Genomic DNA, 57,671 nt, shown 5'->3' with positions numbered 1-57,671 from the left:
AGGGAACTTGTGCCGGAGTACCGGCTGTACGTGGGGCATCACTCCCCGGACCACCTGGACACGGTGCTCTACTGCCGGGCGTGATCACTGCTCCTGCCGGGCCTGCGAGAAGTGCTCACGCAAGAGCGACATGAGCCGGGGCCTGCGCAGGTAGGGACGCAGCCACGCGGCCGAGAGCGCCGCCGACCCTTCGATCCAGCGGGGCGGCTTGCGGGGGGCCAGACGCAGCCCCGCACCGCCGAGCCAGGCCCGGACCACGTCCAGCAGGCCGATGCGGCGCAAAACGACCTTTGCCTCCTTGCCATCAGCGTCGCCCGGAACATCCAGACCCGGCAGCGAGGCCACGGCGCGGGCCTGGGCGTTGTCCGGCTCCAGCAGGAACAGGCGCAGGGACTCGCGCGAGGTCTCCTGCAAGGCCGTGAAGGTCTCCTCTCCCCAGCCGCCCCCGGCCAGGGTGCGGGCAAAGGCCAGGGCCGTCTCCTGGATCTCCCGCGCGAAGTCCACGCCAGGTGGTTCCGGCCCGAGCACCGGGCGCACGCCTCCCGAAGAGCGCTCAAACCCCAGCACCCGCCCGTGGTCGCCCCTGGTGAAGGCGCGCTCCATGAGCAGGGCGTTGCGGAACAGCACGCTCTCGATGGAGCCGGGCAGGGCCTGCGCCGCCCGCTCCATGAACAGGGCGTGGTGCGGTCCGGCCTCCATGCGCCCGAGCCTGGAGCTGGCCAGCCCGAAATACCAGCCCTCCACCCCGATGCCCCGCTCGGCCAGCACCATCTTGAGGGCGCGCTGGGTGGAGAGGGTCCAGCCCATGTCGGCCACGGCCAGGGCCGGACCTTCAAGCGCGCCTTCCTTGGCCAGATAGTCCAGCAGCATCTCCCCGGAGCGTGAGGCCTTTGCGGCCAGGAGTTTTCGCGACCCCGGGGTCTCCAGAAGATCCCACAGGGCAGAAAGGTCCTCGTCCCCCAGGGGCTTTTCGGAGAGCAGCGCGGGCATGCTGCGCCCGGACGCGCCCAGAAGCTCTTCAGGGGTGAGCGCGAGCCGGGCCAGCAGGTCCGCCGGGCGGCGCGACTGCCCCTCGGCGGCCAGCCAGTCCAGGTCTGTGCGCGAAAGGCCCGAGAGCAGCGGGGCGGTCCAGGCCGCCAGCGACCCCATGAGGTAGCGCGGCTCCGGCCCGCCGATCACCGGGCGCAGCACCTGGGCCAGGCGCGCCAGCACCTGGCCTTCGCGGGCCAGGAAATACAGCCGTTCCACGCCCCGGCGAGCGGCGTCGGTCATGGCCCAGGCCGTGAACGCGGTCAGGGCCGGAGCGGCCACGGAAGCGGCCAGGGAGCGCACCTGGGCCAGGGGCTCTGACGGTTCGCCGCCAAGGCGGGCCAGCCGGGAGGCAGCCACCACGCGCGAGGCTTCGGGAGCGCAGGCCCGCTGCTGGCTGAGCAGGCGCTCCTCGTGTCCGGTGAAGCGCACGTCGGCGATGGGATCAACATGGATGCCCAGCGATTTTGGGACTTTGGCGTCAAGAACAGGGTCGGACCCCACGTGCCTGAGCTGTGCGGCGTCCAAGGACTCTGCGGCCAGCATGTGCAGATACAGCGACCCGGTGCCCTTGCGCTTGCCGAGCTCCCCGGCGGCGTACACCTCGCCCGCGAAGCCGTGGCTCTCCAGGAGCCTCCTGAGGGACGGACCGGGCAGGATGGAATCCGTCAGGTAGACCACGCGCTCGCCCCGGCGGATGTGGCCCCGCACCCGCTCCAGCACCCTGGGCACGGGGCGCGCTCCGGCCAGGGCCATTTCAAGCTCGGTGGCGAAAAGGGTCTCGGGGTCCAGGTCCCAGGGATTGTGGCGGGGGAAGCGTTCGTAGACCCGGCCAAGGCTCGCGGCCTCCAGGCCGGGGCCGTCGCGGGCCTCCTCCTCGGCGCGCAGGCGCATGCGCACGAACTCGTGCTGGTCCTCGCGCCCGGCAGGGCCGCAGCCGGGCCTGCCGGAAGTCCCCGGCAGCACCCGCGCGGCCAGGGCGAACAGCTGGTCCAGGGGGCGGGCGTGCAGACGCACCAGGCAGGCATCGAACACGGCGAAGGAATACACCAGAGGGGCCATGGTTCGTGCTACCAAACTCGCGGGCCGACGGCAACGGGGCGGATGATCCTGTACGGTCAGGCCTTCCTGCCCTGCATGACCTTCTCGAGCGTCCTGTCCAGGGCCTCCACCTCCACGGGCTTGGAGAGATAACCGTCCAGCCCGGCTTCGAGGAACCTCTCCCTGTCGCCCGCCATGGCGTGGGCGGTGTGCGCAATGATGTGGATGTGCGGGTCGAAGGACGAGCCGTCCGCCGAGCGGATCATCCTGGTCACGGCGACGCCGTCCATGTCCGGCATCTGCATGTCCATGAAGACGCAGTCGAAGCGGTCCCTGGACAGAAGCTCCAGGGCGGCTCCCCCGCTTTCCGCCGTGACCACCTCATGCCCGCGTTTGGTCAGGAGGCGGGCCATGGTCATCCTGTTGATGGCCTCGTCTTCCACCAGCAGGATCTTCAGGGCGCGACGCTGCCCGGACGGAGCCGAAGGCACCGGCTCCGGGGACGAAAGCCACGGCCCGGACTGCTGCGGCGCCACGCCCACCAGGATGTCGAAGCGGATGGTTACCCCGCGTCCGAATTCACTCTCAATGGTAACCGTCCCGCCCATGAGCTCCACCAGCCGTTTGACGATGGACAGCCCGAGCCCGGTGCCCTGGTGCCTGCGCGTGAGGCTGCCGTCGATCTGCGCGAAGGGCTGGAACAGGCCGGAGAGACGGTCGGCGGGAATGCCGATGCCCGTGTCGGACACCGAGAACAGGAGCCTCAGCCTGCCCTGCTCCTCTCCGGCTGCCTTGATGCGGATGTCTACCCGGCCCTTTTCGGTGAACTTGATGGCGTTGCCCACCAGATTGAAGAGAACCTGCCTGAGCCGGGTGACGTCGGCCTGGACGACCTGCGGAACGCCGGGTTCGATGTCGAAGGCCAGGGACACGCCCTTGCGGTCGAACTGGTCCTTGAAGATGCTGGCCATGGAGTCGCACAGCTCCCTGAGCTCGAACCGGGACTCGAGGATGTCCAGCTTCCCGGCCTCCACCTTGGAGAGGTCCAGGATGTCGTTTATCAGGTTGAGCAGATTTTTCAGCGCCACCAGCCCGGCTTCCACGAATTCCGTCTGCTCGTCGTCCAGGCGTGTGGACTGGAGCAGTTGCAGCACCCCGAGGATGCCGTTCATGGGGGTCCTCAGCTCGTGGCTCATGTTGGCCAGGAATTGCGACTTGGCCCTGTTGGCGGCGTCCGCCTGCTCCTTGGCTGTCTTGAGCTCGCTCACGTCCATGAGGCACTCGATGTAGCCCCAGACAGAGCCCTGGGAGTCGAGGATGGGCGATGAGTAGGCCATCATGGAATCCCAGGGTGGCTTGCCTTCCAGAGGCTCAAGCGGCACCGCCACGGGCCTGTGCCGGTTCGCCTCATCATTGAGCGGGCAATGGCCGCAGATGGTGCTCAGACCGTGGAACACCTCGTGGCATTTGCGCCCCAACACCTGCTCGCGCGAGAGGTTCACGGCATTGAGCATCTTGTCGCAAATGTCCACCACGTTGAAATCCTTGTCGATGACGTGGATGAAGCCGGGGATGGCCTCGAACATGGCACGCAGGCGCTCGTTCAGGTGGTTGAGTTCCGCCGTGCGGCTTTCCACGCGCAGCTCCAGGGTCCGGTTCTGCTCCGCGATGACCGCGTTGGTGGCCTCGAGCTGGTCGAAGGAGGTTTTGAGCTGCCCGGCCATGGCCTTGAACGCCAAAGCCAGACGCCTGAGTTCGCGGGTTTTGGGAATGGCAATGTCCTGGTCCCAGCGGCCCCTGGAAAGCCCCTGCGTGGCCTGGGCCAGACGCTCCACGGGTATGGTCAGCCTTGTGGCCATGAGCACGCCCGCTATCGCGGCCAGCAGAACGGCCAGCCCGATCATGGCCATGGTCTGGCGGGTGTTGGCGTCGATGCGGCCCAGGAAATCGCTCTGGGGCGCGACGGCCACCACCAGCCAGTCGATGCCGCGTCCGTCGTTGAAGGAGGAAACCTGGAGGAACTGCGGCTGGCCGCCCATGTCGAACTCCAGGGTCTGGTCCTCGCTGATCCCCGCGAGCCCGCCAGGCTGGGCCTCCAGGCTTCGGGTGGCGGCGGCGATCCTGGGCAGCCCGGACTGGGTGGCCTTGACGCGGGTGAATACGCCGTCTTGTTCCAACAGATATCCGGCGGGCGGCGTGGACGCGGCGGCCAGGAGGTCGCCGTTTCGCTCCAGCAGGAACACCTCGCCGGTGCGCCCCACGGTGATGCCCTGAAGGAAGCGGTGGAGGTTGGTCAGGGCGTAGTCCACGCCGAACACGCCCAGCAGCGCGCCCTTGGCGTCATACACCGGAAGGGAGGCGGTAAGCGTCAGGTCCTTCAGCACGAAATGCCGGTAGACTTCGCTCCAGACCGGCCCGCCCGCCTGCACGCCTGCCTTGTACCAGGGGCGGGCCCTGGGATCGAAATTCTTGAACGCGGCCCGGAACTCCAGCGGGACGCCCACGGGAGAGGCCGCGTGGTAGGTGGACGCGCCGCCGGTGTCGCGGCCCGCATGGATGAGCTCCACGTCGCCTGCGGGAGACCATCTGGCCCCGTTGAACTCTCCGTCGGGAGCCCCGAAGAACGAATAGGCGATCATGGGGTGCGTGGACACCACGCCGTAAAAATAGCGCTGCCGGTTGGCCGCGTCTTCCATGTCCAGCACGCCCGAAGCCAGAGCCTGGGCGTTGGCGGCATTAATCTCGTGGGGAATGGCCAGGAAGCGGGCCAGATTCTCCTCGACCCGCCTGAGCACCTCCTCCCGAAGTTGTTCGGCCACGTCGAATACGGCCAAGCGCCCGTTGTTCAGGGAAAACCAGCCGATAAGGCCGCAGCTGACCAGGATGAGCACCACGAAAGGCAGGGTCAGGGCCAGCCGGAGCGAAACGGTGCGGCCATCTCCACCGTGGGAGGAGGCTTGGAACGTCATGGGAGATATACCACGGGAGAAATCATGGCGCGGACGCCGGACGACAGGCATGCCTCCGCGCGTTTCCGAAGCTCTCGTGCTGCCGAATCATCATACTCGGCTGGAATAGTATCCATGGTTGAAACAAGTAGCCTGGAGAATTCCCTCTTGACAAGGGATTCAGAACCCTTCGGCCGATATATTTCGGGCGGCAAGGATTCGTTTTAGGCTCAGTAGCGCAGCCGCACCTCGGCCCTGTGGCCGGGCTGCCCCTGAAGCTGGGGCGGGCTGCGGAAATCTCCGGTGATGGGGAAGATGCGCTCCGGCGAGAATTTGGCCTGCGTGACCAGATACTCGCGCACCGCGTTCTGGCGCGCAAGCGCGAGGTCGGCCCAGTCGGCCTGGGTGGGTTGCGCGGGCGCGCTCTGGCCCGAAGCCTCGGGAACGGGCGACTGCGCCTGCGGGGCAGGCGGCTTTTTGGCCGGAGGCTTGTTCTTGCCTGGTTCTCCGGCCTGCCCGGCCTGAGCAGCCTGGGCGGCGGTTTTCGCCGCCTGTGACCTTGCGGCCAGGACAGCGCCCAGGGCCGACGCCTCGGCTGCAGGATCGACATAGGCCATGATCTCCAGGCTCAGGCGCGGGCGGGCCGTGATGGCCGAGGCCAGCGAGGACAGGGTCTTCTGCCCCTGTGCCGAGAGATCGGCCAGACCCGGCGCGAAGGCCACGGGGGCCGTCTGTCCCGAGCCCTGGACGTTGAGGAAGGCCAGGGGCGAGAACAGGATTCTGGCGAACGCCCCGGCCATGGCCGTGGAGATCACGTCGCTCAGGTCGGCCTTGGCCTGATCCATTGTGCCCTTGATGGGGATGTCCAGGTCGATGACTCCCCTGGCGTCGGAGAGGAGGCTCACGGCCAGGTCCAGGGGGACGTCCTTGCCGCCCGGAGGCGCGGTCTTGCGGCCCAGCTGGATGCCCACCACCACGATCTTGTTCCTGAGGTCGAGCTTCTTCCCGGCTGCCTTGTAATCCAGCGTGAGCCCGAGCCTGCCCCGCGTGAGGGGGAAGCCCGTAAGCTGCTGGCTCACCTGGGACAGCTCGCCCAGCTCCATGTTTTCAAGCGTGGCCTTGAGGTCCAGCATGGGCGCGTCCGACACCCAGCCTGCCTGCCCATCGGCCTTCAGCTTGCCGGAGTGGCCCACGGTCATGGCCACGGCCAGTCTGGCGGGCTGGCCGGAGTGCATGCCCGAGAGCGTCACGTCCACGTCGGAGAGGTGCGAATTGAGCGGAGGGTCGAAGCCCTGGGCCGTGAAGTCCAGCTTTCCGCCGCGTATGGCCAGCGTGTCCAGGGCGTAGGACAACGCCCCCTTGCCGGAAGTGTCCGGCGCGCTCGCCCCAGTTCCCCCAGTTTCCCCGGTTTCTGTTGAGCCAGCAGCGCCCGGCATAGCCGTGCTCCAGGGCGGCACGGGCCTGCCGCTCTTGTCCAAAGTCAGGCTCACATACGGCTGATCCAGGGTGAGGCTCGCGGCCTTCAGGGCCAGCGGGGAGAGCGTCGCCGAGGTCCCGGTGAGCGACAAACCAGCAAGCGAGGCCCACGGCGCGTCCTGGCCGGGGCGCGACAGCCTGAAGCCGACAAGCGAGGCGTCGCCCGTGAACGATCCGGCCAGTCCGTCCTTGCCGAGCGAGGCCTTCAGCTCCCCCGTGATTGCGCCCTGCCCGGACAGCCCGGACAGCAAGGCCCCGGCGTCTCCCGGCATCCCGGAGCCCAGACGGGCGAGCTCCGCCAGGGGCAGCTGCGAGGCGGCGATCCTGACGGCCAGCGACGGCCCCCCAGGGCGGACCTCCCCCGATACGTCGAAGGGGGCCTGCTTGTTCAGGCTGCCCTTGGCCGTAAGCGTCAACGGCTTGTCCTGGCCAGGGGTGAACTCCCCGAGCGCCAGGTCGTCCAGGTCCGCCAGGATCTGCGCGCCGGATACGGCGTCGCGGTACTCCAGGGCGAAGCCGGAGAGATGCGTCCTGCCTATGGTCGCGCTCCAGGGCGGGCCTGTGCCCGTGTCCTTGTCTGGCCGGGCCTGGCCCCCAAACGCCGCCAGGGCCGCGAACCCTCCCTTGTCTCCGCGCGAGAGGCTCGCCCCGCCGCCTGAGAGCGACACCTGCGCGACGCGCACCCGGTTGGCGGTAAAATCCGGCTCCACGCCGGACACCTGCACGGCTCCGGCAGCCAGGAGCGGCTCGGCCTGACCCTCGACCAGAGCCTTGAGGTTTCGCACCTCCAGATCGGCCTTCAGCCGGGGAAGCACACGCCCTTCCGAGTCGGACAGGGTGCCAGCGACCTTCCAGGAGGCCATCCCGGCAAGCCCCAGGCGCGGCAGCAGGCGCTTGAGCGTGGGCATGGGGCGCGACAGGTCCGCGTCCTCCATGGACCCAGCGACCGTCAGGTTCACCGGAGCATATGAGCCCTTGGCGTCCAGAGTCAGGCGCTTGAAGCGGTCGCCTCCGGTATCCAGCCGGAGCGAACCGAACGTGCCAGATTTCAGGTCGAGGTTTTGCAGGCGGGCCGTAAGGCCCTCCAGGGCCAGGGCCAGCTCCAGGCCCTCGTCCTTCAGGTGCGCCTGCCCGCCGCGAATGACGGCCTCTCCTACCTGCACGTCCGGGGCCACCCCGGTACGGACGGAGAGGCCTTCCTTTTCGCCGCTCATTTCCAGAAGAGAGAGCAGGTCGATGATCCCCGCCTCGTCGCGGGTCACGCGGACCTGGGGCGCGTCCAGCACCACGCGCTCCACGCGCACCGCGCCGGTTTCCATGTCCAGACCGGCACCCTGCACCTCCAGGGTCTCGAAGCCCGCCACGCGCTCGTCCCCGCCGCCCAGCCCCACGCCGGAGACCTTGGCGTTGCCCTCGACGCGGGGCAGCGCCCAAGCCTGCCCCCTGGCCGGAAAGCGCAGCCGGGTCCACACGCCCACCTCGCCAACGGTGAGGTCCAGGGGCCGCTTCAGGGCCAGCAGGTAGGGCGTGTAGTGCCTGAAGACCACGTCCTTCAGGCTCAGGCGGGCCTCGGCCTCGGGATTTTCCCCGGTCAGATCCGCCTTCACGGTGAGGGTCAGGTTCGATTCATTCAGCAGGCCGCCGCTGCTGAAGACCTCGTGCAGGCCGGGCTGCTCGCTGGTCAGGGCCTCGATGGAGAAGTGCAGGTCCTTGAGCTCCTGGCGGGTGCCGGTCAGGGCGTCGTCGAAGGACACCGATCCGCCCACGATGCGCACGTCGGTCAAGGAGAAACGCAGGCCCGGCGGGAGTAGCACGAAGGTGCGCGGCGGAGGGGAAACGTCTTCCGAACCCTGGACCTGAGGGTCGGGCGCTTTGGCCTGGGGCAGCAGGTCGGCGATGTCCAGACGGCCCGTGGAGTCGCGCGCGAGGCGCAGCCGGGGGTTGTCCAGCAGGAAGCGTTGCACCGTGAACCGTCCGCCCAGGAGCATGGACGGCCCGACGTTCACCTCCAGGCGGGCGAACCCGGCCAGCTCGCCGCCGTCGCGGTCCAGGACCGTCAGGTTCGTCGCGGCAATTTCCAGGGTGAAAGGGTTCACCCGCAGGGACTCCAGGCGGATCTCCCGGCCAAGCGCCGTGGAAGCTTCCCGCGCGAGATAGCGGCCCGCCACCTGCGGCGCAAGCACCGAGCCGACAAGCCACAGGAGCAGGACTCCGTGGAAGGCAGCCAACAGGGCTACGCCCAGCGCGCGCAGGGCAGAACGCATCGCGTGGTGCGCGGCCAGCCAGTCAGGCAGGCCCCCCGTGGCGCTTCCTGGAGGCCGTCCTGAAGCTTGCGTTTTCCGGCGCAGGCCGGACGTGGGCCTGTGCTTCGAGTCCGCCTTGTGCTTGCGATCACGCCTGGATTTCAAGGGCATGGCCGAGCCGTAACACAGCCCGGCCCCTGGCGGGAATACCCTTCGGCCCTGTCTTGCGTTTTCCCGCGAAACACGAATACTTGACGCATGAAGCATGCAGACATCGTCATCGCGGGTGCGGGCATCGTCGGCCTGACTCTGGCCCGCGAGCTGACCGGCAGGGGCGCGCGGGTCCTCATTCTGGACAAGGAGGACGCTCCGGGCAGGCACGCCTCGGGGCGAAATTCCGGAGTGCTGCACGCGGGCATCTACTACGCCCCCGGCAGCGCCAGGGCGGCCACCTGCCTGGAGGGCAACAGGCTCATGCGGGCCTACTGCCTGGAGCGGGGCCTGCCCATACTGGAATCCGGCAAGGTGATCGTGGCGCGCTCGCCCGCCGAGCTGCCCATCCTCCAGGCCCTTTTCGAACGCGCCCAAAGCGCCGGAGCCCTGGTGCGCCTTATCGACGCGGGCGAGCTGCGCGCCATCGAACCACGGGCCCGCACCGTGGACAAGGCCATCCACTCGCCCCTGACCGCTGTGGTGGAGCCCAAGGCCATCCTGGCCAGCCTGCGCCAGGAGCTGGAAGACGGAGGCCGGGCGCAGTTTCGTTTCGGCGTGCAGGCCATTGGCCCGGCCCAGCAGTCCGGAAGTGCCGTGACGCGCACCCTGTCCACCAGCGCTGGGCCGGTCGAATACTCCGTGCTGGTCAACGCGGCAGGAGCCCACGCCGACCGCCTGGCCCACGCCTTCGGCTGCGGCAAACGCTACGTGCTGGTCCCCTTCAAGGGCATCTACCGCAAGCTGCGGCCCGAGGCGGCGCATCTGGTGCGGGGCAGCATCTACCCCGTGCCGGACCCGGCCACGCCGTTTCTGGGGATTCACTTCACACGCTCGGTAAGCGGCGACGTGTACATCGGCCCCACGGCCATTCCGGCCTTCGGGCGCGAGAACTACGGCGTGCTGCGCGGCCTGGACGCCGAGGCCCCGGAGATTCTCTGGCGCGACGCCGTGCTCTTCGCCACCAACCCCACCTTCCGCAGCGTCGCCCTGAGCGAGCCGCGCAAGTACCTGTTCCGGCACTTCTTCGCGGACGCTGCCAGGCTGCTGGACGGGATCACTCCCGAGGACGTGCTGCCAAGCCCCAAGGCGGGCATCCGCCCGCAATTGGTGGACCTGGAAAAGAACGCCCTGGTCATGGATTTCCTGAGCGAGGCAGGGGATAGCGAGCTGCACGTGCTGAACGCCATCTCGCCAGCCTTCACAAGCTCCACGGCCCTGGCCCCCGTGCTCGCGGACAAGGTCGCGGAGCTCGCCGGTTAGCGCGAGCCCTGAGACGCAAAAACCGGCCCGGTCCGCAGGTGCGGGCCGGGCCGGTTCGCTCTGGCGCGCGGCTTTGCCCTCGCCTCGTTACTGCCCCAGGATTGCGGCCTTGCGCTCCGCCGGGATGTAGCCCTGGGCGGCCAGGTACTCCACGGCCCGGATGGTGCGCGGGTCGTCCAGGCGGATGGAATCCGCCGTGCGATACTCCTCCCAGAACAGGGCCACGGTGGGGTCTGTGCCCTCCAGGGCCTTGAGGCTGATTTTCTCCTCGTCGGTGAACAGGGCCAGGAATTCAAGCTTGGTGTGCTCGATCTTCCGGGCCGGGACCGGCGGCTCGGGCTGCGGCGGATTGTCCGCGAAGTCCAGGCACTCGGCCCAGGATTCCACGGGAGACTTCACCCGCACGGTCTCGCCGTCCTGGACCACGATGGCCGGATAGGCGCTGAAGTTCGGACACGCGGCCACGGCCAGGGCGTGCTTGGAGATGACGCGCACCTCTCGCCCCTCGTGGGTTATGGTTGCGTCGTTTCCGGCGGGCTCGCCGCCGAGTTCCGAGACGATGGCGCGCGAGGCTTCCACCTGCGCGCTGTGAAGAAGAACGATATTCATTATTCTACCATCCCATTTGTGTGAATGTTTTCGTTACCACGGAGCCTGCGCCGCCAGCGCCGCCTGCAGCGCCAGCAGAGGATGCCGACGCCCCACCGCTGGCACGGATGGTTCCGTTGTTCACCAGTGCTCCGCCGTAGATCAGCGAGACATGCCCACCGCCAGAGCTTCCTCCTGCGGCAAAGCCCCCACTGCCACCAGGCATGCCGTCCGCCTGGACGACGCCGCCAGAATTGATCGTGACCGATCCCTTCACAATGACCTTGAGGACGCCACCTGAGCCGTCGCCGCCATTGCTGCCCCCATACTGGCCGACGCCGCCAGGGTTCCCGGCGCCGCCGCCAGACGCCCCCCGGTTATCCGTGGAGCCATCCCCTCCTGCGTCTCCAGAGGGGCTGCGGTCTGGGAAGTGAGCCGCGTTGGTCATCGAGTACCCCCCACCCTGGCCTGCGCCGCCACCCCAGGGCGACCCCGCACCGGTTTTGCCAACGTAGTGGAGATGGCTCCCAGGCGCGTATATCCCGCCCCGGCCCCCTGACCCGGTTCCACCGTTGACGCCTGCGACGCCAGTCGAGCCGGAGGTGACCGACTGGATCGACGCGAAGCCCAATGATGCGCCGCAGCCGGAAGCGTGCATCAGCGCAAGCGCCGTGCCCTGACTGAACGCAGCGGATACGCCAGCGTACTTCGACCACTCATCCCAGAACCAGCGATCAGCGACATCGATGCCGTTATTTCTGACGTACGTCAGCGCATCATCCAGGGAAATCACCTTGGAAGACAGCGTCATTTCACTCGGGATGTAGATATCATACAGTCCAAAGCCTGCATGTCCCCGCGCACCACGAGCTGTCATGCTTATCCCTCCCCCGGAATTTATGGTCAGGCTGCCGTCCACAAGGACGGTCAAAGACCGGCAACGATTCGTTGTCGTGAGAAGGTGGGACAGGGTGAGGTTGTTGTACCGGACAACGGTCCCAGGTCCGTCGAGGAAGGAGGGGACACTCATCGCAGACATGGATGTCACGTCTCCAAGCGTGTCGTAATAATCGAAGATGCCCTTGCCCACGGCGAGGGTGTTGATCCAGGGCTGCATGCTGCCTTGCGATGCCTTCAAAGAGTACAGGCTCATGCTACCACCCCATCTGTGCGAAGGTTTTCGTGACAACGGAGCCAGCGCCGCCTGCGCCGCCGCTGCCGTATGGCCCAACGCCGCCTGCACCCCCCGCGGCCTGAACAGTGCCCGCGTTGGCATAATGCCCCGCTGTCGGGGTGATGACCACGACACACCCGCCGCCGGATCCACCACCGCCGGTGCCGTAGGTTGTGCCCGATGCCGCTCCGCCGGGCATCCCGTTTGACTCGATCTTCCCACCGCTATGGACGTTCACCGACCCGAAACAAATGATGGTGAGCCTGCCGCCGACACCGTCGCCTCCTGCTCCGGGCAGCGAACCGCCCCAAGGCGCTGTGGTCTGCGTGGCGGGATTCACCCCGGCACCACCTGCGCCTGCCCCCGTGGCGGCGGGAACCTTCCAGGAGTACAACAGCCAGGAGGCCGGGACGGATATGTCGTCACTGACGTTTCCGTATCCATTCCCGGCCGACAGTCCACTTGACCCGTTGCCGCCCCCGTAGGGGTTTCCCGCTCCAGGTTTTCCGTGTGATGCGTAGTACCCGGACACGTCGGTTCTCGCTTGGAGCCCGCCATGTCCCCCGGAGCCGCACCCTCCGTTCACTCCGGCCACGCCGGTCGCCCCGTTGGCGTACGTATTATACACCTGCTGAGCCGAACCGCTTCCGCATCCGGCAGCCTGCGCCAATATAGTCTGTCCTGGTTGTGAGATGGAGAGATTGAACCCGTACAGCAAGGAACAAACCGGCTGCCAAGTCCCCTGATCCCAAGGAACAAGTCCCTTGGCCTTGATGACCTCCAGCGCCTGTTTCTTGGAAACGAGGCCGGAGGAGAGGATTATCTGGTCGGGAATCCTGTAATCGCTGAAAGGAAAAAACAGATCGTCATTGCTTACGACCTTCGGCCCCTTCGCGGTCATATGGATGTTTCCGCCGTTTTGTACCGTGAGCGAGTCGCAGATGATGGTCAGGCCCTTGCAGCGCTGCGAGGCGGTAAGCGTAGAGGACACCGTGAGTGCTCCGTAGCGCACCACCCGCTCTGGGCCGTCCAGCAACGTAAAAATCTGCGTGGGTGTTGATATCACCACGTCGCCATGGGACTCATAAAAGTCGCGAATGTTCCCGCCAAAAGACAACATCTCCGACCAGGGCTGCATGCCGCCTTGCGATGCCTTCAATGAGTACAGGCTCATGCTACCACCCCATGTCGCTGAAGGTTTTCGTGACCACGGAGCCTGCCCCGCCTGCGCCGCCAACTGGGTTCGCAACCCCACCAGCGCCACCGGCAGCCTGGATTGTTCCTGCATTGGCAAGACTTCCGGCCGTGGGAGCAATGAGGAAGACAGCGCCGCCGCCAGACCCGCCACCGCCACAATACGTCGAAGAACCGCCCGGCATTCCATTAGCCTCGATCTTTCCGCCTGACTGGACGGTGACAGCGCTGCGGCAGATGACAATCAGCCGACCGCCTACGCCATTGCCTCCATCGCCACCCCCATAAACCCCGGCCCCGAAGGGAGTGCCAGCACCACCACCTACGGGCCAGGACGGGTTCGTTGAGTACGCGCCAAGACCATAGGAGTAGCAAGGGAAGTTAGGCACGAAGTTATTGGGCGTGGCGAGGTAAGGGTGATTGTTGCCCATGCCGCCACCGCCGCCACCTCCGCCGGTATAGATGGAACCTGGACGTCCACATGCGCTGCGGGCGTCGGGGTTTACAGCATATGATCCGCCACTGCCACCGCCACCACAACACCCCTGAGTGCCGGCCCCCCCCACCACGCCAACGGCTGTGTTGTTCACGTTGTAGATGGATTGAGAGTATATTGCTCCAGCCCCACCATTCCCGGCCATGGCAAGGGCGAGAACCCCTGCCTGGGCGATGGCCAGGGTGAAGCCCAGAAGGCCAGGATACACAGGGCTCCACACCCCCTGATCCCAAAGGGCAAGCCCCTCGCCTTTGATGACAGAGAACGCCTGGCCCAAGGACATCTTATCCGAGAGCAAGACAACTTGGTTTGGGATCCTGAAGTCGGCCAGCGGAAATAACGGATCGTCACTGACCCAGAGTTTCGGTCCCTTTCCGGTCATGTGCAGCGTGGCGTTGGCCTTCACCGTCAGCGAGTCGCACAGAATGACAAGCCCCTTGCAACGGTTCGCCGCCGTGAGGCTGGTCGGGGTCGTCCCGTCGCCCAGCGTCAGCGCCCCGTAGCGCACGACCTTCTCCGGGCCGTCGAGCAGCGTCGAGATGGTGTTCGCCCCCACCAGGGTTTTGTCGCCCAGCGAGTCGTAGAGGCCGAACAATCCGTCGCAGCCTTTGCCTGCCTCGGCCAGGGTGACGGCCTGGGACCAGGGCTGCACGGCCCCGGTCCCGTTTTGTTTGTATGAATACAGACTCATGCCGTCCTCCTAGAGAGGCGCACCTTCAAGGTGCAGCCAGAGGGTTTTGGCTGCGGTGACGTTGGTCACGGGCATGACGTACAGTCCCTCGGACGGAGCCAGGGCCAGGGATTCGCCCAGGTTCAGGTCTGCCAGGAGGTCCTTCCAGGCCACGCCCGCGCTGTTGCCCGCGCCTGCAGGCACGGTGACGCAGCCGATGCGGTAGTAGGTTCCGCCGATGTTGCGGGCGGCGACGAGGCTTACGCCCGCCGTGTCGTCGCTGACGGCGCGCAGCCGCCCGACCAGCACGCCGGAGCCGTCAGCGGGAGAGCCGACAATCTGTTTCCAGGCACCGTTGTCGGCGCTGGTGATCGTGACGCCAGCCGAAATCGGAGGCGTGGAAGGAAATGCGGGATGAGAAGCCATGATATTCTCCTAGTAGCTAAGATAGTTAAAGATATTTGCCAGGTACAGGTCGGACCCGGCCGACGAGGCCGAGGGCGCGTTCCTGGGGTCCTGCCCGAGCTGGAGCCGGGTGCACTGGGGCGTGAAGGCGAAGCCTTCCACGGTGATCAGGGTGCGGGTGTTGGCCGCGTCGTACACGGCGGCTGCCACGAACCCGGTCGCGCCCTGCGGCTCATCCGGCCTGACGGCCCGTCCGGGTGAGCCGCCCGGCAACGCCAGGGCCAGACAGTCTCCAGGCAGAGCGGCCTGGGTTGCCGAAACCATGGAGACCTCGCCCGGAAGCAGGGTCCAGGTGTCCTCCACGTTGGCCATGCCCACGGTGTTCCGGTCCAGGGTCTGCCAGGTGGCGTCGCCGCGCAGGTACTTGCGGTCGTCCCCGGCCTGGGGAGCCGGGACCACGCCCGGCGCGCCGCTCTGCTCCGGCCCGGCGGGGGCCATCTCGGAGACACTCAGGCGCAGCCGTTCGTCGCCGCCCGGCGAGAGCACGCTCTTCTCCAGGGGGGCGGCCACGCTGAGACTGGTGTCCAGATCGGAGATGACCGCATCGGCAGCCGTAACCTTCACGCCCCCGGCTGCGGCCAGAGCCACGTCCCTGGCGGCCACGGCCACGTTGGCCGCCCCCTGGGCCAGGGTCTGGGAGGCCTGGGCGGCCAGCAGGGCGTCGGCGGTGTCTGCTGCGTAGTCGCGGCAGCGGTCCAGGGCGCTGAACTGCCCCAGGCTGCCCACTGCCGCAGGGGTCCTGAGCACGATCCTCTTCACGGAGACGCTCATCTGGTCACCTCCGGGGAGATGGAGACCTTGCCCTCGGCCAGTCGCTGCACCACGCCGCCGGGGCCGGTCAGTTCGCAGTCCCAGACGCCGAAAGGCTTGGCCAGGGCGGCTGTCTGGGCCGCGCCCAGGCTCAGGGACACCAGCCCCGGCGTTTCGTTCAGCGTGGCGCTGAACACAGCCGCCGGACCCGCGTCCGAGTGGCGGTAGCGCACCTGGGCCTGGGCCGTGTATCCGGTCAGGTCCATGGGCTGGCCCAGGTCGTTGTGGCACTCGATTTCCAGGACCAGGGTCGCGCCCTGGTCGATCTTGAGGTCGTATCTGTAGGCCATGGGCTTACTCCTGCGGGGGCTGGGGCCAGGGTTTGGCCTTGGTCCAGCCGGAAGGATAATCGCGCAGGGCCTGGCGGTACTCGGCCCAGGCCAGCTTGCGGGTGGCGCTGAAGGGTGCGTCGGGCAGCTGGGTCCAGTCGCAGGCGGCGATGCGGGCGTTGCGCTCGCGGCGGGCGGCCGCCAGGAGCAGGGCTTCGTCCTCGCGCCACTGCCCGCCGGACCAGACGTGCAGCGCCGAGGGGGGCGCGTCCGGCACGCAGCCTTCGGGCAGCGGCCCAAGGCTCTTCACGGTTCGGGGTTCGCGGGTGGACGTGTCGAAGACCACCGTGCCCCGATGGTCTTCGACCAGGCTCCAGGACGCGCCGTCGAACACGGGAACCTGGTGGGAGTCGGCCTGGGGAGGAGCCTGATCCGTGGTGCGGGCCGGGCGCAGGTAGTTGGGCTGGCCGTTCACGAAAGGCCGGGCCGGGGACAGGGCCGGGGAAACGGGGCCGGTGTAGCCCCCTGATTCGTCGAAACAATATAAGATCACAACATTATCTCCATTTGATGCAGTACATGACTGCGGTGTTCACCGGACGAGTCTCGGAGCCGCGCGCGGGCGCGGTCTGGGAGTAGTCGTCCAGGGAGCCGAGGTTCTTGTCCGTGGCGTGGTTGAAGTCGGCCGTGTAGTAATTGTAGAAGCTGTTATCCCAGGCTTGGCAGTCCACCACGCCGGTCCCTCCGCCCCCGGTGCCCACGGCCCCGCCGATGGGGTGCATGTGCTTCTCGATGATGTCGTTCTGTGTGGAGCCCACGTGGTCGCCACGCGTGCGCGCGGCGGCGTCGGGGTCCCTGCCGCGTCCGTGGTCCCAGCCGCGAAGGAACTCGCCGCGAAGATCCGGCAGCTTGAAGTAACCCGCGTTTCCCAGACCAAAGGCGTTGCCGATGACCCCGTAGAGGGCCTGGTAATCGGCAATCAGCAGCTCCGCGCCGTTGCACTCCAGCCAGTTGGCGTCGGCGGGCAGCGTCTCCAGGCCGAAAGCGGCGATCATGCCCAGAGGCATGTCGGCTCCGGTGCCGGGCAGCTGGGTCGTGAGGATTTTGCCCGAGCTGTCCAGGCGGGGAACGCCCCCGGGCTGGTCGAACTCGGACTGGTTGATCTTCAGGGCCAGGGCGGCCTGAAGCTGGTTGAGCCCGTTGAAGGCTCCGGTCAGGTCGGCGTCCAGGTCCAGGACCGCCTGCTTGACCGAATCCCCCGAGGGCGTTGCATCGATGACTGTCGAACGTGTATAGGCCATGGTCTCTCCTTGCCAGGTGCGCGTAACAATACGCAGAGACCGATTGATTTCACCCCACATAGCGCTATGTGGGAAAATAGATGAAAAAAATCGAAAATAATCAGGCCAAGGGTGGTCGGGGAGAGGCGCAGACGGAGTGGATCAGGAAGCGGAAGGAAGACGAAGCCGCCCATAACAGGCGGCCTGAAGGCAGGCGAAGAAGCCGAGCTGGGCGGGAAGGCCCACCACGATGGTCAGAAATTCCAGCAGCCCCTGCGGGGCGTTGACGAAGGAGTTGCCGATCATCCACCCGGAGAACACGCTCACTCCCAGGATGAACAGGCCGGAGACCATGTTCACCCCGGCCAGACGCAAGCCGAACCCCCGGCCCATGGCCGTGGCGTCCTTCCAGGAGGCGTGCCCGTTGAGCGAGATGTCCGTGAGGTAAAGAAGCTGGCGCTTGCCAAGCAAGGCCAGAAGCCCGAAATACGGCACGGTGAAGGCCGCGATGGGTCCCAGAAGACCCGGCAACCCGGCGTCCATGATGAGCCCGCCCAGGTACAGGCCGCAGACCGTGGGCAGCACGGCCAGCAGGCCCAGCAGCAGAAGGCCCCCGACGCTCCGGCGGACGCTGCCCGGCAGGTCCCGCGAGCGTTCATCACCCAGGCCGTCGCCCGGACCTGAATTCGGGCCATCGTCCGGCCTGGAGCCTGGGGCAGAGTTCGGGCCGGAGGTTGGCAGCAGGATCAGGCGGTGCACCCGCACCGAGAACGCTGACCAGTACACCACCAGCACCAGGGCGAATCCGGCCTGGACGGCCAGGGACAGCGCAGCGGACTCAGGCCCAATGGCCAGAAGCCCCACCGCCGCGAGCCCGGTCAGGGCCAGGGGCGACACCCACAGCAGGAGTTTTCCGGTGTGGCGCGCCGCCAGGGTCAGCGCCTCGGCGACCACACCGAACACCGGGAGGGTCCGCTGGGTGTGGCTCACTCGTCCTCTTCGCGCGTCTCCACGCGCGACATGGCCGGGATGCCCGCGCGCAGCCGCCGGTACATCACCCCGCCCGCCACAACTGAAACGATCATGGTGGCGAAGCCCAGCAGGTACATGAACAGGGAGAACCACCACATCTGCGAGATTTCCTTCCAGGCCTCCCAGTCGCCGCCAATGTAGCCGAGCAGGTTCAGGGTATGTTCCGGAGCCCAGATCATGGCCATCACGGCCACCATGCGCCAACGGGCCGCCTTGCCGAGCTCGCCCAAGGCTCCAGGCCCGAACAGCCTGCCCTGCCCCCCCATGGCCACGTCGGGGAACAGCAGGATCACCCTGGGCGCGAGCATCACGTACAGGACGCCCAGGAGCAGGAACGCCCCCGCCACGGAAACAAGCGAGGTCAACTGGTCCGGGGATTCCCCCTGGGCTAGGCTGCCCTTGAGCAGCGGTGCGGCCAGCGAGGCGACCATGAGCACGCCCGGCCCGAAGGTGGCCAGGAACAGACCGATCACGCGCAGATACGCCCAGACGTAGCGCCAGCTGCGCCCGTCGATAAGCTGCAATCCGTAGAAATGTTTCGGAGATTCGTCCAACAAGAGCTTGCGGTACAGGCGCAGCTCCATGGGGACCCGGATCCACAGCAGGATGAAGGCCATGAGCAGCAGCGCGGGCAGGAGCACCGTGCGCCCCTCGCCTCCGCCTGACGGCAGGAAAAACTGGAAGGCCAGCCCGTACAGCAGAGGCGCTGCGGACCATGTTGCGATGAGCGGAAGATGGGCGGCCACGAAGGCCACGCTCTCCGCCACCACATCAATGGGCGAAAACCGCCAGGGAGCCTGTTCGCCCGACTGCATTGCAAACTCCTTATTGTCCGTCGTCACCGGTCCGTCCGGGCGCGGGCTCCGGGGAAGCGGGCTCAGGCTCCCGGACCGTAAGAGGTTGGCCGTCCACGGCGGGTTCGCGGGGGTCCGGCAGGCCGGAGAGGATGCGGTAGGCCACGGCGGGCACCGCAGCGGCGGTCACATAGCTGAAGAACCACACCAGGACCAGCACCGGGGCGAAGAGCAGCTTGCCGTGCTCCGAGAACCTGCCGCCGATCGACGAGGCGATCCACTCCACGCCTTGCTGCAGAATGCCAAACAGCAGCCCCGTGAGCACCACGCAGAAGAAAAGGCGCAGCTTGCTGTGCGCGCCCAGGTTGTAGGCCTTGCCCAGGGAGGGCTCGCGCTCCACGGAAGCCGCCGCATAGATCAGATTGAGGGGCGAGGTCATGATGAAAAACACCAGCAGCAGGGCCATGGTCGCAAGCCCCGCCAGGGCCACGCGCGCATCCGCCCCGGCCTGTCCCTTGTTCATCAGCACCAGGATCACGGGTATGGCGGATATGAGCGCCCCGCCCAGCTGGATGAGCCCCACCAGCAGTCCGTAGGCGAAGTACCACAGGGCGGCCTGGGTGAACATCATCCCCACGTAGCCGCCCGGCTCCACCCGTCCGGTCACGGCCAACTGGTTGATGCGCATGCCGTAGGGAACCCAGGCGAGGATGGAGAAAAATACCGCCGGAATGAATCCGGCCCACCACCAGGGCACGCCGCCCTGCTCATCCGGTTGCATCAGGAGCCCGAGGCCCAGGGCCGCACCGAGGGCGGCGAGGCTGAGGAGCGTGGGGATCACTCCCCACTTCATCAGCCTGCCTATGTTCAGGCCGAACAGGGCCATGCCCTGGCCGATGGTGGAGAAAACGGGAAGATGAGGCATGAACGACCGCCAGATTCGAGGATTTGATCTTTCGGCGATGGTGACGAAAAATCAGGCGTCCGTCAAATCCAGCTTTGATATCTCCAGCGAAGCCGACGCGGCCTTCTTGTGTGGCGTCCTTAAAACAAATGGTTCTTTGATTCGAGGATACTAGTCCCACATTGGTTTTTATCGCTGAAAACCATCAACATGATCTTCAGGGACGCTGCACTAGTGGCCCAGAAGACGCTTGCGGCGCTCCATGGCCTTTTCGATGAAACGAGTGAACTTCTCCTGCTGCTCGGGGTCCAGGTGCTCCCTGATGCGGACCGCGCCCTCGCTCAGGGCCTTTTGCTCGGCGGGCATGCAGGGCTCGCGCACCTCGCGCACCTTGGCCAGCACGTCCTCGATGATGGGGCGGATGGCCTCGCGCTGGCCGGGCGACAGCTTGAGCGCGGAATCCATGCGTTCCATGAAAAACCCGGAAGGCCCGACCTTGTCCATGCGCGTCAGGGGAGCCAGCCTGAGCTTGGCGAACAAGCCCATGCCCGCGCCTCCGGCCAGGACTCCGGCCAGAAAGATGCCGATGCCAGCCAGGATGAGCTTGCGTTTGTTCATGGCGTCGCCTCCGTCTTAAAATCCGGCCAGCAGGTCGCCGGTCAGCAGGAAGGATGCCTCGGTCAGCGCGCCTGCCTGCCACAGCCACATCCAGGCCAGCCCGAACCCGAGCGAGGCGACCCCGCCTCCGGCCATGAGCGGCATGGCCACCCGGCTCATGAACCAGCCATCCAGCGCGGCCTCTGCCCGCTCGCGCACGTGGGCCATCACCCGTCCGGCAAAACCCGGCGGCACGGCAACCTGCCCCCTGGCGGCCACCACCCCGGCGCAAATCCTGTCCATAGTCCCGTTCATGGTTTCTCTCCCCGCCCGTGCACGCTCTCGTACTTGCGGGCCATTTTCTTGCGGGCGCGGTGCAGGCGCACCTTCACCTTCGATTCGCCCCATCCCAGCATCTCGGCTATCTCGGCAACGCCGTATTCCTCGGCGTAAAAAAGCTCCACGGCGATGCGGTCCTCGGGCGAGAGGCCCTCCATCAGGGCTTCCACCAGCCGGGAGGCCTCCTGGCGGCGGGTGAGCTCCTCGAAACGGCTGGAGGAGTCCTCCTGCATCGCATCTTCCAGCCAGGCCATGTCCTCGGGGCTGGAGAAGTCCACGCCGTGTTCGGCGCGCCGGGATTTCTCCCGCCAGAAGTCGGCGGAGCGCCGCAGCGCAATGGCCGACAGCCAGGACTTGAACCGCTCGGGATCGCGCAGCTTGGCGAGGCTCTGGTAGGCGTCCAGGAGCGCCTCCTGGGCGGCCTCGGCCACCTCGGCATGGGGCAGATGGCGCGACAACAGCCGAAACAGATGCTCCTGATGCGCGCGCACCAGCACCTCGAACGCGTCCGTGTCGCCAGCCAGGACGCGCCGCACGGCCTGCGCGTCGTCAGAGCGGGTCGTGCCCACATGTGCCTCCGATTGGGAGGTCGTGACTTGGGGCCGTTTCGGTTACAGGCCCCGGAAGAATAGAGCGGATTTTTTTTTAAAAGCGCCATCCGCGCCGCGCGGCGAGCCCGGTCGAAATCGGGCAAAACCGCACACCGCGAAGCGTGAGCCTGAGACCCGCGCCCTACTCGGCAGGCGGGACGATCTTCACGGGCACGCCCCATTTGGCCCGCATGTGCACCTGACGCAGGGGGCGCACCATGGCGAACACGGTGCGGCGCTTCTCGCGCAGGGCCTCGCGGGCCGCCTCGCGCTGGGCCTCCTCGGTGCCTTTGGGCTTGTACTTCACCTTCACGCCCTGGAAGGCCACGGTGATCTTGTTCTCCTGGAGCTGCTGGTCGATGGCGGAAGCCAGGTCGGACTCCACCGTGAACTTGTCGCGGAAATCCTCGATCCAGACGTAGAGTTCGAAATCCAGGCCCATCCTGCCGAATTGGCGCATGAACACGGACGGGGCCGGATCCTTCAGCACCCTCTCGTGCTTCCCGGCCACGCCCAAGAGGATCTTGCGCACCTTCTTGACCTTGGTGCCGGGGGCCACGCTCACGGGGATGGTCAGGCGGATGCGCTTGTCCTGGTAGCTCCAGTTGATGATCTCGCCCTTGAGGAAGCTGGAGTTGGGGATGATGACCATGGAGTTGTCCATGGTGCGCACGGTGGTGTTGCGCACGGACACCGCCGTGACCTCGCCAAGGGTCTTGCCGGTCTGGACCACGTCGCCCTTCTTGATGGACCCGCCGAACAGGATGATGAGACCGGACATGAAGTTGCTGATGATGTCCTTCAGGCCGAAGCCCACGCCCACCGAGAGGCCGGAGGCGATCCAGGTCAGGCCGGTGAGCGGCACCCCCAGGATGTGCAGGGCGGCCAGCAGGTAGCTGAGCCAGACCGCGTACGAGGCCAGCGTGGACAGGGTGTGCGAGAGGGCAGGGTCCAGCTTCCTGCCGTCGTAGCTGGCCCTCTCCAGGGATATCCCCAGCCAGACCAGGCCCAGCCTGGCCGCGAAGAACAGGACGACCATGGCCGCAATCGCGTCCAGGGACAGCTTCGCAGGCCCCAGGGCCAGCTCCAGCGTGAACACGTAGTCCACGAACCCCGGCCCGCCCATGAACATCAGGAGCCAGGCCAGGTAGGCTACGGACAGGATCGTTACCGCCAGAGGGTACCCGTAGCGCAGCCAGGCCGCGCCCCTTCCAGCCATGGACGCCCGCATGGCGCGCACCGTCCCCCTGGTCAGGTGCATGAGGAACCAAGCCTGTGACAGCACCACCGCCTGGGGCCCCATCCCCAAAAGGGATATGCCCCCGAGCGCGCCGAAGACCCAGGCCGCCCTGCGGCAGCCGTTGCGCCAGCGGTTCCAGGCGGCCAAGGCCATCACCGGAATCCAGGCCACGCAGATCACCTCCGCCGGAGTGCCCAGGATGTCCAGCAACGTTCCCAGGCAGTAAATAAGCAGGAAGAAGTCCAAAAGCCCCGGCTCCAGGCGGCGGCGCACCAGCAGCGCGCCGCCCGCCACGGCCACGCTGACCAGCAGCAGGTTCAGGACGTGGTTGGCCGTGAAAGGCACAAACCAGGACACCACGAAGAACACCACGCCAAATGACAGCATGGCCCAGCCAGCCCTGAGGATGTCCGGCGGCGGGGCTCCGGGGTCGGGCGCGTGCTGCGGCGCGGCCTGGACCGACTCGTCAGTATCGCCAGTCGCGGCGGACTCCGCATCAGGATTTTCCGGTGCGGACCCGCAGGCAATCAGCGCTCCCGAGTCCGTACTGCCCAGGCGGCGGACCAGCCAGCTCCCCCCGAACAGGACCACCAGCCAGGCGGGCAGGCCCACGATCGCCAAGTCGGCCCATTTGGTCCAGGCCAGGACCGGGCCGATGAATCGGGGGAAGTCCCCCGCCCATTCCACGGCGCGGCTCTCCAGCAGCTTGAGGCCGTAGACGTCCAGCGGGGGGCGGCTGGTGCTGAAGAAATGCTCCTTGAATATGTCGATGTAGTCTTCGAGAAAATCGCGGTTGGCCTCGCGGACGTTCTCCTCCAGGTCGGCGAACATCTGGAGCACTCCGTCGATGTTCGCCTTGAGGTCGTCCACTTCCAACTTGATGGCCGCCATCTTTCGCGTGGGTTCATCCAGGGCGGCCACGGTGGCGTCGTTGTAAGCGTTCTCGGGGCCTTTGCGCTTAATTTCGCGCAGCGTGGCGTTCTCCTGCTTGATCCTGTCCAGGTGCTCGCGGGTCAGGCGCAGCATGCCCGCCTCGCGCTCCAGGGCGATCTCCATGCTCTGGTAATGAGCCCGGAGGCTGCGCATGGCCCAGGGGGTCCGGCCCGCCACGCCGCCGATGATGAGCACCTGGCTCAGGTGGTTGTCCATCCGGGCCAGATAGGCCTTGGCCTGCTCCAGGAGCGCGGGCATGTCGCGGCGCACTTCCGCCACTTCGGCGGCCCGCCTGTCCAGGTCCCTGTCGATGCCCTTGAGCACCTCCCTCCAGGCCAGGCTGTCAGGGGAGGACGCCGGGACGCCGGGATTGACCAGGGGCGAATCGGCCGCGAGGGCCTGCGCCGAGCCTGCGGCCAGCAGGACGAACCCGAGCAGGGCGAGAACACGCAGACGCGCCATGACTACCTCCAGTCCTTTATCGAATCAAAAAGCGGAACGGGCCGTTGCGTGAAGCGCACGGAGAAGTCGTTCCCGACGCCCCCGACAGTATCAGCGGGAATTCGCCCTGGGGCAGCAGCACCGGGGCGACGCTGCGGGCGTCCAGGGTCGCCTCCAGCCACATGCGATCCCCAGCGCGGCGGTTTTCCCAGATAAATCGGCATGCTTCATGACCCGAAGAAGTGACTCAGGCCGCGCCGGATGTCAAAGGCTCTTGCCACGGCGCGTCCGGCGTCGTAACCAATGCGGCGCGGAGGTTGCGTCATGTCCCTCACCAATAGTCTGGACCTGCTCGAGGCCATCGACGCGGGCATCCTGGTGGTGAACGCCGCCACCCACGTCATCGTGCACGCCAACCCCAAGGCCCTGGAGCTTCTGGGGCGGGCCGAGGGCGACATCGTGGGGCGCGAGTGCCACGGCCTGGAGTGCCTGTGCGAGCCCGACCGCGCCCAGCCGCTTGACCTCCTGAAGCCCCTGCTCCCGCAGGAGCGCACCCTCCAGGGAGCCGGCGGAGCCCGCCTGCCCGTGCTCATCGCGGCCCAGCCGCTCACCACGCCCAGCGCCCAGCTGAGCATCCTGACCTTCACGGACCTGACCCCCCTCAAGCAGGCCGAGCGCAAGTACAAGTCCTTCTTCAAGAACGCCGTGGAGGGCGTGTTCCAGTCCACGCCGGATGGCCGCTTCATCGCCGTGAACCCGGCGCTGGCCGAGATTCTCGGGTACGACAGCCCCGAAGAGATGATCGCCTCGCTCACGGACCTGCGTTCCCAACTCTACGTGGACCCCGCCGACCGCGACCACCTCATCACCGAGCTGGCCGCCCACGGGCGCATCACCGGCTTCGAGACGCGCTTCTGGCGAAAAGACGGCGGCGTCCGCTGGATCAACACCAGCGCGCGCCAGGTTCGCGACCACAACGGGGAGCTCCTCTATATTGAGGGCCTGAACATCGACATCACCGAGCGCAAGCTGGCCGAATCAGCCGTGCGCGAGATAGAAATGTCGCTGCGCGAGTCCGAGGAAAAGTTCCGGCGCACTTTCGACCAGTCCCCCATCGGGGCGGCCATGCTCTCCCTGGACTGGACCTTCCTGCGCGCCAACGAGGCCTTCTGCAACCTCACCGGCTACGAGGAGGAGGAGCTTCTCGGCACCCACATCATCCGGCTCACCCACCCCGACGACGTGGAGGACGCCCAGGCCCGCTCCGCCAAACTGCGCAGCGGCGAGATAGACCACTACGAGCTGGACAAGCGCTACATCCACAAGACCGGGGCCGTGGTCTGGGTGCACCTGTCGGCGGCCCTGGTGCGCGACGCCTCCGGCAAACCCATCTACTACCTGCCCATGGTGCAGGACATCACCGAGCGCAAGGAGGCCGAGGCCAATCTCGCCCGCACCAAGGCCCGCCTCAAGACGCTCATGACCAGCTCCCCGGCGGTGATCTACTCGCGCCGCCCCGTGGGCGACCTGGACCTGACCTTCATCTCAGACAACGTGGAGGACCTGACCGGCTTCAGCCCCCAGGACTTCCTCAGCAACCCGCGCTTCTGGCTGTCGCGCCTGAACGCCGACGACGCGCCCATCATGGAGGCGGAGCTGCGCCTGCAGCTGGCCATGGGCCAGGGCACCCGCGAGTACCGCTTCACCAACGCCCAGGGCCTCACCCGCTGGATACGCGACCAGTTCCGCCTGGTGCTGGACGAATACGGCCGCCCCGCCGAGATCGTGGGCTACCTGACCGACGTCACGGCGCGCCGCCTCATCAAGGAGGCCCTGGAATCCAGCGAGGCCCGCTACCGCGCCATCGTGGAAGACCAGACCGAGCTGGTCTGGCGCTTCCGTCCCGGCGGCACCATCACCTTCGCCAACGCCGCCGTGGCCCGCTACTTCGGCAAGAGCAAGGAAGAGCTGGTGGGCGCGGTCTTCGCGGAGGAGCTGGCCCCGGAAGAGGGCGAGCGCCTCACCCGCCACCTGGAATCGCTCACCCCGCAAAGCCCCGTGGGTGCCATCGAGTACCGGCTGGCCGTGCCCGGCGGCGAAGAGCGCTGGCTGGCCCGCAACGACCACGCCCTGTTCGACCAGCAGGGCCGGCTGGTGGAATACCAATCCGTTGGGCGCGACATCACCGAGCGGGTGCTCTCGGAGCGCGCGCTGAAAAAGGTCATGGACGAGAAGGAGCGCCTGCGCCTGAACATGGAGGCGGTGTTCCGCTCCATCCCGGACGCCATCATCGTGGTGGACACCGACATGGAGGTCATTCAGACCAACCGCGCCCTGTCCGAGCTGTGCTGCATCGGCGGCGAGACCACCCACGGCAAGCACCTGCACCTGGTGGGCGGCCACTGCAAGCGCGCCTGCTTCGAGGTGATCTCCACCACGCTCAAGACCCGCGAGCCGGTGCTGGAATACCGGGTGGAGTGCAAGGGCAACCGCCCCGGCCAGACCGTGGTCATAAACTCCTCGCCCCTCCTGGACCCGGAGAACAACTTCGTGGGCGCGGTGCTGGTCATCCGCGACATCACCCGCCTGGCCGACCTGGAAAAACGCCTCACCGACCTGCACGGCCACCGGGGCCTGATCGGAAAATCCAAGGTGATGCGCTCCATCTACGCCGTGCTGGACCAGCTCTCCGAAGTGGAGTCCACCGTGCTGGTCACGGGCGAGTCCGGCACCGGCAAGGAGCTGGTGGCCGAGGCACTGCACTACGGCGGGCCGCGCGCCAAAGGCCCGCTCATCAAGGTGAACTGTTCGGCTTTGTCCGAATCGCTCCTGGAGAGCGAGCTGTTCGGGCATGTGCGCGGAGCCTTCACCGGGGCCATCCGCGACAAGGTGGGCCGCTTCGAAGCCGCCGAGGGAGGCACCATCTTCCTGGACGAAATCGGCGACATCTCCCCGCGCATCCAGCTGAACCTCCTGCGCGTGCTGGAGCGCAAGGAGTACGAGCGCGTGGGCGACTCCAAGACCCGCCGGGCCAACGTGCGCGTCATCGCGGCCACCAACGCCGATATGCAGGACAAGATCCGCCAGGGGCTGTTTCGCGAGGACCTGTACTACCGCCTCAAGGTCATGGTGATCCACCTGCCCCCGCTTCGCGAGCGCACCGAGGACATCCCGCTCCTGTGCGAGCACTTCCTGGGGCTTTTCCGGGCCAGCTTCGGCAAGCATATCGCCAAGGTGGGCGAGGAGGTCATGCGCATCTTCATGACTTACCGCTGGCCCGGCAACGTGCGCGAGCTGCGCTACGCCCTGGAGCACGCCTGCATCCTCTGCCCCGGCGGGGAGATCCAGGCCGCGCACCTGCCCCACGAGCTGGCCAACGGCCCCTCCCCCCACGAGAGCCCGGAACAGCCCGCACACAGGGCGCTCTCGCCACGGGGCCACATCCAGCAGGGCGGCCTGACCCGCGAGGACCTGCTGGACGCCCTGGAGCGCTCGGCCAACAACCGGGCCAAGGCGGCGCGGCTTCTGGGCGTGGACCGGCGCACCCTGTACCGCAACATGGAAAAGCACGGCGTGCAGTAGCGCGCCACGCCAGCGCTCCGCCCTCGCCCTGACCCGGCTGAGGACTACCCGTTCATGGCGCAGCCGCGCCCCAGCCCGCATCCCGGCCTGCCCCGGTTTGACGCCTCCGCCTTTCTTCAAGCCAACATCCCGAATCCTCGGGACATTTCATCCGGCCCTTGCGCCACGGGCTCCCCTGTGCCGCATGTCACCGTGGCGCACCTGTGGCGCACGCCACACATGTGTGGCGCCACGCCACACATTTTGCCACACCTTTGCCCCGGCGCATTTTCCGCCTCGCTGCATTATCCGCTCGCCAAAGCCTCTTAATTCAATATCATTCACCTATTTCGCACCGTTCTGGGCAAGTGGCACGCAAATTGCCTTTACGGGGGGAGCTTAAAGCATGTTAGCTTTCCGATACCAATAGAAACATCCAACCCGACCGCTCTCCCAGGTCGGCAATTGAGAAGGAGGCAGCGGCAAGCCAGCACCGTGAGCAGCCGGAGCCGCACCGGACCACTGCGGCAAGGTCCGCATGAATCGTTTTACTTAACGCAGCGCGATCGAGGAGAGGAAAATGGCAGGGAAGAAAATTTACAAGACGTTGTATTTCTGGGTTCTTTTCGGCATCGCCGCCGGTATCATCATCGGCTTCATTCCGCAGACAAAGGCATTCGCCTCCGGTCTCGAGCCACTGGCCAAGACCTTTATCAAGATGGTCAAGATGGTCATCGCACCCATCATTTTCTGTACGGTCGTCACCGGCATCGCCAAAATGGGCGACATGGGCAAGGTCGGCCGCGTGGGCCTGAAGGCCATGCTGTATTTCTGGACCATGACCCTGTTCGCCCTGGCCATCGGCCTGGCCGTGGTCAACGTCACCAAGCCCGGCGTCGGCTTGGACGACTACGCGGCCAAGATGCAGGCCGACGCTGCCGGCGTGAAAAAGGTGCAAGCCTACGCAGGCGAGACCAAGAAGCTCTCCACGGTCGATTTCCTCACCAACATCGTGCCTGACTCGGTCGTCGGCGCCTTCTCCAAGGGCGACATCCTGCAGGTGCTCTTCTTCTCCATCCTCTTCGGCACGGGCCTTTCCGCCCTGGGAGACCGCGCACGCAACGTAACGACATTCATTGATGAATTCGCGCGAGGCATGTTCAAAGTAGTCCATTATGTGATGTACTTCGCGCCGTTCGGCGCATTCGGGGCCATGGCCGTGGTGGTGTCCACCCAGGGGGGTGACGCCCTCATGGCGCTGGGCAGGCTGATGCTCGACGTCTACCTGACCTGCGCCCTGTTCATCTTCGTGGTGTTGTGGGCGGTCTGCAAGATGGCCGGCTTCTCCCTGTGGAAGTACCTCAAGTACATCTCCGAGGAGATCCTCCTGGTGCTCGGCACCTCCTCCTCCGAGGCGGCCCTGCCCCGCATGATGGCCAAGCTGGAGAACGCCGGAGCCAACCAGTCCGTGGTCGGCCTGTGCCTGCCCATGGGCTACTCCTTCAACCTGGACGGCACCTGCATCTACCTGACCATGGCCGCCGTGTTCCTGGCCCAGGCCACCAACACCCCGCTGACCATGGCCGACCAGCTGTACATGATGTTCATCCTGCTGCTCACCTCCAAGGGCGCTGCGGCAGTCACCGGCGGCGGCTTCATCACCCTGGCCGCCACCCTGGGCTCGGTGGGTTCCATCCCGCTGGCCTCGCTGACCCTGCTCCTTGGCGTTGACCGCTTCATGTCCGAAGCCCGCGCCATCACCAACCTGATCGGCAACGGCGTGGCCACCCTGGTCATCGCCAAGTGGGAAGGCGCGCTGGACGAACGCAAGCTCCAGTGCGTGCTGGCAGGCGACCTCTCAGGCGACTTCGCCGACGATCCCGAAGAGATGCTGGCCGAAGGCAAGTCCGTCACCAATGGCGGCGTCTGCCCCACGGACAAGGCATAAGTACAAAACCGGCAACAGCGGCGGCGGGCGGACCAGACACGCCCGCCCCGCTCTGACGGACAGTTCCACACAGACCCGGAGGATGTAATGTCGATCCCGTCCATCGCCACCCACAAACCCATGACCAGCTGCAAGTGCTCGGCCTATCTGGACTGGTGCCAGATGCTGTCCGGCGCTTTCCTGATCATGTTCATGTGGGCGCACCTGTTCCTGGTTTCAAGCGTCATCATCGGCCCCGGCGTCATGAACGCCATCGGTCACTTCTTCGAGGCCACCGGCATGGCCCAGCTGGGTGGTCCGGCGATCTTCGCCATCTTCCTCACCCACTTCGTGCTGGCCGCCCGCAAGATCCCCTTCGCCTCCAAGGAACAGGGGCTCATGCTGCAGAACGCCAAGCGCATGCGCCACGCCGACACCTGGCTGTGGGTGGTTCAGGCCGTCACGGCCATGATCATCCTGATCATGGGCTCCATCCACATGTGGGTTGTCCTCACCGACCTGCCCATCACCGCGCAGAAGTCCGCAGCCCGCATCCAGGGCGGCTGGTGGATGCTCTTCTACCTGGTGCTCCTGCCCATGGTGGAGCTGCACGTCGGCATCGGCTTCTACCGCATCATGATCAAATGGGGCGTCATCGACAGCAAGGGACGGTTCGGCTTCAAGAAGAAGGAGAACCTGCTCACGGCTATCATGATTGGCATTGGCGTGGTCACTTTGCTGCGCTTCTGGTTCCTCGCCACCAAATAAGGATAACGCCATGCAAATCATTCAAACCGACCTGTTGTGCATCGGCGCCGGTCTTGCCGGCGAGCGCGTGGCCATCGAGGCTGCGGAAAACGGATTCTCGGTCATCTGTCTGTCGCTGGTTCCGGCCAGGCGCTCCCACTCCTCCGCCGCACAGGGCGGCATGCAGGCGGCGCTGGGCAACTCGGCCATGGGCGAGGGCGACTCCCCGGACGTCCACTTCTCCGACACCGTGAAGGGCTCCGACTGGGGCGCAGACCAGGAATGCTCCCGCATCTTCGCGGACACCGCCCCCATCGCCATGCGCCAGATGGCCTTCTGGGGCGTGCCCTGGAACCGCGTGGTGCCCGGCGAGGCCACCTACTACAAGGGCGGCAAACCCTTCACCGCGTACGAGAAGCCCGAGAACGAGGGCCTCATCCACTCGCGCAGCTTCGGCGGCACGGCCAAGTGGCGCACCTGCTACACGTCTGACGGCACCGGCCACGCCGTGCTGTACACCCTGGACAACCGCGCCGCCCAGATGGGCGTTGAGGTCCACGACAAGACAGAGGCCATCGCCCTGATCCACGACGGCGAGACCTGCATGGGCGCCATCGTGCGCTGCCTGAAGACCGGCGAGCTGCGCGCCTACCTGTCGCGCGCCACGCTGATCGCCACCGGCGGCTACGGGCGCATCTACCGCGAGTCCACCAACGCGGTCATCTGCGACGGCGGCGGCATGATCATCGGCCTGGACACCGGCGTGGTGCCCTTCGGCAACCCCGAGGCCGTCCAGTTCCACCCCACCGGCATCGTGCCCACGGACATCCTGGTGACCGAAGGCTGCCGAGGCGACGGCGGAACGCTCCTGGACGTGAACCAGTACCGCTTCATGCCGGACTACGAGCCCGAGAAGGCCGAGCTTGCCTCGCGCGACGTGGTGAGCCGCCGCATGACCGAGCACATCCGCAAGGGCCTTGGCGTGAAGGGCTCCTACGGAGACCACCTCTGGCTGGACATCCGCCACCTGGGCGAGAAGCACATCTCCACCAAGCTGCGCGAAGTGCAGGAGATCTGCGAGTCCTTCCTGGGCGTGGACCCCGTGCACCAGCTCATCCCCGTGCGCCCCACCCAGCACTACTCCATGGGCGGCGTGCGCACCAACAAGGACGGCGCGGCCTACGGCCTGAAGGGCCTGTTCTCCGCTGGCGAAGCCGCCTGCTGGGACATGCACGGCTTCAACCGCCTGGGCGGCAACTCCCTGGCCGAGACCATCGTTGCGGGCATGTGGGTCGGCGGCAAGGTGGTCGAGTTCCTGGCCGGAACCGACACCATCTTCAAGACCGAGGCCATCCGCGCGGCCCAGCAGAAGCAGGAGGACCGCATCAAGGCCCTCATCTCCGGGTCCAACGGCCGCGAGAACGTCTACGCTGTGCGCAACGCCATGTTCGACACCATCATGAAGGGCGCTGGCATCTTCCGAAACGGCAAGGACCTGACCGAGAGCGTCACCAAGCTCACGGAGATCCTGAACCGCGCCCGCAAGGTGGGTCTGCGGTCCAACGGCCTGGGAGCCAACGCCGAGCTGGGTCTGGCCCTTAAGATCGAAGGCATGGTCAAGCTTGCGCAGTGCGTGTGCTACGGCGCGCTCAACCGCACCGAGTCGCGCGGCGCGCACACCCGCGAGGACTTCCCCGAGCGCAACGACCGCGACTGGCTGAACCGCACCCTGGCCACCTGGGCCAATTCCACGGACGATCTCCCCACGCTGACCTACGAACCCGCCACCAAGGTGTTCGAGATTCCTCCCGGAGAGCGCGGCTACGGCGGCGGCAAGATCATCCCCATGGACAACCCGCCCACGGCAACGCCCAAAGGCGCCAAGGCCTAAGGAAGCGAGGAGAGTACAATGGCCAGAATGCTGAAATTCAACATATTCCGCTACAACCCGCAGGACCCTCAATCGGTCCCGCACATGCAGAGCTTCTCCATCGATGAAACGGAGTCCATGACCCTGTTCATCGTGCTGAACCGCCTGCGTGAAGAGCAGGACCCCTCGCTCCAGTTCGACTTCTGCTGCCGCGCGGGCATCTGCGGCGCGTGCGCCATGGTGATCAACGGCCGCCCGGGGCTTGCCTGCCACACCAAGACCAAGGACCTGCCGGAAGAGATCACCCTCATGCCGCTGCCGATCTTCAAGCTGGTGGGCGACCTGTCCGTGGACACCGGAACCTGGTTCCGCGCCATGTACAAGAAGATCGAATCCTGGTGCCACACCAAGAAGGTCTTCGACCCCAGCGCCATCGAAGAGCGCATGGACAACGACGTAGCCGAAGCCATCTACGAGCTGGACCGCTGCGTGGAATGCGGCTGCTGCGTCGCCGCCTGCGGCACGGCGCTCATGCGCGAGGACTTCCTGGGAGCAACGACGCTGAACCGCGTGGCCCGCTTCATCCTGGATCCCCGCGACGAGCGCACCGAGAAGGAGTACTTCGACCTGATCGGCACCGACGAGGGCATCTTCGGCTGCATGGGCCTTCTGGCCTGCCAGGACGTCTGCCCCAAGTACCTGCCCCTGCAGGACGTCTTGGGCAAGCTGCGCAAGAAGATGGCCTTCGCCGCCGTCAACAACATCCTGCCCAGCTTCCTGAAGCAGGACATCAAGCTGTAGAACTGAAGGGATCTTCCGGTGAGGCCCTGCACGTGGGCAGGGCCTCCGCCGGGCCTCTTTCAAGGGAAATCACAGTGCTTCGCCGGCCTCACCACTGCCACTGTTGAGCCACAGAAGCCATGAACAAGGGGAGCCCGGGGGAGAACACACCACCCCTGGACCAGCGGAGAAATCCCAGGACGGGCGCGGGGGCCAACACCCCCGCCCCGGCCCCCAAAAGGGAGATGCGATGCGTACGATTCAAGCACAGACGATCATCGACAAGGTGGCCGAGATGTGCATCGCGGCCAACCGGGAACTGCCCGAGGACGTCATGAGGACGTTCAAGGAGCGCCACGCGGCCGAGGAAAATCCCGCCGCCAAGGAGATTTTCCGCCAGCTCATCGAGAACGCCGAGCTGTCCAAGGACACCGGCCTGCCCCTCTGCCAGGACTGCGGCCTCGCCGTGTTCTTCGTGGAAATGGGCGAGGACGCCCACGTGGACGGCATGAGCCTGCGCCAGGCCATCAACGAGGGCATGATCAAGGGCTACAAGGAAGGCTACCTGCGCAAATCCTCCTGCGATCCCTTCACCCGCAAGAACACCGGGGACAACGGCCCCGCGATCATCCACTTCGACATCGTCCCCGGCGACAAGCTGAAGATCTGGATGATGGCCAAGGGCGGCGGCTCCGAGAACATGAGCCGCGTCATGATGTTCCCCCCGGCAGCCGGGTGGAAGGGCCTGCGCGAGTTCATCATCAACCGCGTGGCCGAGGCAGGCCCCAACCCCTGCCCGCCCGTCCTGGTGGGCATCGGCATCGGCGGCAACTTCGAGCTGGCGGCCATCAACTCCAAGAAGGCCCTGCTGCGCGACATCGACGACACCCATCCCGATCCCGAAGTCGCCAAGCTTGAGGCCGAAGTGCTCGAGTCCATCAACAAGCTGAACATCGGCCCCATGGGCCTGGGCGGCAAAACCACCTGCCTGGGCGTGAAGATCCTGGTGGCCCCCTGCCACCTGGCCAGCCTGCCCCTGGCCGTGAACGTTCAGTGCCACTCCGCGCGGCACAAGGAGGTGGTGCTCTAATGGCTGAATACGAACTGAAGACTCCGCTCACCGATGCGGACATCGAGAAGCTGAAATCCGGCGACGTGGTGTACATCACCGGCACCATCTATACGGGCCGCGACGCCGCCCACAAGCGACTGACCGACTCCCTGGACAAGGGCGAGGCCCTGCCCTTCGACCTCAAGGGCGCGCTGATCTACTACGTGGGTCCAAGCCCCGCGCCTCCGGGACGCCCCATCGGCTCGGCCGGGCCCACCACCTCCTACCGCATGGACACCTACGCCCCGCGCCTGCACAGCCTGGGCCTCAAGGGCACCATCGGCAAGGGCAAGCGCAGCCAGGAAGTAAAAGACGCCATGGCCACCCACAAGGCTGCCTACTTCGGAGCCACCGGCGGCGCTGGCGCGCTTTTGTCCCTGGCCATCAAGGCAGCCAAGGTCATCGCTTATGACGACCTCGGCCCCGAGGCCATCCGGGAACTGACCGTCGAGCGCTTCCCCCTGCTGGTCATCAACGACTGTCACGGCGGTGAGCTCTACACCAAGCCCAACCTGGAAGCAGCCCTCGCAGGCTAGCTGACAACAGGGGACCGGTCCGCCTCCGCCAACCCGGCGGACCGGTCTTCCCGCAAGCAGGCGAGCGTTCGCCCTTTTGCGGGAAGGCTTGAACCCCTTGGACTCCGAGGCTGGCTGGCAGGCACGTATTGCCTACGGATCACGTCTATCCGGTTCGAGACTTCCACGGCGCGCGCGGGGGAAGCGTTTGGGAGGACGCCCCCCCTCGCCGCCACAGAAAGAGCCGCACGGCTCCCTCTCCGGCATCGCTTTTGGCCGGACCGGTTTGCTCTGCCGGTCCGGCGCCGGGAGGGGGAACGCTCCACGGCGCAGGGTCTCTCGGCATCTCATACCTTTTTGGGAGGATATGCCGGTCCCTGAGCCCCTGTGCGGCTGAACCGCGAGGAAGAGACCACCCAAGGAGTTCGTGATGCCTAGCAGGATACTCAAAAAACGAAGCCTGATACCGGGGCAGACCAGCGAACTGGTCCTGGACGCCCCGCATATCGCGGCCAAGGCCAAACCCGGAAATTTCGTCATCTTGCGGGTCAGCGAGGGCGGCGAGCGCATCCCCCTGACCATAGCCGACACCGACAAGCAGGCAGGAACCATCACCATCGTCTACCTGGTGCTGGGCAAGACCACCGCCCAACTGGAAACCCTCAAGGAAGGCGACGACATCCTGGACCTGTGCGGCCCCCTGGGCAAGGACACCGACATCCACAAGCTCGGCGGCCCGGTCATCTGCGTGGGCGGCGGCACCGGCATCGCTGCCATGCACCACATCGCAAAAGGCCACCACATGGCCGGAAACCACGTGATCGCCATCATCGGCGCTCGCACCAAAGACCTTCTGCTCTTCGAAGAGGAACTCAAACGCTTCTGTCCCGAGGTGCTGGTCTCCACGGACGACGGCTCCTACGGCCACAAGGGCCTGGTGACCGAAATCCTGGAGCAGCGGCTGAAGGCCGACCCCACCATCGGCGAGGTCGTGGCCGTGGGCCCCGTGCCCATGATGGCCGCCGTGGCCCGCACCACCAAGCCGTTCGGCGTGAAAACCGTGGTGAGCCTGAACTCCATCATGGTAGACGGCATCGGCATGTGCGGCGCCTGCAGGGTGAGCGTGGGCGGCAAGACCCAGTTCGCCTGCGTGGACGGCCCCGAGTTCGACGGCCAGCTGGTGGACTTCAAGGAGTTGTCCAGCCGCCTCTCGGCCTTCAAGGCCATGGAACAGATTTCCTACGAGGAGTTCAAGAAGAGCCATGTCTGCAAATGCTCCCACTGAGAAAAAGAAGGGCAAGGCCGTCCCCCGCACCGCGATGCCGGAGCAGCCGGCCAGCGTGCGGGTCACAAACTTCAACGAGGTCACCCTGGGCTACACCCCGGAGATGGCCCTCACCGAGGCCAAGCGCTGCATCCAGTGCAAGAAGCCCCTGTGCGTCAAGGGCTGCCCGGTGGAGATCAACATCCCGGGATTCATAAAGAAGATCGTGGAGGGTGACCTGCACGAATCCTACAGGGTGCTGCGCGAGACCAACTCGCTGCCCGCGGTGTGCGGCCGGGTCTGCCCCCAGGAGACCCAGTGCGAGGGCTCCTGCATCCTGGGCAAGAAGGGCGAGCCCGTGGCCATCGGCCGTCTGGAGCGCTTCGTTGCCGACACCTTCATGGCCTCGGACGCCTGCGAACAGCTCACCGGAACCCACGCCTGCTCGCTGGAGCACGAGGGGCTGAAGGTGGCCTGCATCGGCGCGGGGCCTTCCAGCCTCACCGTGGCTGGATACCTCTCGTCGCTGGGCATCAAGGTCCATGTGTACGAGGCGCTGCATGAGCTTGGCGGCGTCTTGATCTACGGCATCCCGGAGTTCCGCCTGCCCAAGGAGATCGTGCGCAAGGAGATCGAGGCCATGAAGGCCCAGGGTGTGGAGTTCCACACCAACTGGGTGGGCGGCAAGACCATCACCGTGCAGGATCTTCTGGACCAGGGCTTCAATGCGGTGTTCATCGGCGTGGGCGCGGGGCTCCCCAAGTTCCTGCGCGTGCCCGGTGAAAACCTGATCGGCGTGTTCTCGGCCAACGAGTACCTGACGCGCGTGAACCTGGGCCGGGCCTACAACTTCCCCGCCGTGGACACCCCGGCCTACACGGGCAAGAACGTAGCCGTGTTCGGCGCGGGCAACGTGGCCATGGACGCGGCCCGCACGGCCAAGCGCCTGGGGGCCGAGCGGGTGATGATCGTGTACCGCCGCAGCGAAAAGGAGATGCCCGCCCGCCTGGAGGAGCTCCACCACGCCAAGGAGGAGGGCATCGAGCTCATGTGCCTGAACGCCCCCGTGGAGCTGGTGGGCGACGAAAAGGGCTGGCTCAAGAGCCTGACCGTGCAGAAGATGATGCTGGGCGAGCCCGACGAGTCGGGCCGGTGCAGCCCCATCGCCTGCGACGGCCAGTTCTGCGACATCCCCTGCGACATGGCCATCATCGCGGTGGGCACGGGCTCCAACCCGCTGATGACGAATTCCACTCCCGGACTTGAACTCAACAAGTGGGGTTACATAACGGTCAACGAGGATACGGGCGAGACGTCCATCCCCAACGTCTTTGCCGGAGGCGACATCGTCACCGGCGCGGCCACGGTCATCTCGGCCATGGGCGCGGGACGTCGGGCAGCGAAGGAGATCGCCAGAAGACTTTTGGGTTAGAATAACGGGACGGCCTCCCTGGACCGCCTGGCGCGGCAGCTTTGGCGAGCGGGCGAGTGCGAACAACGCGTGCGGCGGATGGTCTGCCAACGCGTACTCGGTCCGCGCCAGGCGTTTCAGGGGGGTCGTCCCGAGATCCCATGACAGGCAATGACATGCCCAGACGTACAAACGTCCAGGGATTTAGTCCCCGCGTTCCTCTCAAAGGACTTGCGGCGGATTTGCCATGCCTGTTATGAGGACCCCCCACGCCCCAAAAGCGCTGAAAACGAGCACCATCCTCTAACGCAAGGTTGACCGGCTCTATGAACGTCATCGCCCTCTCGCACAGCCAGGACCGGGACTTCATCGCCCAGGTGGAGAAGGAGTCCGGCCAGAACGTCAGTCTCTGCTACCAGTGCGGCAACTGCACCGCAGGCTGCCCCTACACCTTCGTATACGACATACCCGTGCACCAGATGATGCGCCTTCTCCAGGCCGGGCAGAAGGACACCCTGCTCTCCTGCCGCTCCATCTGGCTGTGCGCCACGTGCCAGTCCTGCACCACCCGCTGCCCCAACAACATCGACGTGGCCCACATCGTGGACGTCATGCGCCACATGGCCCGGCGCGAGGGCTACTCCACGGAGTACGGGGTGAAGGCCTTCGCGGACAGCTTCCTGGAATCGGTCGAGAAGAACGGCAGGGCCTTCGAGATGGGCCTTTTGCTGCGCTTCATCGGCAAGACCGGGCGCTTCTGGACCGATGTGGACCTGGCCCCCAAGATCCTGCCCAAGGGCAAGCTCTCGCCGCTGCCCCACAAGGTGAAGAACCCCGAGGCCATCGCCAAAATCTTCGAGCGCTTCAGGCAGGAGTGCCAGAAATGAGCCAGAAGCTCCGCTACGCCTACTACCCCGGCTGTTCCGGCCAGGGAACGTCCAAGGAATACGAGCAGTCCACCCGCGCCGTGTGCGAGGCTCTGGGCATGGAACTGGTGGACATCCCGGACTGGAGCTGCTGCGGCTCCTCCCCGGCCCACACCGTGGACCACCGGCTCTCGAGCGCCCTGTCCGGGCGAAATCTTGCCCTGGCCGAGCGCCTGGAAGGGGTGTCCGCCATCCTGACCCCCTGCCCCAGCTGCCTGACCAACCTCAAGGTGTCCGCCCACAAGATGAAGGACCCGGAGTTCGCCGCCGAGGTCAACGCCCTGCTGGATTTTCCAGTGCGCAACACCCTGCCCGTGAAGTCCATCCTTCAGGCCATCTATGAGGACGTCGGACCGGACGCCCTGAGCCCCAAGGTGGTGAGGCGCCTGACGGGGCTGAAACTCGCGCCCTACTACGGCTGCATCATGAACCGCCCGCCGGACATCATGGAATTCGACGACCACGAGAACCCCATCGCCATGGATCGCCTCATGGAGGCCGTCGGAGCCGAAGCTGTCCCCTTCCCCCTCAAGGTGGAGTGCTGCGGCGCGTCCTTCGGCGTGGCAAGGCGAGACATCGTGCAAAAGCTCTCCGGAAAGCTTTTGGACACCGCCGCTTCCAACGGAGCGGACGCGGTGGTCACGGCCTGCCCGTTGTGCCAGATGAACCTGGACCTCAGGCAGGACCAGATAAACGTGGCCAACAACACCAGCCACAACATGCCGGTGTTCTATTACACGCAGCTCATCGGGCTGGCCCTGGGCATGACGCCGTCCCAGGTGGGCCTTGAAAAGCTGGAGGTCAGCCCCATGGCGCTTCTCGACAGCCTGCCCGCCAGGGCTGAAGCCCAAGCCCAGGCAGCGAAAAAGCCTGCAAGCAAGGGGGCGCAGTCATGAAGATAGGAGTTTTCGTCTGCCACTGCGGCTCCAACATCGCCGGAACCGTGGACGTGGTGCAGGTGGCCGAGGCGGCCAAGTCCATGCCCGAGGTGGCCTTCGCCCAGGACACCATGTACGCCTGCTCCGAGCCGGGCCAGCAGGGCATCATCGACGCCATCAAGGAAAAGGGCCTGGACGGCGCGGTGGTGGCCTCCTGCACGCCGCGCATGCACGGTTCCACCTTCATGCGCACCGTGGCCCGCGCGGGGCTGAACCCCTACATGTTCGAGATGGCCAACATCCGCGAGCACGTCTCCTGGATCGGCAAGGACAAGGTCGCCAACACCAGGAAGGCCATCGACCTGGTGCGCATGGCCGTTGCCAAGCTGGCCCAGAACAGGCCGCTCTACTCCCAGAGTTTCAGTATCAACAAGCGGGTGATGATAATCGGCGGCGGCGTGGCGGGCATACAGGCCGCCCTGGACTGCGCCGACGGCGGCCTGGAAGTTGTGCTGGTGGAGAAGACCACCACCATCGGCGGCAAGATGGCCAAGCTGGACAAGACCTTCCCCACCGTGGACTGCTCCAGCTGCATCCTTGGCCCCCGCATGGTGGACGTGGCCCAGCACCCCAACATCACCCTGCACGCCTCCGCCGAAGTGGACGAGGTGTTCGGCTACGTGGGCAACTATCAGGTCGAGGTGCGCAAGAAGGCCACCTACGTGAACTGGAAGACCTGCACCGGCTGCGGGGCCTGCATGGAGAAGTGTCCCAGCAAGAAGAGCAGGGACCCGTTCAACGAGCTGATCGGCACCACCACGGCCATCAACATTCCCTTCCCGCAGGCCATCCCCAAGCGGGCCTCCATCGACCGCGACTCCTGCATCAAGTTCAAGACCGGCAAGTGCGGCATCTGCGCCAAGGTCTGCCCCACCAAGGCCATCGACTACGACCAGCAGGACGAGATGATCACCGAAGAGGTCGGAGCCATCATCGCGGCCACCGGCTTCGACCTGATGGACTGGCACGTGTACGGCCAGTACGGCGCGGGCCGCTACCCGGACGTCATCACCAGCCTCCAGTACGAGCGCATGCTCTCGGCCTCCGGCCCCACGGGCGGGCACATCAAGCGCCCCTCGGACAAGAAGGAGCCCAAGACCATCGTGTTCATCCAGTGCGTGGGCTCGCGCGACAAGTCCGTGGGCAGGCCCTACTGCACCGGCTTCTGCTGCATGTACACGGCCAAGCAGGCCATCCTGACCAAGGACCACATCCCCGACAGCGAGTCCTACGTGTTCTACATGGACATCCGCGCCCCCGGAAAGATGTACGACGAGTTCACCCGGCGGGCCATGGAGGAGTACGGCGCGAAGTACGTGCGCGGCCGCGTGTCCATGGTCTACCCCCAGGACGGCAAGATGATCGTGCGCGGCGTGGACACCCTGGCCGGAGCCCAGGTCGAGGTCGAGGCGGACCTGGTGGTGCTGGCCGTTGGCGCGGAAGGCGCGGCGGGCTCGGCCCAGCTGGCCGAGAAGCTGCGCATCTCGTATGATTCCTACGGTTTCTTCATGGAAGGCCATCCCAAGCTGAAACCCGTCGAGACCAACACGGCGGGCGTCTATCTCGCGGGCTGCGCCCAAGGCCCCAAGGACATCCCCTCCTCCGTGGCCCAGGGCAGCGCCGCCGCAGCCAAGGTGCTCTCGCTCTTCTCCAAGGACCAGCTCCAGAGCGACCCCCAGGTGTCCAAGGTGGACCTCAAGCGCTGCGTGGGCTGCATGAAGTGCGCGCTCACCTGCCCCTTCGGCGCCATCAAGGAGACCGAGGTGCGCGGGGAGATAAAAGCCCAGGTCATCGAGACCATCTGCCAGGGCTGCGGCATCTGCACCTCCACCTGCCGCCAGGGGGCCATCCAGCTTCAGAACTTCACCGACAACCAGATACTGGCCGAGGTCAACGCGCTGCTTTCCAGCGAGACGGAGGAGGCTTAGGAGATGGACAAGGAACTTCGCATCGTAGGCTTCCTCTGCAACTGGTGCTCCTACGGAGGCGCGGACACCGCAGGCGTGGGGCGCTTCGTGCAGCCCACGGACCTGCGCATCATCCGCATGCCCTGCTCTGGGCGCATCGACCCGCTGTTCGTGCTGAAGACGCTGATCGGCGGCGCGGACGGCGTGCTGGTCTCCGGCTGCCACCCGCGCGACTGCCACTACGCCGAAGGCAACTACTACGCCAGACGCCGCCTGGAGGTGCTCAAGCGCTTTTTGCCCGTCATCGGCATCGATCCGGGCCGCTTCGAGTACACCTGGGTCTCGGCCTCGGAGGGCCAGCGCTGGCAGCACGTGGTAACCACCTTCACCAACCAGATACACGCCCTGGGTCCCGTCCAGCGCATCGGCAGGCAGTCCCTGGCCACGGCCTGCTCGCTGGGCACGGTCCTCGAGCCTTTGGCCTAGTGTCGCGTTTTTGAAAAACATGAAATGTTTTTCAAAAATAAAAGAAATGGTTCTCTTTGTTTAGACTCGCAAATTGTATGAATGCATCTTGAAAACGCCACACCAGGCGGAGACATATATGCCGTTACAAGACGAACTCAAGGCGCAGATCGTCAAGCGCCTCCCGGAACTGGACGTGGTCATCGGCTGGGGCCAGGGGTACGACTCCCTGCACCGCACGCCCCTGTTCATCACCAGCGAGGCCGACGTTGAGAAGCTGGTGTTCGACCCGCTGTGCGTGCACAACCTGTCCACCTACCTCACCCGCTACGGCAGCGCCAAGCGCATCGGCGTGGTGGTCAAGGGCTGCGACAGCCGCTCGGTGGTGGAACTCTTGCAGGAAAAACTCATCCACCGCGACAAGGTGGTGGTGTTCGGCCTGCCCTGCGAGGGCGTGGCCGACCTGGGCAAGGTCAAGCGCGCCCTGGCCGCCAAGGACCTGGACATGGGCCGCGTGCGCGCCACGAGCTTCGCGGACGGCGACCTGGTGGTCACCGTGTCGGGACAGGAAATCCGGCTGCCCATGGCCGAGGTGCAGGCCGACAAGTGCGGACGCTGCCGCTACCACAACGCCATCATCCATGACGAATTCGCGGGCCAGCCCATCACGGAAGCAGCCCCGGACACCTACGCGGACATCGCCGCCTTCGAGGAGCAGACCCTGGAGGAGCGCATGGAGTTCTGGCGCGAGCAGATGGAGCGCTGCATACGCTGCTACGCCTGCCGCAACGCCTGCCCCCTGTGCGTGTGCCGCGACTACTGCATCGGCCAGAGCCGCGAGCCCAACTGGGTCAGCCAGCGCGACGGCCTGGAGGAGAAGTTCTTCTTCCAGATGATCCACGCCACGCACCTGGCCGGGCGCTGCACCGAGTGCGGCGAGTGCGAGCGGGCCTGCCCCGTGGACATCCCGCTGCTGCTTTTCAAGCGCAAGCTGGGCAAGGAGATTCTGGAGCTGTTCGACTACCGCGCCGGGACCGATCCCGACGCCAGGCCGCCGCTTCTGAACTTCAAGGTCGAGGAAGACACCATCAACGAGAGGGGCTGGTGATGGACGCCTTGTTTCTCGCAGACGACAAATTGTCCGCGTGGCTTGGCGAGCTCGCCGCCGCGCGCCGGGTGCTGGTTCCCGTCCGGGAGCGCGAGGCCGTGGTGTTTCGCCCCTATGCAGCGGGCGTGACCCCGGTGCTGGACCGCCAGGCCAACGTGCCGCCCAAGGCCAGCGTGTTCCCGGCCTCGGAGGCGCTCATGAGCTTCCGCTACACCAAGAACCCCGAGAACCTGGGGCAGGTGGCCGTGGAAGTGCACGAAACCATCGACGCACCGCCCACGGTGGTCTTCGGCGGCCGCCCCTGCGACGCGCGCGGCTTCCTGGTGTTCGACCGGGTGTACGACACCCCCAAAATCCAGGACACCGCCTACAAGAAGCGGCGCGAAAACACCCTGTTCGTGACCCTGGCCTGCGACGACCCGCAGAACACCTGCTTCTGCAACGTCATCGGCAGCTCCCCCTACGACGCCACCGGCTCGGACGTGCTGCTGACCCCGGTCGCCGGGGGCTATCTGGTGGAGTGCGCGTCTGAGCGCGGCAAGGTGCTGCTGGAATCCAAACTCCTGAGTGACGGCGCAGCAAAGCGCGAAGAGGCCAAGGCCGTGCACGCCTCGTCCCTGGCCGCCCTGGACCCGGTATGGGACCCCTCCCCGGCCAAGGCCAAGCTCATCGAGAAATTCGACGACATGGGCTTCTGGGAGGACGTCTCCGCCAAGTGCATCAGCTGCGGCGCATGCACGTACCTTTGCCCCACCTGCTACTGCTTCAACGTCACCGATGAGCGCACCGGCATGAAGGGCGAGCGCATCCGCACCTGGGACACCTGCATGTCCTACCTGTTCACCCTGGAGGCCAGCGGGCACAACCCCCGCCCCACCAAGGCCCACAGGCTGAAAAACCGCGTCGGCCACAAGTTCAGCTACTACCCGGAGATCCACGGCGGCCCCATCGCCTGCTGCGGCTGCGGACGTTGCATCTCGCTGTGCCCGGTGAGCGTGGACATCCGCGAGATCGTGCGCCTGTCCATCGAACGCCCCACGGCCAAGCCGGAAAACAAGTAGGGAGCCCCCAGTATGACCACCCTGCCAAATCCCTACATCCCCGAGATCGCCACGATCATCGAGACCGTCCAGGAGACCCCGGCCATCAAGACCTTCCGGGTGACCCTGAACAACCCCGAGCGCATGAAGTCCTTCCGGTACGAGCCGGGCCAGGCGGGCCAGCTCTCGGTGTTCGGCGTGGGCGAGGCAACCTTCGTCATCAACTCACCCCCCACCCGCATGGAGTACCTCCAGTTCTCGGTGATGGCCGCCGGTGAAGTGACCTCCAGGCTGCATTCGCTCAAAGCCGGGGACCAGATCGGCGTGCGCGCCCCGCTTGGCAACGCCTTCCCCTACGAGTCCATGAAGGGAAAGAACGTGGTGTTCGTGGGCGGCGGCATCGGCATGGCCCCGCTGCGCACCCTGCTGCTCTTCATGCTGGACAACCGCAAGGACTACGGGGACATAAGCCTGCTCTACGGCGCGCGCAGCCCCGAAGACATGGCCTTCCGCTACGACCTGCCCGACTGGACCACCCGCAAGGACATGAAAACGGTGCTGACCATCGACCGGGAAGCGCCGGGCTGGGAGCACACCGTGGGGCTCATCCCCAACGTGCTCCTGGACATGAACCCCTCGCCCGAGAACACCGTGGCCGTCACCTGCGGGCCGCCCATCATGATCAAGTTCACGCTCCAGGCGCTCAAGAAACTGGGCTTCCCGGACGAATCCATCATCACCACGCTGGAAAAGCGCATGAAGTGCGGCGTAGGCATCTGCGGCCGCTGCAACATCGGCACAAAGTATGTCTGCATGGACGGGCCGGTGTTCACCTATGCGGAGTTGAAAAAGCTCCCCAGCGAACTGTAGTGCGGCGCTCTCGGAATACGTTCATCCATCCGGGATACCTGAACCAGGCGCGCCAGTTGTTTTGTCATTGAGAAACATGTTCTTGTTTTTCAATAACGCGACACCTGCATCCGTCTTGCATTCAATACTTCCCTTGCGCCCGCGCCGCCGTGCGGGCGCAAGGGAATGCTGTTTCCGTTACCCGCTGCATTCCAGGTCGCTCCGGCGATGTCCCCCTTCTACGGACGGATCACCATTCGCGGACAATAGATTCCGATTCCGCTTGATGCCACCGATCATATCCACTAAGCCGATGTAAACACACTCGCAATCCGATCATGCTCTCCCGGCATGAATGGCGCGCAACGAAGAAGGAATGAGTTCCCGCCCAGCCAGCCAGTCGCACCAATGAAGTATGGATTCTGCGCCGCTGCACGGCAGCGACCTAACGCATAGCATCCGTGGAGGTTTGACCATGAGGCTGTCTTTGAAGGCTGCGTTTCTGACCCCGGTTCTTTTGGTGGTCACCGCCGGACTCGCCGGGCTGGTCTGGATGGGAGCCAACGCCACGCGCGACTCGGCCACAGTCATGCTGCGCTCCGACATGCCCATTATCGCCCAGGCCATCGTCAAGGACGTGTCCGACTCCATGCGCCTGAAAACCGAGGCCCTGAAAACCTGGACCGACATCGCCGTGGTCAAGGCCAGCGCCGAGGGCACTGGCGACCAGGAGGCATTCCTCAAGCGCATGAGCGTCACGGTGTCCGGCATGAAGAGCCTTGGTATCGACTACGTGAGCCTCTACAACAAGAACGGCGATCTGGTGGGCTCCAGCCTGCCCGGCCCCCTGGCCAAGGCCAACATGGGCGACCGCGACTACTTCAAGGCCGTGACCAGCGGCGGCAAGGATTCCTTCGTCTCCAAGGCCATCGTGAGCCGCATATCCAACAAGCCCGTGCTGGTGGTGGCCGTGCCGGTCAAGTCCGCCGCAGGCGCGATCATCGGGGTGCTCACCGCCGCAGTGGACCTCACGGCCCTGACCGGAGCCGTCTCGGCCACCAAGATCGGTTCCACCGGACACGTGCTCATCTACGAACCCGACGGCAAGGCCATCGCCCATCACGATCCGGCCCAACTCCTGAAGGACGAATCCTCCAAGAACGAAATGATCCAGAAGGCCCTGGCCGTGTCCGGCGACGCCCTGCTCACCTCCGCGGACGGGCGTCTGGCCGCAGTGCGCAAGGACGCCTTTACCGGCTGGACCTTCTGCGTGCTGGCCCCCATGGAGGACCTAGCCGCCCAGGTGAAAAGCTCCATCAACCGGCAGGCTTTGCTGGCGGCGGTGGTTACCGTGGTGCTGGCCGCCGCCATCTGGCTTCTCTCGGCCAAGGTTGTCACCGGCCCGCTGACCCGTTGCCTGGGCTTCGCCAAGGCCGTGGCCGGAGGCGAGCTTATGCGGCAGCTGGCTACCGAGACCAGCTGCACGGAGCTGCGCGAACTGTCCCTGTCGCTCTCCGAGCTGGTGTCCACCCTGAAGGACAACCTGGCCAGCATCGCCGAAAAGCAGGCCCTGGCCAACGCCCAGGCAGAAAAAGCCGAGGAGGCCCTGCGTCAGGCCGAGGTCGCCGGATGCAAGGCCGAGCGCTCCCGCCTGGAGGGGCTGGCCGAGGCGGCCTCGCGCCTGGAGGGCGTGGTGACCGGCGTGAACGACTCCTCGGACCAGCTCACCCGGCAGATGGATGAGGCCATAGGCGACGCCCAGTCCCAGCAGGACCGCACCATGCAGACCGCCACCGCCATGGAGCAGATGAACGCCACCATCCTGGAGGTGGCCCGAAGCGCCCAGCAGGCCGCCAACCAGACCGGCATGGCCAGCGAGAAGGCCAATGACGGAAAGAATCTGGTGGAGCAGGCCGTGGCCGCCATCTCCGGGGTGGACCAGCTGGCCGGGGAGCTCAAAGAGGCCATGGACGGACTGGCTTCACGGACCAAGGCCGTGGACCAGGTGCTGACCGTGATTTCCGACATTGCGGACCAGACCAACCTGCTGGCCCTGAACGCCGCCATCGAGGCCGCGCGCGCTGGAGACGCCGGGCGCGGTTTCGCCGTGGTGGCCGACGAGGTGAGAAAACTCGCTGAAAAGACCATGGTGGCCACCCGCGAAGTTGGCGCCACCATCACCGCCATCCAGGGCGGCACCCAGCAAAACGTCTCCAAGGTGGAGGACATGGCCCAGGCAGCCAGCCAGGCCAGCTCCCTGGCCAGGAACTCGGGCGGGGCTTTGGCCGAGATCGTCTCCCTGGTGGAGACCACATCCGATCAGGTGCGGGCCATCGCCACGGCCAGCGAGGAGCAGTCCGCCGCCAGCGAGCAGATCACCCGCTCCGTGGACGAGATCCGCGAACTGGCCGGGCGCATCTCCCAGAGCATGACCCGCTCGGAAGACATCCTGCGCACCCTGGGCGACCAGAGCGACTCGCTGGAGACGGTCATCGGCCAGCTGCGCAGCAACCAGCTGGAAGCGTAGGGTCCACCGGCACATATCAGGACGGGGCGGGTTCGCACGGACCTGCGGTTTGCCCGCCCCCCTGCAAGCAGCCCCCGGAGCCCCGCGCATGCTGGCCGAACTCGTGGAATATCTGCTTACGCCCTGTCCGCCGTCTGCGCGCAAACTGGGCTACCTCACCGAGGCCGTGGCCATTCGCGCGCGCCACCGGCGCTGCCGCGCCGCATGGCAGAGCCACCTGGAGAACAGCCGGGCCGCAATCCTGGAGGCTGCGCAGGCCTGCCAGGGCAGGAAATGCGCCCTGGTGCTCGGTTCCGGCGCGCTCCTGGACGTCCCGGTGGAGCAGCTGTCCCGGATGTTCGAGCGCGTGGTGCTGGCCGACGTGGTCCATCCGCTGGCCGCGCGCTGGCGCGTGCGCCGCCTGGACAACGTGCGCCTTATGACCCTGGACGTGACCGGAACGCTTGACGCCCTGGCGGACGGGCCGGACATCCCGGACTGCGCGCCGCTGGCCCTGCGCGACCTGCTTCGGCGCGAGGCCCCGGACCTCATCGTCTCCGCCAACATCCTCTCACAGCTGCCGCTTTTGCCCCTGCGCCGCCTGGAAGCCACGGGCCTCCATGCGCAGCCTGAGCTTGAAGCCTTCGCGTCGCGCCTCCAGGAGGAGCACGTCCGCCTGTTGCAAGACGGCCCCGGCACGGCCTGCCTCATTGCGGACATCCGCTGGCACGGGACCCCGGGCATTGAGGATCCCCTGCGCTCCCTCGCGCTCCCCCCGCCCGTGCGCGCCTGGACCTGGAACGTGGCCCCGCGCCCCGAGATCAGCCGGGACCGCGACGTCTTCCACGAGGTGGGCTTTTTCCTGCCTGGCGGCTGATCAGGCAGCGCAACAAGATTTCTGCCCGCCGCCACTTTACGCAACCCGTTGCAGGGTTTATCTACCCGGCCTGGGAGCATCAGCATGCGCGATCGCCATTCACCTCTTGACCCCGCACCGCAGGGGAAAGGCCGCCACCCGGATAATCAGGCAGGGGACTGGCGCGATTTTATGGAGCATGTGCCTGTGGGCATGGTCCGCGTGCATCCGGACGGGTCGCTCCTGTGGCTGAACTCCCATGCTGCCGGGCTCTTCGGGTTCACGACGCCGGAAGCGGCCCTGGCCGCGCTTCAGGGGACCGGCATCTGTCTGGAGTCGGCCCAGGCGAACCAGTCCGGTGACAGCCGGACGTATTTTTCCGAAACCGCGCTGGCCCTAAAGGCCGAATGCGTGGGAATGAACGAGACCGGCCTCACGCAGCTTTCTTCTCCCGTCGTCCCGCCCAGCCAGGCAGGCCCTCCCTGGCCCGCACCGCCTTCCGAGGACCAGGCAGGTCCCGGCATTTCACCCATGCTGACCTTTGAGGCCTGGTGCCACCGGGAGAGCTCGGACATCTGGCTGGCCCGCTTCCGGCTTCGACGCGTGGCGGACAAGGATGGGCGCACCCTTCATTTCGAAGGCGTGGTGGACGACATCACCGCGCCGCGCCGCGCGCGAGAGGCCAAGGCCACGTCCGAGGCGCGCTACCGGGCCATCTTCGCGCAGTCCGGCCAGGGGATCGCGCTCATGCGGCGCGATCTCAGCCTCACGGCGGTCAACCAAGCCTTCTGCCGCCTGCTGGGGTTCGAGGAGGCGGAACTTTCGGGGCGCAGCTATCTGGACCTCGTCTCCCCTGCCGATCTGGAGCGTCAGCCCCTCCGGCTGGACGAGGCCCTGTCCGGGCGGCACGTCAGCCTCATCCGCGTGCTCACCGCCAAGGACGGCTCGCAGGTCACCGTCGAGGTGTCGGTTCGCCTGATCGCTCCGGACGAGGTGGTCATGGTCTTCTGGGACATGTCCGAGAGCCTGAAGAACCGCCGCAGCCTCCTCCTGGAGCGACAGCGCCTGCGCACGCTGCTGGACGCCATCCCCGGCCCGGTCTGGGCCGTGCGCCAGGACATGACCCTGGCCGCCACCAACGCCGTCTACGACCAGATGACCTCCCAGACACGCGGCTGTTTCTGCCACGGCAGAAGCGGCTCCAGCGAACTGCATTGCGGCAAATGCCCCACGCGCAAGGTTCTGGACACCGGCCTGCCCGCCGCCAGGGAATGCGCATTCCCGGACGGACGCGTATTCCTCATCAACGCGGTCCCCTTCCGCGACGAGGACGGCACCCCCTTGGCTCTGGGCCTGGCCGTGAACATCACGGCCCAGAAGACCCTGGAACGCGAGCTGACGGAGGCGCGCGAGCAGGCCCTGGCCGCCACTGAGGCCAAGAGCCGGTTCCTGGCCTCCGTGAGCCACGAGATACGCACGCCGCTGAACGGGGTGCTGGGCAACCTTCAGTTGCTTCAGGAAGGGCTCCTGGACTCCTCCCAGGATGAGTCCGTGCGCGCGGCCCTGGGGTCTGGGCGGCTGCTCATGCGCCTGATCGACGACATCCTGGACCTGTCCAAGATAGAATCCGGCACACTGGACTTCACTTCGGAACCCGTGGACCTGCAACACCTGCTCTCCCAGGTGACAGGCCTGCTGGGCGCTCTGGCCGACGCCAAGGGGCTGGTGCTCGATTGCAGCGCCCCGAAGGCCAGGATAGTCGGCGATCCGGCGCGCATAACCCAGATTATGCTCAATCTCGCCGGGAACGCCGTCAAATACACCACCAAAGGCTTCGTGCGGGTGTCATTGGCCCTGGAACAACCTCTGGCCGGGCCTCCCCTCAGCGCACTGGTCATCACCGTGGAGGATTCCGGGCCAGGCATTCCCGTAAGCAAGCGCCAGTCGGTGTTCGAACCCTTCACCCAGCTGGGCGCGCCCGCCAGGACGACCTTCGGGGGCGTGGGCCTGGGGCTCAACATCGTCAGCATGCTGGTGCGGGCCATGAACGGCGAGCTCGACCTGCACGACCGTTCCGGCGGCGGCACCACGGTGACCGTGAGGCTGCCTGTCTCGGTGCAGCCTTTCATCCCGGACGCCCCGGAAGAGGCGCGCCCGCTGCCAGCGCGCTCCCTGCGGGTGCTGGTGGTGGAGGACGAGCGCGTCAACCAGCGCATGCTGGTCCGGGCCCTGGAGCGCCGGGGCCACGCCGCCGCGCTGGCCGGAGACGGCCTGGAAGCCCTGGAGGCCCTGCGCTCCGGAAGTTTCGACCTGGTGCTCATGGACATCCAGATGCCGCGCATGGACGGCCTGGAGGCTACCCGGGCCATCCGCCGGGGCGTTGCCGGAGAGGCCGCCCGCGCCGTGCCCATCGTGTCGCTCACCGCTCACGCCATGACCGGCGACAAGGAACGCTGCCTGGAGGCTGGCGTGGATGTCTACCTGACCAAACCCGTCGAACTCTCCGAACTGGACCGGGTGCTGGCCCGCACCGCCCTTTCCGCCCCTCCCCGCTGACACCGGGTCCCCAAGGCCCGGCCATCTATTTTCCGCCTGTTTCCCACATAGCGCTATGTGGGTATACGCCGGTTCTTTTCTGGAGATAATCGCTTCCGCCCTGGCAAAGGAGCGTACATGGCGAAATCTTCAGTCAAGCAGCAAGGCGTCTCCCAGGCGGCCATCGCCTTCGACGGCGGCCTCAACCTGGCCGACAACCCCGATGTCCTGCCGGACAACCAGTTGGCCGACGTGGTCAACATGTTCTACGAGGAGGCCAAGACCGTCCTGACCACCCGGCCCGGGCTGGTGCACGCCGCCGAGCCGCCTGCGGGCGGGGGGGCCGTCGTGGCCCTGCACTGGTACGAGCGCGACGCCCTCTCGGGAATGCTGGTCGCGGCCACGTCCGACGGCAAGCTCTACCGGCTGGAGCAGCCCGCAGGGTGGGTCCATCTGGCCGACCTTGCCCAGCCAGGCCTCTCGCCGAGCCTGGCCACCTTCCACGGGAAACTCATCATCGCCGACGGCGGGCCGCACCTGCGGGCCTGGGACGGGGAGGAACTCACCACGCTCGCCGGGTCGCCTTCGGCAACCGCCGTGGTGGAGATCGGCGGCCGCCTGGCTGCCAACTCCGCCCAGGACCTGGACGGCGTGGCCCTGTGCGGCCCCTACGACGAGACCGACTGGGACATCGACCAGGGCGGCGCGGTGTTTCTGCGCGCGGGCTACGGCGACGGCCTGCGGGTCATCGGCTTCGGGGTCATCGGGCAGGATCTGGTGGTGTTCAAGGCCGGGGACTCGGGCAAGCGCATCATGCGCCTGCAGACCGCTGGGGCGAGTTCGTCCTGGTCGCTCTCGCAGCTCTCGCGCAACGTGACGGCCAACGGGCCGCGCGCAGTGGAGTTCGTGGGCAACAACCTGCTCTTCGCTGGCCAGGGCGGCATCATGGATTTGGCCGGGGTGCAGCAGTACGGCGACATCCAGGTGGGCGGCGCGGGCCGACCGGTCAACCCGGCCTTAAACGGCAAGAACGTGGCCGAGATGCGCTTTCTGCCCAGGCTCGGCGTGATGCTGGCCTTCGTGGAGGGCGACAGCCAGGTGCTGGTCTACCATCCGCACAACCAGGCCTGGACCCGGCTGGACTTCCAGGGGCTGTTCCTCTCCAGCGCCTGCCAGGCCGGGGACAGCGTCTATCTGGCCGGGCACAACGGCCATCTCTACCGGCTGGGCATGGGCGAATCGCGCGACGAGGTGGCTCCCGGCCAGTTCGCCGAGATTCGCGGCCTGGCCCGCTCCAAGGTGTTCACCGCCCAGGGCGAGATGGTGCTGCGCAAGACCCGCCTCAACTGCGAGGCCATCACTCCCGGCACGGGCAAGCTCCAGGTGTTCGGCTCGGACCAGGTCAGCCCGGTGACGCTCCACACCTGGAGCGCCAACCCGGGCCTGGGCAAGCTGGCCGAGGCCAACGGCCCCGTGAGCGACGCCGCACACCCCCTCGGCGTGTCGGCGGAAACCCAGATGGTAAGCCGCACCCGCTTCCGGGACGCGGTCATGTCGTTTCAGATCACAACCACCAGCGGACGTATCCGGCTGAGGCTCTGCCTGGCCGAGATTGCCCAGGTTCGCGGATAAACCAACAAGGAGAAGACACATGAGTTATGAAGGACCTTCCACATTCGGGCTGATGCAGTCCCACATGATCGCCAGCCAGAACGGCGTGGACCCGTACAAACCGGCGAAATTCCTGGACGACTCCCAGTGGTGGGGCAACAAGGCCCAGGCCCCGGCCAACACCCAGTGGAGCGCGCCCAGCTACCAGAACTTCCAGTACCAGAAGTACGGTTCCGGCTCAGATCCCAGCTACAAGACCTACGGGCAGGCCGCGCCCCAGTACAAGGGCATGAACGACGGCGACTACGACCGCTACGAACTGTCCCTGCGCAACCCCGGCGAACAGGCCGCCAGCCGCGCCTACGAGACGGCCAAGCGCGACCTGGCCGACGCCTACTCCTCGCGCGGCATGTACGGCTCCAGCCAGTTCACCCGTCAGATGGACGGCCAAGTGAACCGCTCCTACATGGACGCCGTGTCCGACAACGCGGCGGGCGCGGCGGCCAAGCGCTACGACTTCCAGGCCCAGGACCAGCAGTTCGCCCAGCAGCAGGAAATGGCCGCGTGGCAGGCGCGACTCCAGGAGAACCAGGCCGCCAACCAGATGGGCTACAACGTCTGGAGCACGCGCATGGACGAGAACCAGGCCATGAACAACCTGCTCTTCCAGAACAACGCGGCAAGCAACGCCTGGAACTGGCAGGCCAGTACCGCCCAGCGCGACTGGAACGATTCGCAGGCCATGCGACAGATCGACTACAACAACATGCTGGCCCAGAGCCGCCAGAACTGGGACATGCAGGGGTTGCAGTGGAACACCGCCCAGAACGACGCGGCCTGGAACCGCACCTTCAACATCTGGGGGCACGTTGATCCGGAGATCGAGCGCTACGAGAAGAAAAAGCTGCGCGAGGAGGTCGAGGCCCTGGAGCAGAAGAACAACGGGCCTGGGGCTTTCGAGATCGGCAAGACCATCCTTGGGGGGCTGGGGACTATAGGCGGGTGGGCGATGCCCGGCGCGGACGCCGGATCACTTGGAGGGGCTGCGCTCAGCGGTTTGTTTTAACAGTAGGTCCGTGAAACCATCCTCCCGGCGAAGCTAAAAAAACTAGACGTGGGTCCGGCCATATCCTGACCGGGCCCACGCATGATCAACACACTTCACTATCCTTGACCGACTATACCCTCTAGTTCACTCCAATGCCAAGCGTGCTCAAAGCATCCCCGATAGGGCCGAAAAAGAAAATGCCCTGCGATTCCCTGCGGACCAAGGTGGAGATGCCCACGACCCGGCCCTTCGCGTCCACCAACGGACCTCCGCTGTTGCCGGGGTTGATGGCCGCGTCCGCCTGCAACCAGCGCGCACCGTTGAAGTGTCGGTATCCGCTGACCACGCCCTTGGTCACGGTTCCAGCCAAGCGGATGCTTTTAGGCGAGCCTATGGCGTACACGTCGGAACCGACCGGAAGGTCCGAGGTATTGAGCGCAAGCGGCACCGCCCCCGTGGGGTTGATCTTCAGCAAGGCCACATCGCGCTTGGCGTCGCGCGCCAGCACCTCGGCCTCCGCTTTCGTACCGTCGGGGAAAAGAACCCTGGCTCGTTTCATATCGCCCACAACGTGCCTATTGGTCAGGATGTGGCCGTCCTTGGAGATGACGAATCCGCTCCCCCACCCACCTCCAAGCTGCACCGTGACCACGCTTTTGGCCACGTCGGCCAGGGTGCGCCCTTCGCTTTTAGGCGATGTGTCGGGACGAACGCTCAAGCTCCCCACGCCGGGGTCCTGCTTTCCGGGCGTCCCAGGAACGCCTGCGTCTGTTGACGAATCACTTTGCGGCGAAAGGGACACGATCTTGTGGAAGCCTGGATCAGCCAGAAGGCCCTGCACGGCGTTGCCGACTGCAAGAAACAGTACGCCTATCCCCTTGTCCGCATCATTCTCGAATTTATTATTCGCGGCTCCCTTGACCAGGACCTTGTAAACAATCTTCTTGTCGAGTCTGTTATACACCTGCCATTCTACGTCTACCGTCGCGTTCGCAGAACCCTCGCCGTGGTTTCCCCATCGCATATATGGGTAACACAATTCGATCCACATATCCTTGATCGATCCGCTGACTGCATACTCAGCCATGACGGAATCATCTTGCTCAAACAGCGCACCGGGATCACCAATCACATTGTAATTGGCCTGTTTAAGTTCCTCATAAAACACTCTTCTCGCCTCTTCCTGCAAGCTCTTGCCTCTCTTGTTCGCAGGAATAGCTGTATCCTTCTCTGCCTGTATGCATCCCAAGCCGCCCTTGACCCTGACAACAGGTTTCCCGACGGGCACCTGCATTACAATTTTCCCGAGACCGACGGGTTTGGTTTCTTTCCCATCCGGGACCTGAATTACCTGCGGTTCGGGAACCGGCACTTCCTTCACGCTGCACGAGGCGAGAAACAGGACCGAAAAGAGGGAGACAAGAACGGCTACGGCTGGATTCATACGGCGCTCCGGGGGGGCGAAATTTTGCGAAGCCAACGAATATAAGCAATGCCGGAAAGCGTCAAGCGACACGCGACTGCATCACCTTTCCAATCCAAAATCTCGCCGATCTGGAGTTGCACCGGAGATTCTTCCTAAACTCTAAGCGAGAGGGTATGCTCACAGCATGACACCCTCTGCATCTCTCATATCCTGTCTGCTGGCGTTCTTCGCCATACTGCCGATATCCAGGCCGCTCCCGGCCTGTGCTGCCGAACAGCCTGACCAGCCCGGAACGTCCGTCCGCCATGAGATCGCGGTGACGTTCGACCCCGCCGCCAAGCGGTTGCGAGTGACCGCCGTGCTCGACCTGTCCGGCACGCCGTCGCAGGAAATGCTCGTCACCCTGTCGCCGCGTGCCACGGGCATCACAGTGACGCACGACTCTCGGCCCGTGCGCTTCACCCGCTCAGGGGAGACTCTGCGCGTAAAGCTCCCAGCAGGCGCGGCGAGCCTGTCCCTGACCTATTCGCTGCCCCTGGACCCGCCGCTCTCATCGCTCCCCGCCACGCAAGACAACCCCGGCGCATTGGCCTCGGACGCGGCCTGCGGCCCGGACTGGGCCATGCTCATGCCCGGCAGCCTGTGGCACCCCGAAGTGCAAGGCGCGCCGAACGTCTACCGGTTGCGCGTGTCTGCTCCTTCCGGAGTGAAGGCCGTCACTCAGGGCGCTCTGGACGGCTTCGAGGAATCGCCCCAGGCCACGACCAGCGCCTGGACCGTGGCCAGGCCCGTAGGCAGGCTGGGGCTCTGCCTGGCCCGCTACCGGTTCGAGGAGTCGCGCCAGGGGCCGGTCCCGGTGCAGACTTTCCTGCTGGAAGGGTCCGCGAGGCTCGCGGCCACCTATCTGGAAGCGTCCGCCATCCATCTGCGCTTCTATCAGGAACTGCACGGCCCCTATCCGCTGGAGAAGTTCGCCGTGGTGGAAAACCCCCTGCCCACGGGCTACGGGTTCCCGTCCTACACGCTGCTGGGTTCCCAGGTGATAGCCCTGCCCTTCATCCCGGCCACCAGCCTGCGCCACGAGATCGCCCACTCCTGGTGGGGCAACGGCGTGCTGGTGGACTACTCCCAGGGCAACTGGTGCGAAGGCCTGACCACCTACGTGGCCGACTATCTGGCCCAGGAGCGCGACTCCCCGCAGGCCGGGCGCGCCTACCGGCAGCGCGTGCTGCGCGGCTTCGCCGATCTGGTCCGCCAGGGGGGCGACATGCCCCTGTCGGAGTTCGGTTCGCGCTTTTCTCCGGCCAGTCAGGCCGTGGGCTACGGCAAGGCCCTGTTCGTGTTCCACATGCTGCGGGAGTTCGTTGGAGACGAAGCCTTCTGGCAGGGGCTGCGCCGCCTGTACGCGGACAGGCTCTTCCAGAGCGCCTCCTGGGAGGACATCCGCCGGACCTTCGCCGGACTGCCGGGCTTCGACGAGGCGCAGAGCCGCGTCTTCTTCGCCCAGTGGCTCACGCGCACGGGCGGCCCGCGCCTGCGGATCGCCGACGCCAAGGCCACGGCCAACCCCTCCGGGGGATTCAGCGTGAACCTCGCCGTAGAGCAGACCCAACCGGGGCAGCCCTACCTGCTGAAGCTGCCCCTGGTGGTGGAGACGGACGGACAGAGCGTTGAATCGATCATATTGCTGGACGGCGCGCGCACGGAGGTCAGCGTGCAGATGGCTGGCGCGCCCAGGCGCATCCTGCTGGACCCGCAGGCCGACAGCTTCAGGGTGCTGGAGCCTTCGGAAGTGCCACCGTCGGTCAACTCGGTGAAGGGCGCGGGGAAGCTCACGGTGATCCTGGCCGATGACGCGTCCGAGAGCCTGCGCATGGGGCTCCCGCAACTTCTGGCGGGACTCGGGCAGGAACGCGCCCGCGTGGTGCGCGAGAGCGACCTGTCGCCGGACAAACTCGCGGATCTGGCCCGCCAGGAGGCGATTCTGGTGGCCGGAACGCCCCGCGCGGCCATCCCCGGCCACAAAGACATGCTGGCCCAGGCCCAAACTCAGGAAGTAGACGCGGTCTTTGCTGCACTGCCCCGCCAGGGCGGCCTCACCGCCGTGTTCCAGGCCGCGCCCGACGCCGCGCCAAAGGACGTGGCAGCAGCCGCAGCCAAGGTGACGCACTACGGGTCGTTTAGTGTCGTGGGATTCAAGGAGGGGAGAAACGTGCTCAAGCAGACGCTGGACGCGCCGGATTCGCCCATGGTCTGGACGTTTCGTTGAGGCACAGGCGCAAACTAGCGCCTCTGGATGGCCCCCGGATAACCCATTTCCGCGAGCTTCTGCCGGAAGGCCTCGGGGCTTCCCGAGCCGCGCGCAAGCACGCGGTACACTTCCTTGCCGTTCACCTCGGCCCGCTCGAAACCGGCCTCGATGCCCTTGCCGGAGAGCCTGTCGGCCACGGTCTCGGCCTGCACGAGACTCGGCAGCGCGGCAACCTGCATGACGATCTCCCCGGTGGCCAGGGGCTGCATGACCCAGGACGCCGCCGGGGCCTGCGCAGCCGGGGTTGGGCCGGAGCCCTGGCCGGAAGCCGGAGCCTGCGCAGCCGGGCCGGGCGTGACCGCAGGAGCGGATGCCTGGGCGGGAGGGGCCGTCCCCGAAGGCTTCGCCGCCGGGGTGGCGGCTGGCGCCGGGCCGTTGGCCTGCACAGCCTTCGGCTTTGCCGGGCCGCTTGCGGCCACGTCCTCCTGCGGCTCGACGAGCTGGTCCACGCCGAACTTCGCTGCCGCCTTGGGGTCGTTGCCCGCCATGGGCAGCATGTCCGGCAGCTGCACGAAGGCGTACACCAGCTCGTACCCCGCCACTCCGGCCCCATCGGGGCGCACGGCCTCGGTTTCAGCCCCGCCGCACTTGAGCACGGCCAAGAGCGCACCCTCCTTCCTGGCCCGCATCACCATCTCGCGCAGCACCTTCATGAGCTTCAGGCGGCAGGCGGCGTCGTCGGGAGCTGTTTCGGAGAATCCCTCCCGGCAGACCAGGGCGGTGAAGATCTTGTCCCTGGGGATGGTCAGGACCTTGCGGGAGACGAAGGCGTAGCGGATGGTGTAGGCAGTGTCCGGGCAGTGCTTGGGATCGCGGCAGGGCGCGTCCCAGCTGGCTCCGGCCTTTTCGAGGTTGTCGGTGAATTCGGCCAGCAGGGCCACGTTTCCGGGCCCGGCCTTCTCGGGAAGCAGCATCAGCACTTCGGCGGCCACC

46 protein-coding genes (2 of these 46 running past the window's edge) are annotated in these 57,671 nt (G+C 66.1%); 25 read left to right on the top strand and 21 right to left on the bottom strand.

All coding sequences use genetic code 11. The features are described 5' to 3' along the window. A protein-coding gene (locus tag G453_RS25880; protein WP_051271404.1) for an FkbM family methyltransferase crosses the window boundary here: on the top strand, window positions 1–84 show its end. Its footprint begins 975 nt before the window's first position; the window shows 84 of its 1,059 coding nt (coding positions 976–1,059); its start codon lies off the left edge, out of view; its stop codon occupies window positions 82–84. Here G453_RS25880 and G453_RS0101655 read toward each other — a convergent pair whose 3' ends face one another. The 3 genes from G453_RS0101655 to G453_RS0101645 form a co-directional block, all read right to left on the bottom strand. Next, window positions 85–2,091 carry a hypothetical protein gene (locus tag G453_RS0101655; protein ID WP_027189636.1) on the bottom strand — a complete coding sequence of 669 codons (2,007 nt, stop codon included), beginning with the start codon at window positions 2,089–2,091 and terminating at the stop codon, window positions 85–87. It abuts the gene before it with no gap. A 56-nt stretch (window positions 2,092–2,147) separates the two neighbouring features. Continuing rightward, window positions 2,148–5,039 (bottom strand): ATP-binding protein, encoded by a 2,892-nt coding sequence (locus tag G453_RS25875; protein WP_051271401.1) that lies wholly within the window; start codon window positions 5,037–5,039, stop codon window positions 2,148–2,150. A gap of 209 nt (window positions 5,040–5,248) precedes the next feature. Then, entirely contained in the window at window positions 5,249–8,908 is a 3,660-nt protein-coding gene (locus G453_RS0101645; protein ID WP_169725273.1) for a DUF748 domain-containing protein, read from the bottom strand. An 87-nt stretch (window positions 8,909–8,995) separates the two neighbouring features. On the opposite strand from G453_RS0101645, the gene lhgO reads away from it, so the two are divergent. Continuing rightward, window positions 8,996–10,210, top strand: a complete 1,215-nt coding sequence (lhgO, locus tag G453_RS0101640) for an L-2-hydroxyglutarate oxidase (RefSeq protein WP_027189634.1) — start codon at window positions 8,996–8,998, stop codon at window positions 10,208–10,210. 87 nt (window positions 10,211–10,297) lie between these two features. Here the strand turns inward: lhgO and G453_RS0101635 are convergent, their stop codons facing one another. The 12 genes from G453_RS0101635 to G453_RS0101575 all read right to left on the bottom strand — a co-directional run bounded on the left by G453_RS0101635 (window position 10,298) and on the right by G453_RS0101575 (window position 19,907). Next, window positions 10,298–10,819 carry a hypothetical protein gene (locus tag G453_RS0101635; protein ID WP_027189633.1) on the bottom strand — a complete coding sequence of 174 codons (522 nt, stop codon included), beginning with the start codon at window positions 10,817–10,819 and terminating at the stop codon, window positions 10,298–10,300. Window positions 10,820–10,823: 4 nt separating this feature from the next. Beyond that, window positions 10,824–11,951: a hypothetical protein gene (locus tag G453_RS0101630; RefSeq protein WP_027189632.1), complete on the bottom strand. Its 1,128-nt coding sequence runs from the start codon at window positions 11,949–11,951 to the stop codon at window positions 10,824–10,826. Between the two features lies 1 nt (window position 11,952). After that, window positions 11,953–13,260, bottom strand: a complete 1,308-nt coding sequence (locus G453_RS0101625) for a hypothetical protein (protein WP_156920752.1) — start codon at window positions 13,258–13,260, stop codon at window positions 11,953–11,955. After that, window positions 13,148–14,353 carry a hypothetical protein gene (locus tag G453_RS27685; protein WP_027189630.1) on the bottom strand — a complete coding sequence of 402 codons (1,206 nt, stop codon included), beginning with the start codon at window positions 14,351–14,353 and terminating at the stop codon, window positions 13,148–13,150. The genes G453_RS0101625 and G453_RS27685 overlap by 113 nt, the downstream gene beginning before the upstream one ends. Before the next feature lie 9 nt (window positions 14,354–14,362). Continuing rightward, window positions 14,363–14,758, bottom strand: coding sequence for a hypothetical protein (locus G453_RS0101615; protein ID WP_027189629.1), 396 nt, complete (start codon window positions 14,756–14,758; stop codon window positions 14,363–14,365). A 9-nt stretch (window positions 14,759–14,767) separates the two neighbouring features. Then, the gene (locus G453_RS0101610; protein WP_027189628.1) at window positions 14,768–15,568 is read right to left on the bottom strand and encodes a hypothetical protein; all 801 of its coding nucleotides are present in this window, start codon (window positions 15,566–15,568) and stop codon (window positions 14,768–14,770) included. Next, entirely contained in the window at window positions 15,565–15,897 is a 333-nt protein-coding gene (locus G453_RS0101605) for a hypothetical protein (RefSeq protein ID WP_027189627.1), read from the bottom strand. Before G453_RS0101605 ends, G453_RS0101610 begins: the two co-directional genes overlap by 4 nt. Window positions 15,898–15,901: 4 nt before the next feature. Next, a complete protein-coding gene (locus G453_RS25870; protein ID WP_051271399.1) occupies window positions 15,902–16,429 on the bottom strand; it encodes a phage tail assembly chaperone in 528 nt (175 codons plus the stop codon). A gap of 4 nt (window positions 16,430–16,433) precedes the next feature. Next, window positions 16,434–17,177 carry a phage tail protein gene (locus tag G453_RS0101590; protein ID WP_027189626.1) on the bottom strand — a complete coding sequence of 248 codons (744 nt, stop codon included), beginning with the start codon at window positions 17,175–17,177 and terminating at the stop codon, window positions 16,434–16,436. Window positions 17,178–17,318: 141 nt separating this feature from the next. Further along, entirely contained in the window at window positions 17,319–18,146 is an 828-nt protein-coding gene (locus G453_RS25865) for a hypothetical protein (protein WP_027189625.1), read from the bottom strand. After that, a complete protein-coding gene (locus G453_RS0101580; protein WP_027189624.1) occupies window positions 18,143–19,003 on the bottom strand; it encodes a hypothetical protein in 861 nt (286 codons plus the stop codon). Before G453_RS0101580 ends, G453_RS25865 begins: the two co-directional genes overlap by 4 nt. Window positions 19,004–19,013: 10 nt before the next feature. Continuing rightward, the gene (locus G453_RS0101575; protein WP_027189623.1) at window positions 19,014–19,907 is read right to left on the bottom strand and encodes a hypothetical protein; all 894 of its coding nucleotides are present in this window, start codon (window positions 19,905–19,907) and stop codon (window positions 19,014–19,016) included. On the opposite strand from G453_RS0101575, the gene G453_RS27680 reads away from it, so the two are divergent. Beyond that, complete coding sequence (locus tag G453_RS27680; RefSeq protein ID WP_156920751.1) at window positions 19,906–20,061, top strand: hypothetical protein; 156 nt, start codon at window positions 19,906–19,908, stop codon at window positions 20,059–20,061. The genes G453_RS0101575 and G453_RS27680 overlap by 2 nt on opposite strands. 56 nt (window positions 20,062–20,117) lie before the next feature. On the opposite strand, the gene G453_RS0101570 is transcribed toward G453_RS27680, so the two are convergent. The 4 genes from G453_RS0101570 to G453_RS21755 form a co-directional block, all read right to left on the bottom strand. Beyond that, complete coding sequence (locus tag G453_RS0101570) at window positions 20,118–20,504, bottom strand: hypothetical protein (protein WP_027189622.1); 387 nt, start codon at window positions 20,502–20,504, stop codon at window positions 20,118–20,120. Between the two features lie 15 nt (window positions 20,505–20,519). After that, a complete protein-coding gene (locus tag G453_RS0101565; RefSeq protein WP_043643913.1) occupies window positions 20,520–20,798 on the bottom strand; it encodes a hypothetical protein in 279 nt (92 codons plus the stop codon). Next, window positions 20,795–21,391, bottom strand: coding sequence for an RNA polymerase sigma factor (locus G453_RS21760; RefSeq protein ID WP_051271396.1), 597 nt, complete (start codon window positions 21,389–21,391; stop codon window positions 20,795–20,797). The genes G453_RS0101565 and G453_RS21760 overlap by 4 nt, the downstream gene beginning before the upstream one ends. Window positions 21,392–21,554: 163 nt before the next feature. Beyond that, a complete protein-coding gene (locus G453_RS21755) occupies window positions 21,555–24,047 on the bottom strand; it encodes a mechanosensitive ion channel family protein (RefSeq protein WP_051271393.1) in 2,493 nt (830 codons plus the stop codon). Between the two features lie 303 nt (window positions 24,048–24,350). Between G453_RS21755 and G453_RS26920 the strand changes: the two genes are divergently transcribed. The 21 genes from G453_RS26920 to G453_RS0101450 all read left to right on the top strand — a co-directional run bounded on the left by G453_RS26920 (window position 24,351) and on the right by G453_RS0101450 (window position 53,019). Beyond that, window positions 24,351–27,608: a PAS domain S-box protein gene (locus G453_RS26920; RefSeq protein ID WP_169725272.1), complete on the top strand. Its 3,258-nt coding sequence runs from the start codon at window positions 24,351–24,353 to the stop codon at window positions 27,606–27,608. Window positions 27,609–28,167: 559 nt separating this feature from the next. Next, entirely contained in the window at window positions 28,168–29,535 is a 1,368-nt protein-coding gene (dctA, locus tag G453_RS0101545) for a C4-dicarboxylate transporter DctA (protein WP_027189620.1), read from the top strand. An 87-nt stretch (window positions 29,536–29,622) separates the two neighbouring features. Next, the gene (locus G453_RS0101540; RefSeq protein WP_043643910.1) at window positions 29,623–30,282 is read left to right on the top strand and encodes a fumarate reductase; all 660 of its coding nucleotides are present in this window, start codon (window positions 29,623–29,625) and stop codon (window positions 30,280–30,282) included. 10 nt (window positions 30,283–30,292) lie between these two features. Continuing rightward, window positions 30,293–32,152, top strand: a complete 1,860-nt coding sequence (locus G453_RS0101535) for a fumarate reductase flavoprotein subunit (protein ID WP_027189618.1) — start codon at window positions 30,293–30,295, stop codon at window positions 32,150–32,152. An 18-nt stretch (window positions 32,153–32,170) separates the two neighbouring features. Then, window positions 32,171–32,932, top strand: a complete 762-nt coding sequence (locus G453_RS0101530; protein ID WP_027189617.1) for a fumarate reductase iron-sulfur subunit — start codon at window positions 32,171–32,173, stop codon at window positions 32,930–32,932. A gap of 229 nt (window positions 32,933–33,161) precedes the next feature. Continuing rightward, a complete protein-coding gene (locus tag G453_RS0101525) occupies window positions 33,162–34,001 on the top strand; it encodes a fumarate hydratase (RefSeq protein WP_027189616.1) in 840 nt (279 codons plus the stop codon). Beyond that, window positions 34,001–34,558: a Fe-S-containing hydro-lyase gene (locus tag G453_RS0101520; protein WP_027189615.1), complete on the top strand. Its 558-nt coding sequence runs from the start codon at window positions 34,001–34,003 to the stop codon at window positions 34,556–34,558. The genes G453_RS0101525 and G453_RS0101520 overlap by 1 nt, the downstream gene beginning before the upstream one ends. A gap of 409 nt (window positions 34,559–34,967) precedes the next feature. Beyond that, the gene (locus G453_RS0101515) at window positions 34,968–35,822 is read left to right on the top strand and encodes a sulfide/dihydroorotate dehydrogenase-like FAD/NAD-binding protein (protein ID WP_027189614.1); all 855 of its coding nucleotides are present in this window, start codon (window positions 34,968–34,970) and stop codon (window positions 35,820–35,822) included. Beyond that, complete coding sequence (gltA, locus tag G453_RS0101510; RefSeq protein WP_027189613.1) at window positions 35,800–37,233, top strand: NADPH-dependent glutamate synthase; 1,434 nt, start codon at window positions 35,800–35,802, stop codon at window positions 37,231–37,233. The genes G453_RS0101515 and gltA overlap by 23 nt, the downstream gene beginning before the upstream one ends. Window positions 37,234–37,538: 305 nt before the next feature. Continuing rightward, window positions 37,539–38,099 carry a 4Fe-4S dicluster domain-containing protein gene (locus tag G453_RS0101505; RefSeq protein ID WP_027189612.1) on the top strand — a complete coding sequence of 187 codons (561 nt, stop codon included), beginning with the start codon at window positions 37,539–37,541 and terminating at the stop codon, window positions 38,097–38,099. Further along, window positions 38,096–39,034 carry a CoB--CoM heterodisulfide reductase iron-sulfur subunit B family protein gene (locus tag G453_RS0101500; protein ID WP_027189611.1) on the top strand — a complete coding sequence of 313 codons (939 nt, stop codon included), beginning with the start codon at window positions 38,096–38,098 and terminating at the stop codon, window positions 39,032–39,034. The genes G453_RS0101505 and G453_RS0101500 overlap by 4 nt, the downstream gene beginning before the upstream one ends. After that, window positions 39,031–41,004, top strand: a complete 1,974-nt coding sequence (locus G453_RS0101495) for a CoB--CoM heterodisulfide reductase iron-sulfur subunit A family protein (RefSeq protein WP_027189610.1) — start codon at window positions 39,031–39,033, stop codon at window positions 41,002–41,004. Before G453_RS0101500 ends, G453_RS0101495 begins: the two co-directional genes overlap by 4 nt. A 3-nt stretch (window positions 41,005–41,007) precedes the next feature. Then, window positions 41,008–41,469, top strand: a complete 462-nt coding sequence (locus G453_RS0101490) for a hydrogenase iron-sulfur subunit (RefSeq protein WP_027189609.1) — start codon at window positions 41,008–41,010, stop codon at window positions 41,467–41,469. A 118-nt stretch (window positions 41,470–41,587) separates the two neighbouring features. After that, window positions 41,588–42,556 (top strand): 4Fe-4S dicluster domain-containing protein, encoded by a 969-nt coding sequence (locus G453_RS0101485; protein ID WP_027189608.1) that lies wholly within the window; start codon window positions 41,588–41,590, stop codon window positions 42,554–42,556. Next, complete coding sequence (locus tag G453_RS0101480; protein ID WP_407635543.1) at window positions 42,553–43,617, top strand: 4Fe-4S dicluster domain-containing protein; 1,065 nt, start codon at window positions 42,553–42,555, stop codon at window positions 43,615–43,617. Before G453_RS0101485 ends, G453_RS0101480 begins: the two co-directional genes overlap by 4 nt. Window positions 43,618–43,629: 12 nt before the next feature. Further along, window positions 43,630–44,466: an FAD/NAD(P)-binding protein gene (locus G453_RS0101475; RefSeq protein ID WP_027189606.1), complete on the top strand. Its 837-nt coding sequence runs from the start codon at window positions 43,630–43,632 to the stop codon at window positions 44,464–44,466. A 454-nt stretch (window positions 44,467–44,920) separates the two neighbouring features. Beyond that, window positions 44,921–46,972 (top strand): methyl-accepting chemotaxis protein, encoded by a 2,052-nt coding sequence (locus G453_RS0101470; protein WP_027189605.1) that lies wholly within the window; start codon window positions 44,921–44,923, stop codon window positions 46,970–46,972. 88 nt (window positions 46,973–47,060) lie between these two features. Beyond that, window positions 47,061–47,828: a hypothetical protein gene (locus G453_RS0101465; protein WP_027189604.1), complete on the top strand. Its 768-nt coding sequence runs from the start codon at window positions 47,061–47,063 to the stop codon at window positions 47,826–47,828. A gap of 84 nt (window positions 47,829–47,912) precedes the next feature. Then, window positions 47,913–50,363 (top strand): hybrid sensor histidine kinase/response regulator, encoded by a 2,451-nt coding sequence (locus tag G453_RS25860; RefSeq protein ID WP_084502027.1) that lies wholly within the window; start codon window positions 47,913–47,915, stop codon window positions 50,361–50,363. Between the two features lie 117 nt (window positions 50,364–50,480). Further along, window positions 50,481–51,974 carry a hypothetical protein gene (locus G453_RS0101455; RefSeq protein ID WP_027189603.1) on the top strand — a complete coding sequence of 498 codons (1,494 nt, stop codon included), beginning with the start codon at window positions 50,481–50,483 and terminating at the stop codon, window positions 51,972–51,974. A gap of 19 nt (window positions 51,975–51,993) precedes the next feature. Further along, a complete protein-coding gene (locus tag G453_RS0101450) occupies window positions 51,994–53,019 on the top strand; it encodes a hypothetical protein (protein ID WP_027189602.1) in 1,026 nt (341 codons plus the stop codon). Window positions 53,020–53,140: 121 nt separating this feature from the next. On the opposite strand, the gene G453_RS25855 is transcribed toward G453_RS0101450, so the two are convergent. Continuing rightward, entirely contained in the window at window positions 53,141–54,445 is a 1,305-nt protein-coding gene (locus tag G453_RS25855; protein ID WP_051271387.1) for a S1C family serine protease, read from the bottom strand. Between the two features lie 166 nt (window positions 54,446–54,611). On the opposite strand from G453_RS25855, the gene G453_RS21735 reads away from it, so the two are divergent. Then, complete coding sequence (locus G453_RS21735) at window positions 54,612–56,696, top strand: M1 family metallopeptidase (protein ID WP_156920750.1); 2,085 nt, start codon at window positions 54,612–54,614, stop codon at window positions 56,694–56,696. A 14-nt stretch (window positions 56,697–56,710) separates the two neighbouring features. On the opposite strand, the gene G453_RS0101435 is transcribed toward G453_RS21735, so the two are convergent. Continuing rightward, window positions 56,711–57,671, bottom strand: the 3' portion of a protein-coding gene (locus G453_RS0101435; protein ID WP_027189601.1) for an SPOR domain-containing protein. It continues 179 nt past the right edge of the window; only the last 961 of its 1,140 coding nucleotides appear in the window; its start codon lies beyond the right edge, outside the window — the gene reads right to left on this strand; its stop codon occupies window positions 56,711–56,713.

The sequence above is a fragment of the Fundidesulfovibrio putealis DSM 16056 genome (assembly GCF_000429325.1).
In the GTDB taxonomy this organism is placed as follows: Bacteria; Desulfobacterota; Desulfovibrionia; order Desulfovibrionales; family Desulfovibrionaceae; genus Fundidesulfovibrio; species Fundidesulfovibrio putealis.
This window is presented reverse-complemented; position numbering and strand designations above follow the sequence as displayed.

Bases quoted from the DNA above. Each gene is read 5' to 3' on its own strand.
- G453_RS0101530 (WP_027189617.1), top strand. From the start codon at position 32,171: ATGGCCAGAATGCTGAAATTCAACATATTCCGCTACAACCCGCAGGAC.
- G453_RS0101625 (WP_156920752.1), bottom strand. From the start codon at position 13,260: ATGCAGGAACAATCCAGGCTGCCGGTGGCGCTGGTGGGGTTGCGAACC.
- G453_RS0101470 (WP_027189605.1), top strand. From the start codon at position 44,921: ATGAGGCTGTCTTTGAAGGCTGCGTTTCTGACCCCGGTTCTTTTGGTG.
- G453_RS0101580 (WP_027189624.1), bottom strand. From the start codon at position 19,003: ATGCAGTCGGGCGAACAGGCTCCCTGGCGGTTTTCGCCCATTGATGTG.
- G453_RS0101500 (WP_027189611.1), top strand. From the start codon at position 38,096: ATGAGCCAGAAGCTCCGCTACGCCTACTACCCCGGCTGTTCCGGCCAG.
- G453_RS0101590 (WP_027189626.1), bottom strand. From the start codon at position 17,177: ATGGCCTATACACGTTCGACAGTCATCGATGCAACGCCCTCGGGGGAT.
- G453_RS21755 (WP_051271393.1), bottom strand. From the start codon at position 24,047: ATGGCGCGTCTGCGTGTTCTCGCCCTGCTCGGGTTCGTCCTGCTGGCC.
- G453_RS0101520 (WP_027189615.1), top strand. From the start codon at position 34,001: ATGGCTGAATACGAACTGAAGACTCCGCTCACCGATGCGGACATCGAG.
- G453_RS0101525 (WP_027189616.1), top strand. From the start codon at position 33,162: ATGCGTACGATTCAAGCACAGACGATCATCGACAAGGTGGCCGAGATG.
- G453_RS0101465 (WP_027189604.1), top strand. From the start codon at position 47,061: ATGCTGGCCGAACTCGTGGAATATCTGCTTACGCCCTGTCCGCCGTCT.
- G453_RS0101515 (WP_027189614.1), top strand. From the start codon at position 34,968: ATGCCTAGCAGGATACTCAAAAAACGAAGCCTGATACCGGGGCAGACC.
- G453_RS0101630 (WP_027189632.1), bottom strand. From the start codon at position 11,951: ATGAGCCTGTACTCTTTGAAGGCATCGCAAGGCAGCATGCAGCCCTGG.
- G453_RS0101450 (WP_027189602.1), top strand. From the start codon at position 51,994: ATGAGTTATGAAGGACCTTCCACATTCGGGCTGATGCAGTCCCACATG.
- G453_RS0101605 (WP_027189627.1), bottom strand. From the start codon at position 15,897: ATGGCCTACAGATACGACCTCAAGATCGACCAGGGCGCGACCCTGGTC.
- G453_RS25860 (WP_084502027.1), top strand. From the start codon at position 47,913: ATGCGCGATCGCCATTCACCTCTTGACCCCGCACCGCAGGGGAAAGGC.
- G453_RS0101535 (WP_027189618.1), top strand. From the start codon at position 30,293: ATGCAAATCATTCAAACCGACCTGTTGTGCATCGGCGCCGGTCTTGCC.
- G453_RS0101540 (WP_043643910.1), top strand. From the start codon at position 29,623: ATGTCGATCCCGTCCATCGCCACCCACAAACCCATGACCAGCTGCAAG.
- G453_RS0101485 (WP_027189608.1), top strand. From the start codon at position 41,588: ATGCCGTTACAAGACGAACTCAAGGCGCAGATCGTCAAGCGCCTCCCG.
- G453_RS0101575 (WP_027189623.1), bottom strand. From the start codon at position 19,907: ATGCCTCATCTTCCCGTTTTCTCCACCATCGGCCAGGGCATGGCCCTG.
- G453_RS25855 (WP_051271387.1), bottom strand. From the start codon at position 54,445: ATGAATCCAGCCGTAGCCGTTCTTGTCTCCCTCTTTTCGGTCCTGTTT.
- G453_RS25875 (WP_051271401.1), bottom strand. From the start codon at position 5,039: ATGACGTTCCAAGCCTCCTCCCACGGTGGAGATGGCCGCACCGTTTCG.
- G453_RS0101565 (WP_043643913.1), bottom strand. From the start codon at position 20,798: ATGAACGGGACTATGGACAGGATTTGCGCCGGGGTGGTGGCCGCCAGG.
- G453_RS27680 (WP_156920751.1), top strand. From the start codon at position 19,906: ATGAACGACCGCCAGATTCGAGGATTTGATCTTTCGGCGATGGTGACG.
- G453_RS0101655 (WP_027189636.1), bottom strand. From the start codon at position 2,091: ATGGCCCCTCTGGTGTATTCCTTCGCCGTGTTCGATGCCTGCCTGGTG.
- G453_RS0101570 (WP_027189622.1), bottom strand. From the start codon at position 20,504: ATGAACAAACGCAAGCTCATCCTGGCTGGCATCGGCATCTTTCTGGCC.
- G453_RS27685 (WP_027189630.1), bottom strand. From the start codon at position 14,353: ATGAGTCTGTATTCATACAAACAAAACGGGACCGGGGCCGTGCAGCCC.
- G453_RS0101495 (WP_027189610.1), top strand. From the start codon at position 39,031: ATGAAGATAGGAGTTTTCGTCTGCCACTGCGGCTCCAACATCGCCGGA.
- G453_RS0101610 (WP_027189628.1), bottom strand. From the start codon at position 15,568: ATGAGCGTCTCCGTGAAGAGGATCGTGCTCAGGACCCCTGCGGCAGTG.
- G453_RS0101505 (WP_027189612.1), top strand. From the start codon at position 37,539: ATGAACGTCATCGCCCTCTCGCACAGCCAGGACCGGGACTTCATCGCC.
- G453_RS21735 (WP_156920750.1), top strand. From the start codon at position 54,612: ATGACACCCTCTGCATCTCTCATATCCTGTCTGCTGGCGTTCTTCGCC.
- dctA (WP_027189620.1), top strand. From the start codon at position 28,168: ATGGCAGGGAAGAAAATTTACAAGACGTTGTATTTCTGGGTTCTTTTC.
- G453_RS0101615 (WP_027189629.1), bottom strand. From the start codon at position 14,758: ATGGCTTCTCATCCCGCATTTCCTTCCACGCCTCCGATTTCGGCTGGC.
- G453_RS0101490 (WP_027189609.1), top strand. From the start codon at position 41,008: ATGGACAAGGAACTTCGCATCGTAGGCTTCCTCTGCAACTGGTGCTCC.
- G453_RS0101645 (WP_169725273.1), bottom strand. From the start codon at position 8,908: ATGCCCTTGAAATCCAGGCGTGATCGCAAGCACAAGGCGGACTCGAAG.
- G453_RS0101455 (WP_027189603.1), top strand. From the start codon at position 50,481: ATGGCGAAATCTTCAGTCAAGCAGCAAGGCGTCTCCCAGGCGGCCATC.
- gltA (WP_027189613.1), top strand. From the start codon at position 35,800: ATGTCTGCAAATGCTCCCACTGAGAAAAAGAAGGGCAAGGCCGTCCCC.
- G453_RS26920 (WP_169725272.1), top strand. From the start codon at position 24,351: ATGTCCCTCACCAATAGTCTGGACCTGCTCGAGGCCATCGACGCGGGC.
- lhgO (WP_027189634.1), top strand. From the start codon at position 8,996: ATGAAGCATGCAGACATCGTCATCGCGGGTGCGGGCATCGTCGGCCTG.
- G453_RS0101475 (WP_027189606.1), top strand. From the start codon at position 43,630: ATGACCACCCTGCCAAATCCCTACATCCCCGAGATCGCCACGATCATC.
- G453_RS0101635 (WP_027189633.1), bottom strand. From the start codon at position 10,819: ATGAATATCGTTCTTCTTCACAGCGCGCAGGTGGAAGCCTCGCGCGCC.